Annotated in this window: 50 protein-coding genes, 1 tRNA gene and 2 pseudogenes; 22 read left to right on the forward strand and 31 right to left on the reverse strand. The window is 57.3% G+C overall.

Going from position 1 to position 56,589, the window contains the following annotated elements:
- Positions 1–60: 60 nt before the first annotated feature.
- Genes IQ265_RS20435 through pilM form a run of 3 tightly spaced genes read right to left on the reverse strand, consistent with a single transcriptional unit; the run spans position 61 to position 2,863 of the window.
- Positions 61–972: a hypothetical protein gene (locus IQ265_RS20435; RefSeq protein ID WP_194056974.1), complete on the reverse strand. Its 912-nt coding sequence runs from the start codon at positions 970–972 to the stop codon at positions 61–63.
- Entirely contained in the window at positions 969–1,760 is a 792-nt protein-coding gene (locus tag IQ265_RS20440; RefSeq protein ID WP_194056976.1) for a PilN domain-containing protein, read from the reverse strand. The genes IQ265_RS20435 and IQ265_RS20440 overlap by 4 nt, the downstream gene beginning before the upstream one ends.
- Before the next feature lie 2 nt (positions 1,761–1,762).
- Positions 1,763–2,863, reverse strand: a complete 1,101-nt coding sequence (pilM, locus tag IQ265_RS20445; RefSeq protein ID WP_194056978.1) for a type IV pilus assembly protein PilM — start codon at positions 2,861–2,863, stop codon at positions 1,763–1,765.
- Between the two features lie 431 nt (positions 2,864–3,294).
- On the opposite strand from pilM, the gene purT reads away from it, so the two are divergent.
- Complete coding sequence (gene purT / locus IQ265_RS20450; RefSeq protein WP_194056980.1) at positions 3,295–4,503, forward strand: formate-dependent phosphoribosylglycinamide formyltransferase; 1,209 nt, start codon at positions 3,295–3,297, stop codon at positions 4,501–4,503.
- Between the two features lie 279 nt (positions 4,504–4,782).
- Positions 4,783–6,063: a sugar ABC transporter substrate-binding protein gene (locus IQ265_RS20455; RefSeq protein WP_194056982.1), complete on the forward strand. Its 1,281-nt coding sequence runs from the start codon at positions 4,783–4,785 to the stop codon at positions 6,061–6,063.
- A gap of 14 nt (positions 6,064–6,077) precedes the next feature.
- Here IQ265_RS20455 and IQ265_RS20460 read toward each other — a convergent pair whose 3' ends face one another.
- The 7 genes from IQ265_RS20460 to IQ265_RS20490 all read right to left on the reverse strand — a co-directional run bounded on the left by IQ265_RS20460 (position 6,078) and on the right by IQ265_RS20490 (position 12,194).
- The gene (locus IQ265_RS20460; RefSeq protein WP_194056984.1) at positions 6,078–6,380 is read right to left on the reverse strand and encodes a transcriptional regulator; all 303 of its coding nucleotides are present in this window, start codon (positions 6,378–6,380) and stop codon (positions 6,078–6,080) included.
- Entirely contained in the window at positions 6,370–6,705 is a 336-nt protein-coding gene (locus IQ265_RS20465) for a type II toxin-antitoxin system RelE/ParE family toxin (RefSeq protein WP_194056986.1), read from the reverse strand. Before IQ265_RS20465 ends, IQ265_RS20460 begins: the two co-directional genes overlap by 11 nt.
- 44 nt (positions 6,706–6,749) lie before the next feature.
- Positions 6,750–7,739 (reverse strand): aminoglycoside phosphotransferase family protein, encoded by a 990-nt coding sequence (locus tag IQ265_RS20470; protein WP_194056988.1) that lies wholly within the window; start codon positions 7,737–7,739, stop codon positions 6,750–6,752.
- Between the two features lie 113 nt (positions 7,740–7,852).
- Positions 7,853–8,230: a hypothetical protein gene (locus IQ265_RS20475; protein ID WP_194056990.1), complete on the reverse strand. Its 378-nt coding sequence runs from the start codon at positions 8,228–8,230 to the stop codon at positions 7,853–7,855.
- A 404-nt stretch (positions 8,231–8,634) separates the two neighbouring features.
- Complete coding sequence (hpsL, locus tag IQ265_RS20480) at positions 8,635–10,329, reverse strand: hormogonium polysaccharide biosynthesis protein HpsL (RefSeq protein WP_194056991.1); 1,695 nt, start codon at positions 10,327–10,329, stop codon at positions 8,635–8,637.
- A gap of 62 nt (positions 10,330–10,391) precedes the next feature.
- Positions 10,392–11,045 (reverse strand): Uma2 family endonuclease, encoded by a 654-nt coding sequence (locus tag IQ265_RS20485; RefSeq protein WP_194056993.1) that lies wholly within the window; start codon positions 11,043–11,045, stop codon positions 10,392–10,394.
- A 162-nt stretch (positions 11,046–11,207) separates the two neighbouring features.
- Complete coding sequence (locus IQ265_RS20490; protein WP_194056995.1) at positions 11,208–12,194, reverse strand: MBL fold metallo-hydrolase; 987 nt, start codon at positions 12,192–12,194, stop codon at positions 11,208–11,210.
- Positions 12,195–12,403: 209 nt separating this feature from the next.
- Between IQ265_RS20490 and IQ265_RS20495 the strand changes: the two genes are divergently transcribed.
- From IQ265_RS20495 to IQ265_RS20505, 3 genes are all read left to right on the forward strand, one after another.
- Positions 12,404–12,724 (forward strand): nucleotidyltransferase domain-containing protein, encoded by a 321-nt coding sequence (locus tag IQ265_RS20495; RefSeq protein WP_194056997.1) that lies wholly within the window; start codon positions 12,404–12,406, stop codon positions 12,722–12,724.
- 34 nt (positions 12,725–12,758) lie between these two features.
- Entirely contained in the window at positions 12,759–14,132 is a 1,374-nt protein-coding gene (locus IQ265_RS20500) for a HAMP domain-containing sensor histidine kinase (RefSeq protein WP_194056999.1), read from the forward strand.
- A gap of 500 nt (positions 14,133–14,632) precedes the next feature.
- A complete protein-coding gene (locus tag IQ265_RS20505) occupies positions 14,633–17,296 on the forward strand; it encodes a DUF3536 domain-containing protein (RefSeq protein ID WP_194057001.1) in 2,664 nt (887 codons plus the stop codon).
- A 114-nt stretch (positions 17,297–17,410) separates the two neighbouring features.
- Here IQ265_RS20505 and IQ265_RS20510 read toward each other — a convergent pair.
- The 5 genes and pseudogenes from IQ265_RS20510 to ribBA form a co-directional block, all read right to left on the reverse strand.
- Positions 17,411–17,709: pseudogene (locus IQ265_RS20510) on the reverse strand (type II toxin-antitoxin system RelE/ParE family toxin).
- A 2-nt stretch (positions 17,710–17,711) separates the two neighbouring features.
- Positions 17,712–17,966 (reverse strand): type II toxin-antitoxin system ParD family antitoxin, encoded by a 255-nt coding sequence (locus IQ265_RS20515; protein ID WP_194057003.1) that lies wholly within the window; start codon positions 17,964–17,966, stop codon positions 17,712–17,714.
- Between the two features lie 181 nt (positions 17,967–18,147).
- Complete coding sequence (locus IQ265_RS20520; protein ID WP_194057024.1) at positions 18,148–18,384, reverse strand: type II toxin-antitoxin system Phd/YefM family antitoxin; 237 nt, start codon at positions 18,382–18,384, stop codon at positions 18,148–18,150.
- Between the two features lie 118 nt (positions 18,385–18,502).
- Positions 18,503–19,081, reverse strand: a complete 579-nt coding sequence (locus IQ265_RS20525) for a hypothetical protein (RefSeq protein WP_228038224.1) — start codon at positions 19,079–19,081, stop codon at positions 18,503–18,505.
- Positions 19,082–19,215: 134 nt separating this feature from the next.
- A complete protein-coding gene (gene ribBA, locus IQ265_RS20530) occupies positions 19,216–20,952 on the reverse strand; it encodes a bifunctional 3,4-dihydroxy-2-butanone-4-phosphate synthase/GTP cyclohydrolase II (protein ID WP_194057152.1) in 1,737 nt (578 codons plus the stop codon).
- Between the two features lie 288 nt (positions 20,953–21,240).
- On the opposite strand from ribBA, the gene argC reads away from it, so the two are divergent.
- Positions 21,241–22,305, forward strand: coding sequence for an N-acetyl-gamma-glutamyl-phosphate reductase (gene argC / locus IQ265_RS20535; protein WP_194057026.1), 1,065 nt, complete (start codon positions 21,241–21,243; stop codon positions 22,303–22,305).
- Positions 22,306–22,468: 163 nt separating this feature from the next.
- Here the strand turns inward: argC and IQ265_RS20540 are convergent, their stop codons facing one another.
- Positions 22,469–22,813, reverse strand: a complete 345-nt coding sequence (locus tag IQ265_RS20540) for a hypothetical protein (RefSeq protein ID WP_194057028.1) — start codon at positions 22,811–22,813, stop codon at positions 22,469–22,471.
- A 246-nt stretch (positions 22,814–23,059) separates the two neighbouring features.
- Here IQ265_RS20540 and IQ265_RS20545 point away from each other — a divergent pair, with 246 nt between their 5' ends.
- Positions 23,060–23,821, forward strand: coding sequence for a metallophosphoesterase (locus IQ265_RS20545; protein ID WP_194057030.1), 762 nt, complete (start codon positions 23,060–23,062; stop codon positions 23,819–23,821).
- A 21-nt stretch (positions 23,822–23,842) separates the two neighbouring features.
- Here the strand turns inward: IQ265_RS20545 and IQ265_RS30150 are convergent.
- Both IQ265_RS30150 and gap read right to left on the reverse strand, forming a co-directional pair.
- Positions 23,843–24,192 (reverse strand): annotated as a pseudogene (locus IQ265_RS30150) (type II toxin-antitoxin system PemK/MazF family toxin).
- A gap of 301 nt (positions 24,193–24,493) precedes the next feature.
- Positions 24,494–25,546 carry a type I glyceraldehyde-3-phosphate dehydrogenase gene (gene gap, locus IQ265_RS20555; RefSeq protein WP_194057032.1) on the reverse strand — a complete coding sequence of 351 codons (1,053 nt, stop codon included), beginning with the start codon at positions 25,544–25,546 and terminating at the stop codon, positions 24,494–24,496.
- 360 nt (positions 25,547–25,906) lie between these two features.
- Between gap and IQ265_RS20560 the strand changes: the two genes are divergently transcribed.
- The gene (locus tag IQ265_RS20560; protein ID WP_194057034.1) at positions 25,907–26,071 is read left to right on the forward strand and encodes a hypothetical protein; all 165 of its coding nucleotides are present in this window, start codon (positions 25,907–25,909) and stop codon (positions 26,069–26,071) included.
- 28 nt (positions 26,072–26,099) lie between these two features.
- On the opposite strand, the gene IQ265_RS20565 is transcribed toward IQ265_RS20560, so the two are convergent.
- Together IQ265_RS20565 and IQ265_RS20570 are read right to left on the reverse strand one after the other, a co-directional pair.
- Positions 26,100–26,621 (reverse strand): alpha/beta hydrolase, encoded by a 522-nt coding sequence (locus IQ265_RS20565; RefSeq protein WP_194057036.1) that lies wholly within the window; start codon positions 26,619–26,621, stop codon positions 26,100–26,102.
- A gap of 99 nt (positions 26,622–26,720) precedes the next feature.
- Positions 26,721–27,437, reverse strand: coding sequence for a GntR family transcriptional regulator (locus IQ265_RS20570; protein WP_194057038.1), 717 nt, complete (start codon positions 27,435–27,437; stop codon positions 26,721–26,723).
- Positions 27,438–27,685: 248 nt separating this feature from the next.
- On the opposite strand from IQ265_RS20570, the gene IQ265_RS20575 reads away from it, so the two are divergent.
- Both IQ265_RS20575 and IQ265_RS20580 read left to right on the forward strand, forming a co-directional pair.
- Positions 27,686–28,621: a fatty acid desaturase gene (locus tag IQ265_RS20575; RefSeq protein WP_194057040.1), complete on the forward strand. Its 936-nt coding sequence runs from the start codon at positions 27,686–27,688 to the stop codon at positions 28,619–28,621.
- An 8-nt stretch (positions 28,622–28,629) separates the two neighbouring features.
- The gene (locus tag IQ265_RS20580; RefSeq protein WP_194057042.1) at positions 28,630–29,634 is read left to right on the forward strand and encodes an alpha/beta fold hydrolase; all 1,005 of its coding nucleotides are present in this window, start codon (positions 28,630–28,632) and stop codon (positions 29,632–29,634) included.
- An 83-nt stretch (positions 29,635–29,717) separates the two neighbouring features.
- Here IQ265_RS20580 and IQ265_RS20585 read toward each other — a convergent pair whose 3' ends face one another.
- The 7 genes from IQ265_RS20585 to IQ265_RS20615 all read right to left on the reverse strand — a co-directional run bounded on the left by IQ265_RS20585 (position 29,718) and on the right by IQ265_RS20615 (position 36,896).
- The gene (locus IQ265_RS20585; RefSeq protein WP_194057044.1) at positions 29,718–30,197 is read right to left on the reverse strand and encodes an OsmC family protein; all 480 of its coding nucleotides are present in this window, start codon (positions 30,195–30,197) and stop codon (positions 29,718–29,720) included.
- A complete protein-coding gene (locus IQ265_RS20590; protein ID WP_194057047.1) occupies positions 30,194–30,715 on the reverse strand; it encodes a GrpB family protein in 522 nt (173 codons plus the stop codon). The genes IQ265_RS20585 and IQ265_RS20590 overlap by 4 nt, the downstream gene beginning before the upstream one ends.
- Positions 30,716–30,842: 127 nt before the next feature.
- Positions 30,843–31,259 carry a plastocyanin gene (petE, locus tag IQ265_RS20595; protein WP_106867085.1) on the reverse strand — a complete coding sequence of 139 codons (417 nt, stop codon included), beginning with the start codon at positions 31,257–31,259 and terminating at the stop codon, positions 30,843–30,845.
- Positions 31,260–31,477: 218 nt separating this feature from the next.
- Entirely contained in the window at positions 31,478–31,984 is a 507-nt protein-coding gene (gene psbV / locus IQ265_RS20600; protein WP_194057049.1) for a photosystem II cytochrome c-550, read from the reverse strand.
- A gap of 199 nt (positions 31,985–32,183) precedes the next feature.
- Complete coding sequence (accD, locus tag IQ265_RS20605; protein WP_194057051.1) at positions 32,184–33,128, reverse strand: acetyl-CoA carboxylase, carboxyltransferase subunit beta; 945 nt, start codon at positions 33,126–33,128, stop codon at positions 32,184–32,186.
- A gap of 147 nt (positions 33,129–33,275) precedes the next feature.
- Positions 33,276–35,843: an adenylate/guanylate cyclase domain-containing protein gene (locus IQ265_RS20610; RefSeq protein ID WP_194057053.1), complete on the reverse strand. Its 2,568-nt coding sequence runs from the start codon at positions 35,841–35,843 to the stop codon at positions 33,276–33,278.
- A gap of 288 nt (positions 35,844–36,131) precedes the next feature.
- A complete protein-coding gene (locus IQ265_RS20615) occupies positions 36,132–36,896 on the reverse strand; it encodes a dienelactone hydrolase family protein (RefSeq protein WP_194057055.1) in 765 nt (254 codons plus the stop codon).
- Positions 36,897–37,121: 225 nt separating this feature from the next.
- On the opposite strand from IQ265_RS20615, the gene IQ265_RS20620 reads away from it, so the two are divergent.
- The 5 genes from IQ265_RS20620 (at position 37,122) to nrdJ (ending at position 46,045) form a co-directional block, all read left to right on the forward strand.
- Positions 37,122–38,069, forward strand: a complete 948-nt coding sequence (locus IQ265_RS20620; RefSeq protein ID WP_194057057.1) for a serine hydrolase — start codon at positions 37,122–37,124, stop codon at positions 38,067–38,069.
- Between the two features lie 299 nt (positions 38,070–38,368).
- Positions 38,369–39,160 carry a hypothetical protein gene (locus tag IQ265_RS20625; protein ID WP_194057059.1) on the forward strand — a complete coding sequence of 264 codons (792 nt, stop codon included), beginning with the start codon at positions 38,369–38,371 and terminating at the stop codon, positions 39,158–39,160.
- Between the two features lie 114 nt (positions 39,161–39,274).
- Positions 39,275–40,726 carry a RecQ family ATP-dependent DNA helicase gene (locus tag IQ265_RS20630; protein ID WP_194057061.1) on the forward strand — a complete coding sequence of 484 codons (1,452 nt, stop codon included), beginning with the start codon at positions 39,275–39,277 and terminating at the stop codon, positions 40,724–40,726.
- 329 nt (positions 40,727–41,055) lie between these two features.
- Entirely contained in the window at positions 41,056–42,678 is a 1,623-nt protein-coding gene (locus IQ265_RS20635) for a B12-binding domain-containing radical SAM protein (RefSeq protein WP_194057063.1), read from the forward strand.
- Between the two features lie 1,183 nt (positions 42,679–43,861).
- On the forward strand, positions 43,862–46,045 hold the full coding sequence (gene nrdJ, locus IQ265_RS20640; RefSeq protein WP_194057066.1) for a ribonucleoside-triphosphate reductase, adenosylcobalamin-dependent: 2,184 nt from the start codon (positions 43,862–43,864) through the stop codon (positions 46,043–46,045).
- A gap of 165 nt (positions 46,046–46,210) precedes the next feature.
- Here the strand turns inward: nrdJ and IQ265_RS20645 are convergent, their stop codons facing one another.
- Positions 46,211–48,148 carry a hypothetical protein gene (locus IQ265_RS20645; RefSeq protein WP_194057068.1) on the reverse strand — a complete coding sequence of 646 codons (1,938 nt, stop codon included), beginning with the start codon at positions 48,146–48,148 and terminating at the stop codon, positions 46,211–46,213.
- A 369-nt stretch (positions 48,149–48,517) separates the two neighbouring features.
- On the opposite strand from IQ265_RS20645, the gene rsfS reads away from it, so the two are divergent.
- The 5 genes from rsfS (at position 48,518) to IQ265_RS20670 (ending at position 52,371) form a co-directional block, all read left to right on the forward strand.
- Positions 48,518–48,985 carry a ribosome silencing factor gene (gene rsfS / locus IQ265_RS20650; RefSeq protein WP_194057070.1) on the forward strand — a complete coding sequence of 156 codons (468 nt, stop codon included), beginning with the start codon at positions 48,518–48,520 and terminating at the stop codon, positions 48,983–48,985.
- A 219-nt stretch (positions 48,986–49,204) separates the two neighbouring features.
- On the forward strand, positions 49,205–49,696 hold the full coding sequence (locus IQ265_RS20655; RefSeq protein ID WP_194057072.1) for a CGLD27 family protein: 492 nt from the start codon (positions 49,205–49,207) through the stop codon (positions 49,694–49,696).
- 66 nt (positions 49,697–49,762) lie between these two features.
- Positions 49,763–50,725, forward strand: coding sequence for an asparaginase (locus IQ265_RS20660; protein WP_194057154.1), 963 nt, complete (start codon positions 49,763–49,765; stop codon positions 50,723–50,725).
- A 119-nt stretch (positions 50,726–50,844) separates the two neighbouring features.
- Positions 50,845–50,921 (forward strand) — tRNA-Met (locus IQ265_RS20665).
- 130 nt (positions 50,922–51,051) lie between these two features.
- The gene (locus tag IQ265_RS20670; protein ID WP_194057074.1) at positions 51,052–52,371 is read left to right on the forward strand and encodes a four-carbon acid sugar kinase family protein; all 1,320 of its coding nucleotides are present in this window, start codon (positions 51,052–51,054) and stop codon (positions 52,369–52,371) included.
- A gap of 101 nt (positions 52,372–52,472) precedes the next feature.
- Here the strand turns inward: IQ265_RS20670 and hslO are convergent, their stop codons facing one another.
- Positions 52,473–53,384, reverse strand: a complete 912-nt coding sequence (gene hslO, locus IQ265_RS20675) for an Hsp33 family molecular chaperone HslO (protein WP_194057077.1) — start codon at positions 53,382–53,384, stop codon at positions 52,473–52,475.
- Positions 53,385–53,631: 247 nt separating this feature from the next.
- Here hslO and IQ265_RS20680 point away from each other — a divergent pair, with 247 nt between their 5' ends.
- Positions 53,632–54,018 carry a hypothetical protein gene (locus tag IQ265_RS20680; protein WP_194057079.1) on the forward strand — a complete coding sequence of 129 codons (387 nt, stop codon included), beginning with the start codon at positions 53,632–53,634 and terminating at the stop codon, positions 54,016–54,018.
- A gap of 16 nt (positions 54,019–54,034) precedes the next feature.
- On the opposite strand, the gene IQ265_RS20685 is transcribed toward IQ265_RS20680, so the two are convergent.
- Positions 54,035–54,508, reverse strand: a complete 474-nt coding sequence (locus IQ265_RS20685) for an NUDIX domain-containing protein (protein ID WP_194057081.1) — start codon at positions 54,506–54,508, stop codon at positions 54,035–54,037.
- 582 nt (positions 54,509–55,090) lie between these two features.
- Between IQ265_RS20685 and IQ265_RS20690 the strand changes: the two genes are divergently transcribed.
- Complete coding sequence (locus IQ265_RS20690; protein ID WP_228038225.1) at positions 55,091–55,564, forward strand: zinc ribbon domain-containing protein; 474 nt, start codon at positions 55,091–55,093, stop codon at positions 55,562–55,564.
- 128 nt (positions 55,565–55,692) lie between these two features.
- On the opposite strand, the gene aqpZ is transcribed toward IQ265_RS20690, so the two are convergent.
- Complete coding sequence (aqpZ, locus tag IQ265_RS20695) at positions 55,693–56,460, reverse strand: aquaporin Z (RefSeq protein WP_194057085.1); 768 nt, start codon at positions 56,458–56,460, stop codon at positions 55,693–55,695.
- Positions 56,461–56,589: the final 129 nt, after the last annotated feature.

Below are 56,589 nucleotides of genomic sequence, written 5' to 3' on the forward strand. Positions count from 1 at the left end.
CTGGGTAGGTAGATTGGGGCCACGGTGGTGGCTGCGGGAACTGGGCTCCAAAGGGTTGAGTTAACCCCCTTCCGGAGGAGGGGCTTCGCCTTCGACAGGGGCTTCACCCTCGGCGGGGGCCGGGGGCGGCGGTGTCGGCGGCACAGTGGGGTCGCCGACAGGCACCAGAACCTCCAGGGTGAAGTCGGTCAGCAGCAGGCGGCTAATGCCCAGAAGCTGCTCTTCAGTGGCTCCCTCCGGCGGCGGCGCAATGCTCTGCTGCAGATCTCGAATTACAATCAGTGGCTCTAGGCGCTCGATATTGCGCATGATGCTTAAGGTCTGGGGAAACAGTGCCTGCATCGATACATCAACGGTGTAGCGCTCAAGCTTGCCATTGAGCTCAGCTGGACCATCAGCCAAAATCACCGGAGGGCTGGGGTTAAACCGCAGCAGCTCGGAGGTGTAGAGCTGTCTTTGTAGCTGGGTATCACCGGGAAAGGTGGTTCTAGCCCGCTGAATTTGCTCGCGGTTGAGCCCTAGGGCCGCCAGCTGAGCATTGTCGAGGCGAGCCGGATCGGCCCGCAGCACGTCGGCGATCGCCGCATTGCTGTTTTGAATCTGCTGGTTGATGTCAAGCAGCAGCGTATCAATGGTTTGCTGGTCACCTAGCAGGCTATAGATACCGACCCGCTGCTCTAGGGCTGTATTGAGCTGAGCCTGCAGTGCGGCTCGGTCTTGCAGGCTAGCCCGCTGTTGATCGACCTGGGCCTGCTTTTGCGCCACTTCAGCCTCAAGAGCCGTTTTTTGCTCGCGGACGGGCTGGACAACAAAGTTATAAAGGGCAAAGGCCCCTAGCAAACCCAGTACAGCCAGGCCAATGGCCTGCACTTTTGGCGTTAGCTCAACCCCAAAGGCCGTTGGGTAGGTTGGCCCTACCTGCTCTAGGCCCTGGTTATCTTCACCGGGAAGAAAATCTCCTGTGGTGGTCATTCGATCACTCCTCTTTCTCTCAGGGCCCGAAGACGGGTTACTAAACCAACCGTACCCTGGCGCTCTAGCTCATCAATAAGCTGCGAGGCCGGGGTGTCGGTGATGTTGGCACCAATGCCGTAGTCGATTAAAAAGTCGGGGTCATCGACCGCAGCACCCGGGCAGCGGCCCTGGGTTTGGGGGTCGAGCAGGCTGGGCTGCTGCTGGGCTTGGGTAATGGCCACGGTCTGCGACTGCAGCAGCGGCGATCGCTGCAAGACCAGGGCAAAGTCGTTGATGGCATCGTAGGAGCAAGACACCCCCTCAATTGAAATACCCCCAGCGGCTGGTGGCGGCGGCGCGTTGGGGTCAGCGGGGTCAGCCTGTAGGGACGCACCTTCGGTCTGGCTCAGGCTAACAATCTGCACCCGAGCTGGGGTGCGGGTGCGAATATCCTGCAGCAGGGCTGACCAGGGAATGATGTCGTTAAACACCGTCACAAAGGCGTTATTTTCAGCCTGCACGAGATCTATCTGCTGCTGAATGCCGCTGATCTCCTGCAGCTGGCCTTGTAGTGCGGCGGTCTCGGCATCTAGCTCAACACTGCGAGCCTGGAGCTGATTGACCTGCCCGCGGGTGACGGCCCAGTAGCCGCCTACCAGCGCCAGAGGGATGAGCGCCGCCGCCAGCCCGATGTACAGGGGCCTACGATCGCCGACCACCGTTGCCCCACCGCCCCGCGATCGGGGCTTGGCATCAAAGACCCGAACTTCGCGGTCTTTCAGAAAGTTAATATCCAGACCGTACATAGCTATACCTCCCGCAGGCCAAGGCCAATTACCGTTGCCAACCCAGCCCGCTGACTTTCAGGAATGTCTTCAGCAACATCTAAAGACAGGGCCGAAATGGGGTCAATCTGGCTGGCGGGCAGACTCAGCCGCTGGGCCAGAAACTCGTCAAGCTGACCAATGGAGGCCCCCGGGCCCGCCAGCAGCAGCTGAGCTACCTCCATGTCTTCGCCCTGGTTGAGGTAGAAGTCGATGGAGCGGCGCAGCTCGTCGGATAGCTCGCCCAGCACCCGCAGCATGGCTGTGGTGCCGGGGTTGGTGTTGCCCATCTGGGGCGCACCTACCGTATCCATGGTTTGAATCGGCACCGTCATGCCCTGCAGCAGCTCGGTATTGCGGGAGGGAGGCAGGTTCATCGCGCGGCTGAGGGCGCTTTGAATTTGAAATGTGCCGATGGGTACGGTCCGTGAAAAGTGCGGTACCCCGTCGACCACAATCGAGATTTCGGTATTTTCAAACTCGATATCGACGACGGCAGCGGCCTCCTGAGGGGTAAACTGCCGCAGCTGCTCACGAATGGTGCGGATCAGCGCAAAGCTGGAGGTTTCGAGCACGTTGAGCATCAGCCCCGCCTGCTGAAACACTTCTATATAGGGGTCGGTGAGGTCTTTGCGCACCGCCACCAGCAGCACCTGCACCTTCTCAATGCCGTCTTCGTCAACGAAGTAGCCCAGTTTTTGGTAGTCGACATCGGCCTCTTCACGGGGGAAGGGCAGATAGAGGCTAGCCTCCTGGTTGAGCACCATTTCTCGCAGCTCTTCATCGTCAAGCTCGGCAGGCACCGGAATGACGCGGGTAATGGCACGCCCCGGAATGGCGGTCGTGGCCTGTTTGACCTTGAGCTTGCTTTCAGCCAGCACCAGCTGAATGGCATCGGCCATGGCGGCGGTGTCTAAAATTTGCCCCTCCTCATAGACACCCTCGGCCAGTTCTACCGAAGCCAGGGTTTCTAATTTAAGAGCGGTTCCCTGCTTTTTCAGCCGGGCCAAATTAACTTTCTCAGGGGTGAGCTCAATACCAACCCCCCGAGGTTTGCGACTAAAAATGGCTTTGAGACTATCCACGGCAGTATCCGAAAAACAGGTGGGTAACCGGAAAACCTGCCCGGTTTATCAACAACCAAGCAGACCCAAACGAGCCTATTTACATCCCCGCCAAAGGCTCGCTCTAGGCGATTTAGAAGGGATCGAATGGCCCGGCAATTGTCCCTAGGGGAAAAGTGCTAACGAATGGTACACAATTTAATTCAGTTTTTCCACTTTTCTTTTCTAAGCGCTGATTTTTTCGTTTATGAGGACAGACTTGTCTAGAAGACAGACAAGGACCGATCGCCTAAACTCGCACCCAATGGTCTAACCACTGCTCCTGAGGGAATACCGAGCAAACCTATAGCTGGTATCACCAGCGATGTTACACACAATTCAGAAAAGTGAGCACTTAATATTGAGAAAATATTGCTTTGTATCGCCTTTCTCTATCCTTGGAGCTACCAACCATGATCGCCCCCCTACTGCCCCTGGGCACGCCACTGACTGAAAACGCCCAACGGCTGCTGCTGCTGGGGTCAGGCGAACTGGGCCGAGAGGTGGCGCTGGAGGCGGTGCGGCTGGGTTTAGAAGTAATTGCCGTCGATCGCTACGACCATGCCCCAGCAATGGCCGTAGCCCACCGCCGCCACGTGATCGACATGCTGGATGGCGCTGCCCTGCGGCAAGTGGTGGAGCAGGAGCGGCCAGGGCTGATTGTGCCAGAGGTGGAGGCGATCGCGACCGATACCCTGGTGGCCCTAGAGTCGGAGGGGTGGCGGGTCATCCCCACCGCCCGCGCTACCCAATTGACCATGAACCGCGAGGGCATTCGGCGGCTGGCGGCAGACGAGCTTGGCCTGAAGACCTCACCCTTTCGCTTTGCGGGCACTGAGGCGGAGTATTTAGAGGCGATCGCGGCGATCGGCCTGCCCTGCGTGGTGAAGCCAATTATGAGTTCGTCGGGCAAGGGCCAGAGCACCGTGCGCCAGGAATCTGAGGTGCTGCCCGCCTGGCGCTACGCTGGGGAAGCGGGCCGAGGCAAGAGCGATCGCGTCATTGTCGAGGGCTTCGTGCCCTTTGACACTGAGATCACGCTGCTAACCGTGCGAGCGATCGACGGTACCCACTTCTGCCCCCCCATTGGCCACCGCCAGGAGGCGGGCGACTACCGCGAGTCGTGGCAGCCCTGCGCCCTGCACCCCGATACCCTGACCGCCTGCCAGGAGATGGCCAAGGCCGTTACCGATGCCTTGGGCGGCTGGGGCCTGTTTGGCGTCGAGCTATTTATCGCTGGCGCACCCGACCAATCCCAGACCGTCTACTTTAGCGAGGTCAGCCCCCGCCCCCACGACACCGGCATGGTCACGATGGTGAGCCAGCACCAGTCGGAGTTTGAGCTGCACGTGCGGGCGATCGCGGGCCTGCCCATCGGCGAGATTACCCCGGTGCAGCCGGGGGCCTCGGCGGTAATTTTGGCCCCTGGGAAGAGCGACCATCCTCAGTATTCTGGCCTGGACGAGGCGCTGAAGGTGCCCACCAGCAAGGTGCGGCTGTTTGGCAAGCCCGTCGCCCACCCCAACCGCCGCATGGGGGTAGCGCTGGCGCTGGGTGACACGGTGGAGGAGGCTAAGGAAAGGGCGATCGCCTGCGCCAGCGCCGTGCAGGTCATCCTCTAAACGAACAAATTGTTCGCTGGATTGGTCATGTATGTTCACCAACGCCGTCCACTTTAAGGGAAAATAAACAACCGTATTGCAGCCGTCGATTTAGTCGGATTCCTTCGCAAGCGGAATCCTCTGGTAGGGGCATTGCAGTGCAATGCCCCTACGTCGAACCCGCCCTACTTGCCCCGTCCTACTTGAATAGACGTTTAATACACAGGCTCGTCAGCGCTACGGACGTTTGGCTGAGTGAGGTTGATTGTGTTGCGGTAGCCCCTATCCCCTGGAAATTCCATGAGACTACGTCCCTACGCCCGCTTTGGTCTGTTTGCCCTGCTGGGGCTGATGATGAGCTGGTTGGTAGCCTGCGGTAGCGGACAGCCCACGGCTACCGCCCCCGCCGATGGCAGTCAAGAGATCGAGTTCTGGACAATGCAGCTCCAGCCCGACTTTACCGACTACTTCAACGGGCTGATTGCTGACTACGAGGCCCAAAACCCCGGCACCACCGTGCGCTGGGTAGACGTGCCCTGGGCCGACATGCAGAGCAAAATTCTCACCGCCGTCACTGCGGGTACCGCCCCCGACGTGGTCAACCTCAACCCCGACTTTGCCGCCCAGCTGGCGGGCCGCAACGCCTGGATGCCGCTGGATGACAAAGTGCCCGCCGAGGCTAAGCAGGTCTACCTGCCCAACATCTGGGAGGCCAACACTCTCAACGGCCAGAGCTTTGGCATTCCCTGGTACCTGACCACCAACGTCACCCTGCACAACCAGGCCCTCTTAGATGAGTCCGGGGTGACGGCACCAACTACCTACGCCGAGCTGGCCGAGGTGGCCCGCCAGGTAAAAGACAAAACCGGCAAGTACGCCTACTTCACCACCTTTGTGCCCGAAGATTCTGCCGACGTGCTGCAGTCGTTTGTGCAGATGGGGGTCGAGCTAGTGGATGACCAGGGCCAGGCGGCCTTCGATACCGATGCGGGCCGCGCCGTCTTTCAGTACTGGACTGACCTCTACCAGCAGGAGTTGCTACCCCAGGAAGTTCTGACCCAGGGCCATCGTCGGGCGATCGATCTCTACCAGGCCGGCGAAGTGGCGCTGCTCTCGACTGGGGCAGAATTTTTCCCGACCATTGAGGCCAACGCACCCGATATTGCTGCCGTCACCGGCAGTGGTCCCCAGATTACCGGCGACACCGGCAAAACCAACGTCGCCGTGATGAATGTGGTGATACCGGCGAGTACCGACGTACCCGATGCGGCGATCGATTTTGCGCTATACGTCACCAACGACGTCAACCAGCTTACCTTTGCTAAGGCGGCCAACGTGCTGCCCTCGACCACCGGGGCGTTGGAGGATGGCTACTTTGCTGCCGAGGGCACCAAGGGGGTAGAAAAGGCGCGATCGGTCAGTGCCGAGCAGATGAACCAGGCCGAGGTGCTGATTCCAGCCATGGATGGGGTTAAGGAACTCCAGTCGATCATCTACGACAACCTGCAAGCAGCAATGCTGGGCCAAAAAACGGTTGATCAAGCCGTTAGTGATGCAGCAGCAGCTTGGAACAGTCGATAGCCACACCTATTGAGCTATGCCGCATCGGACTCAATGGGCCTTACTGACAGGGTCAACCCCACTGATTTCAGCACCGCAATCAGATTGATCAGCGTTGGGTTACCCTGCTCAGACAACATCTTATACAAGCTCTGACGATTGAGGTCTGTAATCTCGGCGAGTATGCCCACCCCGCCGTGGGCGTCGGTCACATAGCGCAGCGCCATCAAAAACTCGGTAACATTGCCTCCCTCAATCGCTGCTGAGAGATATTCAGCGGCCACCTCCACGTCTCGCAGCTCCTCCGTCAAAATATCGTCATAGCTTTCAGTCGGCATGGCTTGTGTACTCCTGCCAATAGTCGTGGGCACGCTGAATATCCTGCTGTTGCGATGCCTTGTCGCCACCGCATAGTAAAATCACCACCTCCGCCCCGGCCAGCCCAAAGTACACCCGAAACCCTGGCCCGAAGCTGAGCCTCAACTCGTACACCCCGGCCCCTACGCTGCGACAGTCTCCAAAATTGCCCAGTCGTAGCCGATCAATGCGCTGCAAGATTCTGGCTTTGGAGCGTTTGTCCTTCAGGCTCTTGATCCAGGTTTTAAACGGCGTTTTGCCGTCGGGTGCCACATAGGACTTGATGAGCCTTGGCGTGCTTTCCATAGAGCGATTGTCGCATAAAAGCGACTCGGCTTGCTAAAGCTCCGTCAAATGCCGCTGTCTCCAACGGCGGCAATGCGTCGCAGGGTTTGCTCACCGATCGCAGCATGCCTGGGATGATCGACTAACCCTGTATCTAACAACACCACGCCAAAGAAAATCGCCCATCCCTGGGCTCGCCGCAGGGTGGCTTCAGAAATGGAACCATAGGCGGCGATTGCCTCTCGTCGAGCAATCCCATCCTCAAACAGCATCCACACCGCTGCCAGGTCAGTGGCGCGATCGCCCGAGGTGATGTCGCCCCAGTCGATGATGCCGGTCAGCAGACCGTCTTCGACCAAAATATTGCGGGGGTGAAGGTCACCGTGGAGCCAGGTTGCCGGGGTATCAATCGGCGCAATCAAGGCTGACTGCCAGAGAGTCTTGAGAGTAGGCGTGATCAGATCGGTTTTGGTTTCGAGGCGCGCTAGGCGTTCTGCAATTGCCGCCGCTCGATCTTTCAACGGCACACCCCGAAAGGAATTCCTGGGCGCATTGGCTGGCGCGGGAGTATGGAGGGCCCGAAGAATTTCCCCAAAGCGGTTTGCCTGATCGGGATGGGGCGGTTCTAAATCGGCGGGGCAACCGCTGAGCCAGGGCAAGACACTCCACCGCCAGGGGTAGCCGCAGGCCGGGGCGCCCACGCGGTAGGGAACAGGAACGGCGATCGGCAGTTGAGCGGCAAGGCGCGGTAGCCAGATTTGCTCATGGTCAATCAGGGCAGCGGCGATCTGGCGGCGGGGAAGACGTACCACGAGGCAGTCCACGCAGCTTATAGCCTGCGGCATCCCAGCAACGGCATCCGACTCGAAACAAGTATCCACCCTGAAATTGCCCAGGCGAAACATGACATTATCCCAACCCGCATCTAGGGGAGTGATCGGCAGGTGTGCCAAATCGGGGTGCTGAGCCTGGAGCAGCCTGCGAACGAGGGCCACATCAATAACGACTTCGGCGTCTGGCGTTTGGGCTAGACGTCCTGGATTTTGCGGCGGCATGGTCTGCCCCTCAGGTTGACAGCCTCTTGATGGTGTGGGTGGTGCCTTGGGTGGAGCAGGGTTTGAGTTGTGTGCGACAGAGCCTATGTGCCCCCACACAACAAATTAGGAAATTAGGATTTCAAGAGCTGATCGAGAATGGTGCGGGCAGGCTGGGCGCGCTCCAGGGCCGTTTGGTAGTCGTTGTAGAACTTGAGAATTTTTGACAGGCCGCCGATGCCGCCGCGCAGTTCCTCAAGTTCGTCGCCGGAGAGCAGTTCGCCGTCGAGCAGACGCAAAATCAGGGGCTTGATGTCGCCCACATCCTGGCGGGCTTTTTGCAGCTTTTCGACGGTGCTGAGCAGGGTTTTGAGATCCTTGAACAAATCGTCAATCTGATCGGCGTCTACCGATTCGAGATCGTCGGACGCCATCGCATCCTCTGCTGTCGCTACGTCTGCTGCTACCTCTGCTTCGGCCACCGCCGTTGCCCCATTCTTAACCTGAGCCATAGCTTTGTCTCCCAAGCAACCATTAACGAAGGCAGTATAGCGCACAAAGTTCAAGCGTACTATCGTCGAATGTTTCCTTAGGGCAGAACCGTGGTCTAGCTCGGTAGTTTCGGCGATCGCGCTCTTTGCTCTGCTCCCTAGGGTCGGTTTCGAGCTGTGTGCCCCAATGGCCGCATCAATCCGCTGCGATCGCCGAGTCGTTTACACCACCTTCCGAGCAATTTTCTCGAAACACCAGGCTTTCTTCTCGAAGCGCCGAGTACTTTTCTTGGGACGCCGAGTAATTTCTCGAAATGCCGAGCATTCAGGGTGAAACCTGGGGCTAGAGGGGGCGATCGCCCCCCTTAGCCCAGCATTATCCAGACTGCCAGGCCCAGCATCCGGCCGGTCCCTAGGCTCAACGGCTACTCAAACACGATTGTTTCCTGCTTTTGAAGCTGCTTTTTCTCGCGGGGCGTGAGCTTGCGGCGACGGCTGGCTTCTTCTAGACGCTGCTGCAGGCGCTCTTTTTGGTCAATTTCGGGCAGCTTTAGCACAATGCCCGCCGCCAGCCAGTAATACACATTCACCGGATCCACATCCAGCGGGTAGTAGTAGGGAAAGATGCTGATAAACAGCACAAACACCCACATGGAAGCGCCATAGCCCCGCAAATTGGGGTCTTTGATCGAGCGGTAGGCTTTGAAGGTGGCCACCGTCAGCGTCAGGTAAACTGCCAGGGTGGCCAGCAGCCCCAGGGGGCCGATTTCGTACATCAGCTTGGGATGGTAGGTTTCGACCAGCTCGGTTTTGCCAAATATGCGAGCGGCATTGGTGGCGCGGCCCACCCCTCGGCCCAAAAGGCCCTGCTGCTGTCGTTGCGCCCAGGCAAACTGCTGCACAACAAACTCGTGGGGTGGCGAGGCGGCCCAACGGCTTTCGAAACTGGCCAGCCGCTCGCTGACCACCACCGGATTTTGGGCCACAAACACCGTCAGCACCAGGGCTAGGCCAATCCCGATCGGCAGGAATCGCTTCAGGTTAACCACCTGCCCGGTGAGAATCAACAGCCCGACGACAGTGACAGGCACCAGGGCCAGGGCGATGCGCTGCCCCGACACCACCGCCATTACTCCCACCGCCGCTAACGAGGCTAAGCCGATGATGCGCCAAATTGGGCTGCGATCGCTAAAGGCCGTGCCAAAGGCAAAAAAGCCGCTCGAAATCAAAAACCAGCCCCACTGCCACGGGGCATTAAACGTGCCCGGCAGCCGAATCTGCCCCTGGGAGGGCGCGTACAGCAGCGACCCACCGACAAAGCAGCGGGCCTGCAGCGATGCCTTAAACAGGTCTTCGCCCTGGCCAACGGTGCCGGGGCATATGCCAGTCTTGAGCATGAGAAACTGCATGAACCCAAGACCGCAGCAGACCAAAATCAGCACCACCTGCAGGCGCAGGAGGAAGTACACGTCTTCGCGATCGCGCAGCAAATAATAAATACACGGAATAATCAGCACGTAGCCGATCAGCACCTTCAGCCCCAGCACCCCAATGAGAATGGGAACCTCTCCCCCCGCCGCATCAAGCTGCTGCCCGCCGTTGACCACCAGCAGGGTCAGCCCGCTCAACCCCAGCAGCGTCAGCAGCGGAACTTTGATCATTCGCGGAATAATCAGCGGCTGACGGGTGCGGCGGCAAAACAGAATGACCCCAATCAGCGCTGGAATGTAGATCGCGTCTTTGGCCAGCTGCAAAATGCCGCTGCCCCCCAGGGCATAAACTACGGTGCCACCAAAAGGGACATAGATAATCAGTCCGTAGATGGCCTGGCGCGGATACTTGAAGGAGAGGGCAAGACAGGCGATCGCCACCACCGCCGCCAGCCCCAGCTTTGGCTCGCCCAAGAGCGCCAGCAAGACTCCAAGCAGTCCGGCGGCAAACAAGGTTGCTGAGAGGTATTGAATCAATTCTTTGCGCGCCTTCTGGGCCTGGCGCTTCTTGGCTCGTTCCTCTTTGCGACTGAGGGGAGGCGCTTGCTCTACCATATCCCCTTTACCTTTACCTTTGCCTCGCCGCCGGAGCCGAGTCGCTTTTGTGAGGGGCGGGGAGGTATCGGTCACGGCAAGGGAAACCACGGGGGACTTTCACTGTCAGCGTAACCCCTGAGCCAGATCTTGGGGCATCACCCACGCTGCTCGCTGAGAATTGCTTGAATGCGGTGGCGGAAGAGGCGCACGGCGCTACGCTGGCCCAGGGTGCGACTTTGCTCAATGAAGTGCCCCACCTCGGCGATGGGCAAAAAGGGAAACCCTGGGCTAAAGTTCTGTTGCTCGTAGCCGCTCTCCGTACGGGCGTAGACCAGCAGCCTTTGATTGGTATAGCGCCATAGCTCGGGCACCCCCAAAGCCCAGTAAATAGACTGCTTGTTGACCGACGAGTTGGTATAGTCGGCCTCAATCACCAGGTCTGGCGGCGGGTCATTCGGTAGATCAATTTTTCGACCTCGGACTGCCGCTTCGTTTTGGATATAGAAGCAGCTATCGGGTTCAACCGCACGGGCTAAATCTTCACGCTCTAAGGTAAGCGAACCCAGCTTTCTCACTTCAATTTCAAGTTCATCGGCGATCGCTTCAACAAAGCTTTCCAGCAGTCCCTTGGGTTCCTCGTGCTCTTCTAAGGGCATTCTCAGCTCCAGCACACCGCGATCGTAGGCAATTCTCCAGGCGCGATCGCCCCCTACCTCGGCCATGAGGGTTTTGTAGGTGGGCCAGCTCACCCCCCGCAGCACCATGGGAGGGCTAGGGTAAAGCGGCGAAGGTGGGCGCGTTGTTACCATGGGCGCTGCAAAAAAAATGCCTAAGGCAGGGATGCCTCAAGCATAGCGCGATCGTCTTTGGGGCCAGCCAAAGTCTCAGGTTTAGGGCCTCAGGTTTAAGGCAGGCCACGAACCGTACGCCTTAAACCCTGAACCCCCAATCACCTTCGACCTGGCAGTCTCCTACGACTCAAACCCAAAACCCCAGACGATTGGCTCCCAGCCGTAGGCGTCGCCCTGGGCGCGCACGTGGCCGAGGCCGGGGAAGGGCATGTGGGGCACCAGCAGCTGGCGGCGATCGCCCACCACAGTCTCCAGCAGTTGTTTGCGCGTTTCCACTCCGGCCTGGGGATCGGTGTCAAAGGCCACTTCCCAGTCGGGGTTCTCCAGGTTGAGGGGGTCGCTAAAGAACACGTCTCCGGTGGCCAGCAGGCTATCGTCGCCGGAGGTAATCAGGTACGAGGACTGGCCAGGGGTGTGGCCCACTGATGCCACCGAGACAACGCCAGGGATGACATCATCGCCCAGGGCAAAGCGGGTGGTGCGGCTGGCGATCGCCCCCAGCCATTCCTTGGCGACAGCCACCGTACTCGCCTGGGTGTCTGCATCCGACAGCGCATTGGGCATTTCTACCGTCGGGGCCATCCAAAAGGCCCACTCGGGCTCAGGGATGTAGTAGCTGGCGTTGGCAAACACCGGGTTGCCGCTGCCGTCGAGAATGCCGCCGATGTGATCGGGGTGGGCGTGGGTGATGATCACGGTGTCGATGGTGTCAGGGGCAATGCCTGCCGCCTCTAAGTTATTGGCCAGATAGCCCACGGTGGGGCCAAAGGTGTTGCCCGCCCCGGTGTCAATCAGCACCCGGTGCTCGTCGGTTTCCAGGTACAGCACGTTCAGGTGGGCGAGCACATTGTCGGTGGGCAAAAAGTTGTCGGTTAGGGCAGCGGCGGCGGCCTCAGGGTCGGCATTGGGCACAAAGAAGCCCACGGGAAAGGACAGAATGCCGTCGCTGACCACCGTAGCCCTGTAGTCGCCCACGGTGAAGCGGTAGGTCGTGGCATTGGTGGGGGTGGCTCGTTCTACAGCGGGCTCGCTCTGGGCTAAGACCGTCGAGGGCTGACCACCTACCCAAAGGCAAAAGCCCAGGGTTGCCGTGGCAACGAGGGCCATTCCCCATCGCTTGAGGCCCCACGGCCTCGAACGCTTTACAGCAGCTAAAAAATTGGGCACAGATCGTCTCCTCAATACAATCTCGGGGGCTATCGGAGAAATTCCCCCCGATGCTCGTCCATGGTAAGGCAGGAGGTTTGTGGCTGCATGCCGCTGCATTAGGATGGAGCTAGCGATCGCCCCCCACTTCCCCCAGGGCCAGGTAACCCATGCCACCGCTCACCACCGCTCTGCTCGATTCCATCACCCAGCACCTGGTGGCTGCCCTTCAGCCAGAGCAGATCATTCTGTTTGGCTCCTACGCCTACGGCGAACCCAACGAAGACAGCGATATCGATCTGCTGGTGATCGTCTCGCAGTCCGACGAGCCTGGCTATCGGCGAGCGCGGGTCGCCTATAAAGCCCTGCGAGGGCTAGGCATTCCTAAAAATATTTTGCTGATGACTCGCACAGAGGTCGATCGCAAAAAGAACGTCGCCAGCTCCCTGGTCTGTGAAGCACTGCATCATGGGCAAGTCCTCTATGGTTGACGATTGTGTTATGCAAAAATTGCCCTAGAGATCTATGTTTCAGGCGACACGGCGGCGACTGGCGCTCTGGTATACGGCGGTGACGGCGGTGCTGCTGCTGCTGTTTGCCAGCGGCTTTTACCTCTACGTACGCACTACCCTGGTCGAGCGGGTGGATGACACGCTGAACCACGTGGTGGAAATTGTGGAGCGATCGCTAGTCATAGAACCCGACGCCGCCGGGGATCACATCTTCACCACTGCTAAGGCCAGTAGTGCGCCGCTGCGGGTGAATGTCGAGGCCAGCTTTCGGGACAATGCCCGCGCCGTCGAAGACGACCACATTGACCTGGAGTGGTTTGGCCCCGATGGGCAGCTGCTGTGGTCTACCTTTACCGACCTCCAGCCCGTGCCCCTGCACGTGAACCCCGCTGGGGAAACGGTGCAGGTGGGTCTAGACACCTTCTTTCGCCAGATCACCGAGCGGGTACAGGATCACGGCCAAGTGCTGGGCTACCTGCGGGTCAGCCACCCGTGGTTTGAGGTGACTAAACCCAGTCGCCGCTTGATCGTGGACTTGGCCCTAGGCACCAGCCTGATGGTGGCGGCAGTGGCGGCAATCGGCTGGCTGCTGTCGGGGATCGCGATCGCCCCCGTGCGCGACTCCTACCAGCAGCTCAAGCAGTTCACCGCCGACGCCTCCCACGAGCTGCGCAACCCGATTGCCGTAATTCAGACCAATGCCCAGGTAGCCCTGTCCGACCCCGACCCCGATGTGGAGATTCAGCAGCAGCAGTTTCAGGTGATTGAGCGGCTGACCCGGCGGCTGGGGCGGCTGGTGGATGATCTGCTGTTTTTGGCCCGTCAGGAGAGCGGTTTAATCGCCCTCACCCCCGCTTCGCTCAGCCTGGAGGGACTGCTGGAAGATGTGGTAGAAGAGCAGCAGGTGATGGCGGCCGAGCGGCAGATTACTCTGCGGGTAGAGGTGTCCCACAGGGATCAAGGGAAGCATCGTTCCGGTAATTCAAAAACCCTCGCGGCACCTCCCACCGCCAACTCAACGATTTTAGGCGATCCCAGCCAGCTCACCCGGCTATTTACCAACCTGATTAGCAATGCGGTGCAGTACACCCCTAAGGAGGGCACTGTGACTGTACAGGTCAAGCCCATCAAGCATCAGGGCCAACCAGCGGTACAGGTAACCGTGCAGGATACGGGTATTGGCATGGATGGCGAAGCGCTGGCCCACGCCTTCGATCGCTTCTACCGAGCCGATCCGTCGCGGTTGCGCAGTGGCGAACAGGGCACGGGGCTGGGGCTGGCGATCGCCAGGGTAATCGTCGAAACCCACCGAGGGCATATCCACTTAGAAAGTCAGCGCGGCGAGGGCACCACGGTGACGGTGGTGCTGCCTCAGGGGGGTGAGTGAGTGGATGGGTAGATGGGTGGATGGGTAGATGGGTAGATGGGTNRKWRGRGAMAKAGGTGACTGTTCCTGAGCGGGGTCGTTTGTCCTGTGGACAGGCTTCGCCAACGCGTTAGCGTCTCCCGTAGGGAGAAAGGGGGTGGGGGCTGTTGCGAAACGTCAACGGAGGTTACAGACTCCTGTCTGTTTCGCAAAAGAGAGTTAAAATTAGCAGAGACATTTGCACCTGGTGGAAGGTACGCTGATCGCCGCGATTCGCAGAGCGATTTGTCCCCGAATCGCCCCCTACTTATCCGTCCTGCCCCAGCTGTACTCCTTAATTTCAGGTGATCCGAAAGGCACGTTTGCTGCCGTGTTTGAACCTAATCAATCTGCCGAGTCGCCCTCAGGGCTTTGATCCCCGGCCCTAAGTTTTTGCAAAACCCGATCCCTGGTGGTGGCACAGCTCAGTTTAAGCTGGCTGCCCGGTTCGATGTTCGATTCCTCACTCAATTTCTTTTCCTATGGCTGATTCACTCCAGCATTCGGCGTTGCAGACTGCTCCTGCGGCCCAGGCTTCCTATGATGGCCCCCACGATGGGCTGATCCCCGCCGTTAGTACGGGGGTGTTTGTCTGCGTCCACGGCCACTTTTACCAGCCGCCCCGCGAAAACCCGTACCTGGATGCGATCGAGAAACAGCCCAGCGCCGCGCCCTTCCACAACTGGAACGAGCGCATCCACCACGAGTGCTATCGGCCCAACGCCTACGCCCGCATTCTCAACGATCGCGGCGAAGTCGTGCGCATCGTCAACACCTTTGAATACATCAGCTTTAACATCGGCCCCACCCTGCTGAGCTGGATGGAGCGCTACGACGTAGAGACCTACCAGCGCATTCTTGATGCCGATCGCAACAGCTGCGCCCGGCTGAGCGGCCACGGTAACGCGATCGCCCAGGTCTACAACCACATCATTCTGCCCCTGGCCAACCAGCGTGACAAAGTCACTCAGGTACGCTGGGGCATCGAAGACTTTCGCCGCCGCTTTGGTCGCCAGCCCGAGGGCATTTGGCTGGCCGAAACCGCGATCGACTACCCCACTCTAGACGTGCTCCACGCCGAGGGGATCAAGTTCACGATTTTGGCTCCGTCGCAGGTACAGCGCTGTCGCCCGCTAGTCAGCTACAACGGTGAGCGCGACACCTGGCAGGAAGTAGGCGGCGGCCAAATCGACCCCAGCCGCCCCTACCGCTGCTTTCTCAAGCACGCCGACGGTACGCCCGATCCCAACCGCCACATCGACATTTTCTTCTACGACGGCCCGATCTCGCGCGACATGGGCTTCAACGACGTGCTGAGTTCGTCCCAGCACTTTGTCGGGCGCATCGGCCAGGCCATCCACGGCGACCACCGCCCCTTCCAGCTGATCTCGGTCGCGACCGACGGCGAAACCTTTGGCCACCACCGGGGCGGGGCCGAAAAAGCCCTGGCCTACGCCGTCACCGACGAATTTCCGCGCCAGGGCTGGACGGTGACCAACTATGCCCACTACCTGGCCACCCACCCGCCCACCTGGGAAGCCGAACTCAAGCCCGTCACCGCCTGGAGCTGCTCCCACGGCGTCGATCGCTGGCAGGATGACTGTGGCTGCGGCGGCGGCGGGGTCTGGAACCAGCAGTGGCGGCGGCCTCTGCGCGACAGCCTCAACTGGCTGCGTGACCAGCTGGCGACCGTGTACGAAGAGCACGGAGCGGCCCTGCTGCGCGATCCCTGGGCGGCGCGCGATGCCTACGTGGCGGTAATGGGCGATCGCAGCCCTGAGAGCCTCAACGCCTTCTTTAAGACCCACCAAACCCACAAGCTCTCTGCCGTAGAGCGAGTTACTGCCCTGCAGCTGCTCGAAATGCAGCGCCACGCCCTGTTTATGTACACCAGCTGCGGCTGGTTTTTTGAAGAACTCTCGCGCCCCGAGGGCACCCAAATTCTGCGCTACGCCGCCCGCGCTATTGAGCTAGCTGGCGAAGTGGCGGGGATCGCCCTGGAGCCGGAGTTTGTCAAGCGGCTGCTCCACGCGCCCAGCAACATCGACGACTTTGCGACTGGGGCCGGGGTCTACGAAGCGCTGGTCAAACCCTCCCGCATTTCTCTAGAGCAGGTGGTGGCTCACTACGCCATGGGGTCGCTATTCACCGACTACCACCGCGAGCAGGCGGTCTACTGCTACACCGTTAAGCAGCTCGACTACCGCCGCCAGCGCATGGGTCCGATATCCCTCGCGGTAGGGCAAGTTGAGATTACCTCGACCATCACTCGCGAGAGCCTTAGCCTCGCCTTTGCGGTAGTCCATCTGGGGGGCTGGGACTTTCACTGCGGGATTACAAGCATGCGATCGCGCCTCGCCTATACCCGCGCCAAAGCCGCCGTCTTCGATAGCTTAGGCCAGGCCAGCGCCGCCCAGGTAATTCTCGCCATCAACAGCGCCTTTGGCCCCCATACCTACGGCCTGCAAGACCTGTTTGCCGAAGAGCGCCACCGCATGATGGGGCTGCTCTCCCAAGACACCCTGCTGCGTCTTGACCAGCTCTACGCCCAGGTCTACCGCGACAACTACGGCGTGCTGCGGGCCTTCCACCGCGACGGCCTGCCCGTGCCCAAGGAACTACAAGTGGCGGCGGATATCGCCCTCAGCCACCGGGCGATGGAGGTACTGCAATCCCTCGAACGGGAGACCAGCGACCCCACCGCCAGCCCCCTGCGCCAGGGCGAAGACTATTTGAATGAACTGGAGGCGATCGCCACCGAGGCCAGCACCTGCAATGCCTCTCTGTCTCTAGCGGCGGCCAAGCCTATGCTGGAGCGGCTGATCGGGCGATCGGTGTGGCAAATTCTCAACCAAGCCCCGACAGAATCTCTCGCCGCCGATGTGGACTGGTTGGGGCGGTTGGTGAACCTGGGTCAGCAACTCAACCTGGGCCTTTCGTTAGAACGCCCCCAGGAGCTGTATTACCAGCACCTCAACCGCCAGGTGTTTGCCCTGCTCAAACAAGCAGCGGTGTCGAGAAAGCCCCTTGGCTCCGATAGCCGCGCTCAAGTCAACGACATCCTTCGCCTCGGTGAATACCTGTCGATGGACGTGGGAGCAGTGCTAAAAGCCCTAGATCACCTCGATCCTGGTCGGCCTGCATAAACAGGCCGAAGTTGAAATAGCCTTGCTCTAAAATACAGATGGTTCAGTTGGCATTGCTAGACTTTCATGCAGTTTGAATGGGATGAGGCAAAGAATCTCGGACTGGTAGGCAAATTAAACAGATTCTTCAAAAAGAGATGGGAAATCGTGTCGCCCGCTTACAACTCTCAAAATTTCGATGCCATCATCCAAAATTCTGTAAAAGATAATGTAACCTTCCAAGCATGACCCCGAAGCCCAAACCGAATATTGGCATAGCTTTTGCCGCTGTCGGGGAAGGCGACGAGTTGCTGGCACTTCCGATTAAAAGCTTGGAAGAATCGTTCCCCTGCTTCAACGCTAGTCTCGGCAAAATAGTCGGCAATCTCGTTGAGATCTTGGCTAGCAAGAACGTTGATGACATAGCGACTCATGGCTAGTTCGCTGGCCGGAAACGCTCTAGAATGCCATTTACAAAGGTTTCGCCATCGACTGGGGCAGTGTGATTAGAGGCTTCAATTGCTGCACCAATTTTTGCTCGCACGTCCTTGACCCACTCGGCTTCAGAGCGATCGTACTCGTCTAGTAATCGCAGGGCAATTTCTAAAACTTCTTCAGTGGAGCGGTATTTGCCAGACTGAAGCTTGGTTTCAACAAAGCGCTCTTGATCGGGGGTGAGATTAATACTCATAAAAACCTCTTAACTAAGTTTTCATGCTTTGCATTTGCTAAATTTTTCTCTTAGGCTAATGATAGCGCTCGCATGTTGCTCACTCTCACGTGAGGTCTGCAACTGTGCGATCGCCTGGTCAAGTAACTCAGTCATCGCTGCCCTCACTCTAGTTATCCAAGTGTTCTGCCTCCATTAATTATCATTTGCCCTTAAATGCGCTTAGAAGATCTTCAGGTAAAGGTGCGTCAAAGTCAGCCGGGACAGTAAATTCTCCCGCACATAAGCCAAATGGTCGCAGTTGCTTATCTTTGGTAATCGGCTTGAGTTCTGCGATCGCCTGATCGGCCCTAAAAATTAAAAGCGTCTCACCGGCCTCTACTTGGCGAAGATACTTGAATGGATCACGCTGGATTTCATCAATTGTTATGTTTAGCATTGTCTAGCCTCTAGTCGCATAATTATAACGGTGAGCATCACCGGCGGCAGATCAAATTGAGACTAGAGATCACCATCCTGTCTAATGTACGCAAGAGCTGGCTTGCATTAACTGTCGCTTACTTGATTTGTGTAAGTTTTCCTAAAAGCGCTGAATGCTTAGCTTTTAATCTCTCAAAAGTTTGAATTATCTCCTGTTCAAATTCTATAGGCCAGTTAATTTTTGAGTGCCATGAATATGCTACGCTCTCTTCTTTCCACCGCTGGTGCTGAATAAACCAAGAACTATGGTGGTTAAGGAAGGTAACATAGCTCTCTGGAAAACGAGAACCTTCTATTAAGTGAGTTTTACAAACAAGTAATTCCCTAATCTTCTCATTTTTGGGCAAAAAGGAGTATTCAGCCCAAAACAGCCAAGTCTTTAAGTCTTCCTTAGAAAGAGAGTTGCCATGCATAAAAACATAATTTCTGCCTAAAGTATCAAGCAAATCCTGAAAAGTTTGACGACCTTCATACAGAAGAAAAGCTAGTGGCCCGTATAACTCTTCAAGCTGCTTTTCGACATATTTTAATGAAGCCTCCGTTTGCCGCTTTTCTCGCTCTCTATGATCAGTCAAAACATGGTTAACCATCCATCCAATAGCAGTTACAGAACCAGCCACTATCGCAACAACTATGGAGGGTTCCATTTTCAACATTTTGGTATTTCAAATTGATTACCAATGGAGCTTGTAAATCGGAAAGGGTAAGAATTTAAGCAGGCTAACAATTTATTATGCCGACAGTTGCCGAAAATTCCTCCTAGGAAGACAATTATACGGATAGTTCCTAACTAATCGGCTGGAATGTGGCTAGAGAACACGTAGATGCGCTGGCTTTCTAGGCTGCCGCAGAGGTCGGAGGGTTTGACGGTTTCGGCGGTGGGCACCCCGTCGCGTTGGAACACCTGGCGATCGAGTTTTACCTGCAAGCCGCTGAAGGGGTCGCTGCCGCCGGAGATTAAAAACGCCAGCTGATCGACATCGGACCAGGTAGCAAGTTTGTCGAGCAGGGTGGCGATCGCTTTCATTTTCGGCTCATTGCAATCCCGGTACCAGGTTTCGGCCCCAGCTTCTGTGACCCCTTCTAAACCCAAGTTGACAATCACATCGGGCTGGCTAAATAGGGCAGCGGCTACTGGTCGGGCCTCCTCTTGCAGCATCAGCCCCAGCGACTGGGCCAATCCACGCAGTTGCTCTAGCTTGTGGTAGCGGTCCTGCACGGTCAGATTGCCGCTGCACCAGTGAATTGCCACCGTAACCAGGTAGGTGTGCATCAGCAGATGGCCCAGCTTTTGAGCTTTGGTGGCCAAATAGCCCGAATTGTAGGGGGTAGCTTCGATGATTAGCGGCACCCGATTCACCATTTCCAGGCCGTAGCCCTTGATGCCCGCAATTTTGCGAGGGTTGTTGGTGATCAGACAGAACTTCTGCACCCCAATATCGTTGAGAATTTGTGCGCCCACACCGTAGTTGCGCTGGTCGACGGGTAGGCCCAGCTTTTCGTTGGCTTCTACGGTGTCGAGGCCCATGTCTTGCAGCGAGTAGGCCTTGAGCTTGTTGACCAGGCCAATGCCGCGCCCCTCCTGGCGCAGGTAGACCACCACGCCGCGCCCGGCAGCGTCAATCATCTTTAGCGCTGCCTGGAGCTGCATACGGCAGTCGCATCGCAGGGAGCCAAAAGCATCGCCAGTCAGACATTCGGAGTGGACGCGCACCATTACCGATTGGTCAGCAAAAGTGGCGGGGTCGCCCTTGACCATGGCCACGTGCTCGGAGCCATCGAGCAGGTTGCGGTAGGCATAGATAGCGAAGTCGCCAAACTGAGTGGGCATGGTAGCCACGGCCTCGCGCTGCACAAAGCGCTCGTGCTGCAGCCGGTAGCTGATCAAATCGGCAATGCTGATCAGTTTGAGGCCAAAGGTTTTGGCGTAGTCGACCAGTTCGGGCAGCCGCGCCATCGAGCCGTCAGGGTTCTGAATTTCGCAGATTACCCCTGCGGGGTAGAGCCCTGCCAGTCGGGCCAGATCAACTCCGGCTTCGGTGTGGCCCGCTCGCTTTAGCACGCCGCCATCTTTGGCCCGTAGGGGAAAAATGTGACCGGGGCGGCGCAGGTCTTGGGGGCGGGCGTTGGGGTTAATGGCGACCTGAATGGTGCGGGCGCGATCGTCGGCGGAAATGCCGGTGGTGACGCCCCAGCTCAGGGCGGCGTCGATGCTGACGGTGAAAGCAGTCTGCTCGTTTTCGTCTTCGAAAGCGCTGGGGCTAACCATCAGGGGCAGGTCTAGCTCGTCGAGGCGATCGCCTGTCATGGCCAGGCAGATTAGCCCCCGCGCTTCCACCGCCATAAAGTTGATGATATCGGGCGTGGCAAACTGGGCCGCGCAGATCACATCTCCCTCGTTCTCGCGGTTTTCATCGTCGACCACCACAATTGATTTCCCTGCAGCCAAATCGTGGAGGGCTGACTCGATGGAGTCAAACTTAAAGTCGGGGGGAAGCTCGGAGGTGGGCTGGTTGGCGGCGGACATCTCCGATTTTGGGTCGAGCACGGTGGGGCTAACCTTTGTGAAGTACGTTTACTCTTAAAATTCTAGCTTTACCGCTTGGCCTTCACCCGAATGTTGACCACGCTCTAAGGGCAGATTGAGCGGGCTGAAGAGACTTCCCTCGGCATCTTAAGCAACCATGTTGATCTGAAATTACTGGTTTACTATTACAGTGCTGATCTACAAGGGGTAGTGCTAACGCGGTTGGTGCTCTCCCCAAGCGATTGACCACACCCCCTTTTACCCGGCACCGTAGCCAACCCTAGAACCATGAGCGAGTCACCAGCAGGAAAAATTCAGGTCGGTATTGTGGGCGCTTCGGGCTATGGAGGGGTGCAGCTGGTGCGCCTGCTCACTCAGCACCCTGAGGTCGAGCTGGTGTATCTGGGCGGAGACAGCAGCGCCGGGCAGTCCTACACTGACATTTACCCCCACCTGGCCGACTCGGTCAATTTAACGGTAGAACCCGTGGACTTGAGCGCGATCGCCCAGCGCTGCCAGGCCGTATTTCTCTCGCTGCCCAACGGGCTGGCCTACACGATGGCACCCGCCCTGCTCGAACAGGGCTGCAAGGTGCTCGATCTGTCTGCCGACTACCGCTTTGAAAATTTGAATACTTACCAGGCGTGGTACGGGGGCGATCGCGCTGATCAGGTCACCGCTGCCGAAGCGGTGTACGGCCTGCCTGAGCTATTCCGCGATCGCATTCGGGATGCCCGCCTGGTCGGCTGCCCCGGCTGCTACCCCACCGCCAGCCTGCTCGGCATTGCGCCATTGCTCAAGCAGGGGCTGGCCCAGCCCGAAAGCCTAATTATTGATGCTAAATCGGGTACCTCTGGCGGCGGTCGGGTGGCCAAAACCAGCATGCTCTTGGCTGAAGCCAGCAATTCCCTGGGGGCCTACGGCGTTGCCCGTCACCGCCACACCCCCGAAATTGAGCAAATTTGTACCCAACTAGCTCGCCACGAAGTCACAGTGCAGTTTACGCCCCACCTGATTCCGATGGTGCGGGGCATTTTGGCCACTATCTATGCCACTCTGCGCGACCCCGGCCTGGTGCGCGACGACCTGCTCACCATCTACAGCGCCTTCTACCGCGCCTCCCCCTGGGTGACGGTGCTGCCCAACGGCACCTACCCCCAAACCAAGTGGGCCTGGGGCACCAACCGCTGCTACATCGGCCTCGAAACCGACCCCCGTACTGGTCGAGTAATTGTCATGTCGGCAATCGATAACCTAATGAAGGGCCAGGCCTCTCAGGCCGTGCAGTGCTTCAACCTGATGATGGGGTTGGAGGAAGGGTTGGGGTTGCCTGCGACTACCTTTTATCCATAGTGGATCTGTAGGTGGGTGGGCGAGTAGGGTGTGTAGGCGGGTAAGTGATGTAGGCGATCGCTAAATAAGCCTGCAAATCAAGTCATCAGCACCGAGAAACCTTGCCTGGAGTCAGGTTTAATCCACCCGCCCACCCGCCCACCCGCCTACTCTCCCAGTCCCCTCAGTCCGTCCAAACGACCTGACGCTCTGAGCGGCTGCGGTAGCCCGTTTGCTCCTGAATCACCCGACCCGCCTGGGCTGGGTCGAAGTAGCGATCAAAGTCAGCCCGCAGACGGGTATTTGCTGCTTCCGCCTGGGCTAACTCGGCGCGGGCGACCTCAAGCTGCTGCACCTGGGATTGCAGGTAAGGCAGCAACCGCCCCAGTGATACCGCTGCTACCGAAATCAAAAACACATTCACCCCTAGCCTTGCACCCAGCTCTATTGCAACGGTATGACGAGCCAGCCGCCGCAAAGGATCAGCCCGCCGCTGCCGCCGAACAGGGGTACGCGTAGAAGAAGGCATCGGCGGACGACGAGAAGGCGAACGGCTCATGGGGTAGGTGCTCTAAGCTGGCCTTTATTATGCCTGAGAATAATGGGAATAAACCCGATCTGGCCTCCGATGTAGGGTTTTTTCTGTGGGAACAACACAGCTTGTGATCAGTCCTAAGCTATATCTTTAACTGACCTTCATCCACGTGAGCATTACGGAAAATTGATAGTTGAGTTTGGGCTTAAGGCATAATAAAAGGAACGGAGTCCCTGCCCCATGCCCCGAAGAATTTTTATTGGCGACATCCACGGTCACTACGACGGCCTACAGCGGCTTTGGGATGCGATCGCCCCTGAAACTGACGATGAGATTTACTGCGTTGGCGATTTAATCGATCGCGGTCCCAAGAGCGCCGACGTAGTCGACTTCGTTCGTCGCCACGCTACCAACTGTGTGCGGGGCAACCACGAGCAGCTCATTCTCGACACCTTTGTCGACGGCAAAATTAACCCCCCTACCCTCCAGGGCTGGATCTTTAGCGGCGGTCAGGCCACTCTTACCAGCTACCACGGCTCCGCCTCTACCCTCGAGGACCACCTCGACTGGCTGCGGCAGCTGCCCCTCTACATCGACCTGGGCGATCTGTGGCTGGTGCACGCCGGGGTCAACCCCATGCTGCCGATTGCCGAGCAGAGCAGCTACGAAATGTGCTGGATTCGCGAAACCTTTCACAGCAGTCTGACGCCCTTCTTCTCCGACAAGCTGATCATCACGGGCCACACGATCACCTTCACCTTCCCTGGCGTAGACCCAGGCCAAATTGTCGCCGGGCGCGGCTGGATCGACATCGACACAGGCGTTTACCACCCCCGCAGCGGCTGGCTCACTGCCCTCGATTGGGATAACCAGATCGTCTACCAGGTGAATGTGTTTGAGCCAATCGAACGGGTGCGATCGTGCGCTGAGGCAATCACCTACCTCGACCCCACGCTGATTAAAAAGCGCCCCCGCGATATGGCTACCCGCGCCGCGTTTTAGGGGGCTAGCTACAGGGAAGTACTAGGGCAAGTCACCTTCGATGATGGTTGTGATTGCGATCGCAACTTCTGCCAAGATCTCGTCTGAAACTCGGCCCAGCCTGCGAATAAATCGCTGTAGATCAACCCCTCTGATCTGAAGCGCATCAACGGCAGAGGGCTTGCTCAACCCATTTTCAGCATTGGTAAAATGCGGACGTACCAGGGATTGTTAACAAAGTAAGGCTTCCAATCGGTCAAAGGTGCAATCAACTTAATCGGCAATTTCCCCACCGCGTCAGAGCTGATCACAATAGCTGGGCGCACCTTTTTAATCTCCGCACCTATGGTGGGAGCGGTGCTGCTCGAACTTTGCGCTGTGGCCTCAGTCACGCCTTCGGTCTTAAGCAGTTCTTGCACAAGCACTTGCAGCAGGAGTAGCTTGTCGGTATGCGACAGCTTATAAATCAGCGGAACCAGTGTGTTGATGGCCATAGGAGCTTTAGGGAATAGAGCCCTGTGGACAGGGAGCTCATCTATATCACTTCTGTCGTAACCCTGTAAGCTCTCACTCGTCCTATTGCATCAGCTATGGATAGACTATCTGATTATCCTTGGCGAGTTAGCAGTGACGTGGTCATTGCAAAAGAGCCCCAATCTTTTGAAACTGGGGCTCTAAATTCCATAATTCTCCCTACACCGTGGCCGGAATCCTCACGCCCGAGAGAATGCCTTCTTTTTGCGCCATATAGAGCATCAGATCGACTACACGCATCGAGTAACCCCACTCGTTGTCGTACCAGGCGACGACCTTAAAGAAATTCTCGTTGAGGCCGATGCCCGCCCCGGCATCAAAAGTGCTGGAGTGCGGGTCGGTGATGAAATCGCTAGAAACCACATCGTCTTCGGTGTAGGCCAACACACCCTTCATGGGGCCTTCGGCAGCGGCTTTGACGGCTTCACAGATAGCCTCGTAGCTCGTGGCTTGCTCAGTTCTAAAGGTGAGGTCGACCACCGACACGTTGGGGGTGGGAACGCGAAAGGCCATGCCCGTGAGTTTGCCCTTTAGATCGGGCAGCACCAGGGTGACGGCTTTGGCGGCACCTGTAGAAGCGGGGATGATGTTTTGACTCGCCCCGCGACCGCCGCGAAAGTCTTTTTTAGAGGGGCCGTCAACGGTGGGCTGGGTGGCGGTGGCGGCGTGGACGGTGGTCATTAGACCCTCGCCCAGGCCAAAGTTTTCGTGGATGACCTTGGCGACAGGGGCCAGACAGTTGGTGGTGCAACTGGCGTTCGACACGATAATGTCGTTGGCGGGATTGTAGGTGTCGTGGTTAACGCCGATGACTAAGGTGTGCACTTTATCGGGATCTTTGGTAGGGGCGGAGAGAATCACGCGCTTGGCTCCGGCATCAATATGCTGATGGGCGGTCTCAAAGGTGGTGAAGAGGCCAGTTGACTCAACTACGTAGTCGGCCCCAAGCTCGCCCCAGGGCAGATCGGCGGGGTTGCGCTCCGCCATACAGGGAATTTTTTTGCCGTCGACAACAATGCCGTCTTCAACGGCTTCAACAGTGCCGTCAAAGCGGCCGTGGGTAGAGTCGTACCTGAGCAGGTAAGCGAGGTTAGCGGGCGGTACTAGGTCGTTGATGCCGACAAATTCAATGTTGGGATTTTTGATGCCGCCGCGCAGTACCAGGCGGCCAATGCGACCAAAACCATTGATGCCAACTTTTAAGGTTGTCATGGTTAGATGTCCTTATGGGTAGGTTTGCTTTAGGTTTGCAGTGGAACGGGCCGCGATTGATATGGCCTCAGTCCCATTAAAAGTGGGCACTTAATGAATGCTGAAATAATCGCGCTTAGCCCTGAGAATTTTCGTCACTCCCCACTGCAAAATGCTATGGGTAAAAAACGGCGTAGGGTCGGGATCTACGCTTTTATTTCAGAGTTGAGTTTTTGGTTTAGTTCAGGCTGAAAGGACTAAAATACTCACTTAGATAGGTGATCGCCTAAAACTTCTGTCGCTATACCTACAGTCGGCAAGTATAGTTACGGCAACAGATTGTTTAACCTATAGTTCCAGTTGGCGACGGGAGAAAGCGCTGTGTTTACTGGCCTTGATCTGGTTGTGATAATGCTGGTGTTTTTTGCGTTCTTTTACGCGACGAGCGCTCCCAGTAAAGGCTCAGAGTTTAAGCTAGAGCCGCTAACCCTGCTGGTGGTGACCATTATTGTGGGCATGATAGCGGTTTCTCTGCTCAATCGCTAACGCTGTCGGTGGAGAAACACTCAGTGCTTTAGAAAAAGATTGATAGGGGACGGAGAAAGCTTGCCAGGCGGCTGTAGGCCGACTGAATATTGTCGCCCTCTAGCACCACTTCTTCGGTGGGATAATTTTGCAGAATCTCCAGCAGGGTAATCTGCTGGTCGTCGCTGGCCGAAAGAACCAGGGACGCTCGCAGCGCTTGACGGTCGGCCTCGCCTGTACCTGTGTGTATCGACTGGCCCAGGTAGTCGAGCACCCATTCTCCAGGGCGGCTGTTGAGGGAGCGATCGAGGATGACGGCGTTGGCAGCCAGGGGACGGGTGAGCAGCGATCGCAGTTCGCCCGCATTTTGCCCAGCCTGGTTGAGCAACCCACCCAGCACGCCTGTTGATTCGCCGGTATCGGCCAGCAACTCAAGCAGTGCGACGGGTACGGTACGGCTAAACCCCCGATAGTTGAGCCGCACCCGCTCGGCCGCCTGTCCGGGGTTGGCAGCCAGGGTACCTAGCCCCAGACTAGCCAGGGCGATCGCCGCGAATATTCGCCGTTGCATAGCATCTCTCTATTGACTGATCTCTATGACGAGCTAGTGTTGCGTAAGGTTGCAACCCATCTGTAGCCCGTGTGTAGTCAGTATAACGATGGCCGGTTGTTATGCCCTGGCGCGGGTGCTGAGGGAATAGCAAAAGCGATCGGCCCGCGAAATGGTGGACCCATGCAGCACTGGCTGCCGATCGCTGCTATAGGCTGTGTAGCGGTAGACCATCAGGGCGTGGCCTAGGGGCACTTCTAAGTAGCCGCTGAGGTCGTAGTCGGCGTGGGTACACTCAATCACTGAATCTAAGCAATCGATGGGAATGCCGTGTTCGGCCAGGGTGGGAAAGGTCATCTGCTGTTCTAACAGCGGTGCAAAGCGTTCGCCCAAATCGGCAATCAGGTAGGTTACGTCTACAGCCCCCGCCGCTCCGTCCATCCGAAAGAGTTTTTTTTGCAGGTAGACCGACGACGCTTTGGCAATCCCCAGGGCCACCGCTACATCTCTAGGGGCGGCAACTGGCTCAAACACCAGGTTTTCAAAGGAAAAAGCGATTCCCTGCCGGGCCATGTCCTGCTCTAGAAACACCAGCGGGCTGGAGAGCGAGTAGGTGACTTTCTTTTGGGGTGTAACAAAAACACCTTTGCCTCGGTAGGCAATCGCTAGCCCCTGGCTCACCAGGTTGGCCACTGCCTGACGCGCGGTAATACGGCTGACGCTAAAGGTTTCCATCAGCTGGTGCTCGCTGGGCAGGCGATCGCCCGCCGCATAAACTCCCGCCTCAATCTGGTGACGCAGCTTTTCCGAAATACTTATGTGAAGGGGAGGAGACATAGTCAGAGAACCATCAACGGGCGATGGGCATACTCAAAGGCAGCTTGACCACCCAAAATAATGTGCTAAGCTCACTTGTTATAACAAGTTGATTGCGCCCCATTGTAAGCGGGTCGTTGTGCTGACCGCTGTAGTCAGCAGGTCGTTGTGGGAAAGGTGAACTGAGGGCCGGGGAGATTCCCTGAGCGAACTACCTTCCATTCCCATTATCTGATGTTGCCAAGGCATTTCTTACTAGAACCTTAACCATGCTTACGAATACTACACCTGCTGCCAAACTCAGTCCGCTGCCGGTTCGACCGCGCCAGGTCTTATCCGCTGAGGCGTTGGCCATTCTCAACCAGCGATCGAACTGGGCCGGGGCGGCTCAGTTTTTGGGCCATCTGGGGGTGATGGCGATTAGCGGCTACCTGTGGGCGATCGCGCCGCTGGCGGTCGCGCTGCCCGCCCTAGTCATTTGCGGAGCCAGCCTGGCGCTGATGTTTTGCCCGATGCACGAGTGCTGCCACCGCACCGCCTTCGCCAACCCCCGCCTCAACGATGGCGCGGCCTGGCTGGCGGGGCTGCTGTCGTTTTACAACAGCACCTTTTACCGGCGTTATCACAAATGGCACCACCGCTACACCCAAATTCCAGGCAAGGATCCTGAACTGGATGACCCCAAGCCCCACAGCCTGGGCAACTACCTCTGGCAGCTCAGCGGCCTTCCCTGGTGGATGGGTAAGGTGCGCTGCCACAGCAAGGTGGTGCTGGGGCAGATGGAGGGCATGTATTATCTGCCCGAAAGCTCCTATGGCGAGGTGATGCGATCGGTGCGCTGGCAACTGCTCACCTACGCGGCGGTGATTGTGGTCTCTACCCTACTGGGCCACCCGTGGTTTTTGTTTACCTACTGGGTGCTACCGCTGGCGGTGGGTCAGCCCCTGCTGCGGTTTGTGCTGCTGGCCGAGCACACCGGCTGCCCCAACGACGCAAATCCGTTGCTCAACACCCGCACCACGCTCACCCTCTGGCCCCTGCGCTGGCTGATGTGGAATATGCCCTACCACGCCGAGCACCACCTGTACCCGTCAATTCCGTTTCAGATGCTGCCAGCGGCCCACGCACAGCTCAAGCCTTACTTTGAGCACATCGATGCAGGCTATGTGCGGGTAAATCGCAGTATCGTGGCCAAAGTTAGCTAAGGGCAGCGATGGCAACAGCAAAACAGTTTGTGCTGAAAGATTTTCCGCTGCAGTGCGGGGTGGTGCTCCCCGAGGCCAAGCTGGTGTACCAGGTGTACGGCGAGCTGAACGATCAGCGCACCAACGCCGTTCTCTACCCCACCTCCTACGGGGCGCAGCACACCGATGTTGACTGGCTGGTGCGCCCCGACGGCATTCTCGACCCCAGCCGCTGGTGCGTGGTGATGGTGAATATGTTTGGCAACGGCCTTTCAACCTCACCCAGCAATGACCCAGCCGTGGCCCGCCCCGGCGTTTACTTCACCCAATACGACAACGTGCGGGCTCAGGTGGCGCTAATTAATGTACTGGGGATCGAGCAACTGGCCCTGGTCTACGGCTGGTCGATGGGGGCGCAGCAGGGTTACCACTGGGCCGCGCTGTACCGCGATCGCGTACAGCGCCTAGCCGCTCTCTGCGGCACCGCCAAAACCACCGACCACAACAAACTCTTTCTCTATAGCCTGCGGGCCGCCCTGACGGCCGACCCAACCTGGACCGGCGATCGCTTTGAAGGCACGCCCGATCGCGGCTTTCATACCTTTGCCCAAATCTACGCCAGCTGGGCGGCATCCCAGGCCTACTACCGGGCCAAACCCTACCTGGCCTGGGGCTACGACTCACTCGAAGACTACATTTTGCGCGGCTGGGAAGCGGGTTACCGCCAGCGCGATCCCCACAACCTGCTGGCGATGATCGACACCTGGCTGCGCTGCGATGTGGGCGACAACCCCGTTTATCAGGGCGATTATGCCAAAGCGATGGGATCGATTACGGCCAAGACCTTGGTTATGCCTGCCACCACCGATCTCTACTTCACCCCAGAAGACTGCGAGGCCGAAGCAGCCCTGATCCCCAACGCCCAGTATCGGCCCATTTCATCAATTTGGGGGCACCGGGCGGGCAACCCCTACCAAAACCCTGAGGATGAGGCGTTTATCAAAGGGGCGATCGCCGACCTGTTAGGCGAATAGTCTCATTCAAGCAAGCGGTCCCCGGTAGAGGTATTGCAGTGCAATGCCTCTACAAATTGGGGGTATACCGACAGGATTTGAGATTAGGGTTCGAGCTGAATGGTTGTCTCACACTGCACCGGAAAATTGACCGAATTAGCGACAAAGCACTTTTGATGGGCCTGCTCGTGAAGCTGGGTAGCCAACTCGGCATTGCTTTGAGGAGCAAGGGTAACGACCGGGCGCAGCAAAACCTTAGAAAACCGGCCGCTGCCGTCCTCGGTTTCAAGCATCGTCCCTATGGGATAGTCAACGTAGTTAGTCACCACAACCTTAGCCTCGGCGCACAGGTGCAGATACCAGAGCATGTGGCAGCTCGATAGTGACGCAACCAGGAGTTCTTCTGGGTTGTACTTGGTTTTATCGCCACGAAAGGCCGAGTCAGCCGAGGCCTCAATCGGGGGCTTACCATCAGCGCTGATGCTGTGGGCGCGATCGTAGGCGCGATAACTCTCGGTGCCCTGGCCGTTATTGCCGGTCCAGTGCACCTCTAGTCGGTAGAGGTGGGTTTTAGATTGACTCATGCTAGTCCTCGCCACTGTAGCGCCCGTTGCTCCATCGCTTTGACAAAGCTATCCTTGCCGTCCATGTAGCCGTCGATGTCTTTAGGATACTCTGCTGCCAGGGCGCGTTTGAGGTCGCTGTACTGCTGGGCGCAGTCGGGGTGAGCAATCATAAAGTCGCGAAAGGCCAGATGTCGCACTATTGCAGGGGAACCGGTCTGAAAGGTGTGAACGTGGTGGGTGCGGTGGCCCTCAGCATTATCTTTACGAAAGTAGCGACGCCCTGTCAGGCCAAACTCGCCCATCACCTCATAGCCCAGAGAGACCATCGCGGCATTGCAGCTATCGACCTGGTTGATGTCGTTGACCTCCACCAGCAGGTCGATCACGGGTTTAGCGTAGATATTGGGAATGGCGGTACTGCCAATGTGGTGAACCTGCACTACGCGATCGCCTAAGGCCAGGGCGACCTGTGTCGCCTCAGTGGTAAAGTCTTGGCCCCACTGAGGATTGGGGGGACAAACGTGAACCTGTCTCATTGCGTAATCGTTCTGGTGATGGGCATGAAAAAGCAACCTTTTCCAAACCAAAAAAGAGCGCCTCGAAAGACGCTCTTTTTGGCTAACTAATCTTGATCTAGAAACCTAGGCTATTGAAGCCCAGAGTCTAGTTCTCCAAAATCACCTTAGCTACCATGCCAGCCCCACGGTGGGGAGCGCAGTAGTAGGTGTAGGTACCAGCAGGCATGTCGCTGGTAAAGGTGGTGGAGTAGTTTTCACCAGGGGCAAAAGTCAGCTGGGTGTGGGAGATGCTGTCGGCCAGGGCCTTGTCGCCAGGCACGTTAGCGGCATCAAACACGACGTTGTGGGGGGCCATTTTGTTGTTCACCCAGGTCACAGTGTCGCCAGCATGAACGGTAACGGTGCTAGGTTCAAACACGAGCAGACCCGCATCAGAACCCATCTTGACATCGTAATTGGTGGCTGCAGCGGGTGCAGAAGCCAGGGTGAGCGTACCCACCACTAGCAGAGCAGACAAAATAACTAGGCCCAAACGCTGGGCAGCGCGAAATACTCGTTGCATAACTACCTCTAAAGCTCGTATCTCCAGTTCAATCAATCAGGGGAACTGTCAAACAGTCTTCCCTATGGCATATTACCTGCTTTGCGCGGTAACTTGGGGCGTTGGCCTTGGGGTAATTGCCGCCGTGGGCGACCTGCGAAGGTCTATTAGCAGAACCTACAGTTACCCCAAAAGCTTCTACCAAACGCTGGAGTAGCCCTCAAGTTACCCAACATTCCCTAGACCTGAGGAGCAGAGAAGCGGGTTTTACCAGCTCCCCACATGTCGCCAATGACCTTGGGCTGAAGCAAAATGTGACCTGAGATCGCCACCAAATCTTCCTCGGTTAAACTACGCATTTTGGGGAAGATATCGGCGCTCTTCTTGCTGGGGTGCACCTGAGAAATATCGCTCAGACCATCGTAGGTGGTCGGCTCTTTCAGGTAGGCCACCAAGGCGTCAATGTTGTCGCGGGGGGGCAGAGCACCAGCCAGAGAATCTGGATCAAGGCCAACGGTGGGGTTGGTTTTGGTGATCCCACCCACGTGGCAGGTGCCACAGGCGTAGTTAAATTGGCGACGACCACGGGTGATCTGCTCTAGCGACAGCACATAGTTGTCGCCTTCGGCATTGAGCGGAACCGTACGGGTGGCCTCATCTAGCTCAGCCGCGACAGCGTCTCCCATGACCAGGTGGCTGACAAAGAAGAGTGCGACCGCAACTAGCCAAATGCATCTCTTCAACATGGTTCTCCTCGAATGTATAGGGCTTGGGTATGAAATCAACACAGCTATATCAAGTCCAGTTCGGGATATTGAGTTTCGCCTTGGGCAAACCTCCCCGTTTGGCCTTAATGAGATTTAACTCAATGGAGTTTTCCCCCATCAAATCATTCTTGTAATGTCTATCATGCCACCGAAGGGGGCCATTCCCAATGTTTTGCCGCTATAAATCGACTCCAATGTGGGTTGGAGCGATGGTTTCTAAGCCATTGCTCCAGGAGGCGTGGCCATCTGAGGTGGCGGGAACGGCAGCGGGCTGGTGCAGCCGAATGAGCTGAGCCAGGGTCTGCTTGAGCTGGGTGCGCGGCACAATTAGATCGACAAAGCCATGGTCGCGCAGGTACTCAGCGGTTTGAAAGTCGTCGGGCAGCTTTTCGCGCAGGGTTTGCTCTACCACACGGCGACCGGCAAAGCCAATGGTAGCTTTTGGCTCGGCCAAAATAATGTCGCCCAGCATGGCAAAGCTGGCGGTAACGCCGCCCGTGGTGGGGTGGGTAAGCACCGGCAGATAGAGCAGCTTAGCGGCCTGGTGCTGCTGGAGCGCCCCAGAAATTTTGGCCATCTGCATCAGGCTGAGCATGCCCTCCTGCATACGAGCACCGCCTGAGGCGCAGACAATAATCACCGGGCGGCCTGTAGCGGTGCCGCGCTCGATCATGCGGGTGAGCTTTTCGCCCACTACCGAGCCCATGCTGCCGCCCATGAAGCGAAAGTCCATCACCCCCAGGGCGACGGGCAGGCCGTCGAGTTCGCCCAGGCCGGTTTGCACGGCATCGGTGAGTTTGGTTTTGGACTGGGTATCGCGCAGGCGATCGCCGTAGCCCTTGCGATCTTTAAACTTGAGCGGATCCTGGGGCTGCATGTGGGTGTCTAACGCCTGCCAGGTGTTAGCGTCGATCAGCTGACGAATGCGCTCGTCGCTGAAGATGCGGTGGTGGTGGCCACACTCGCCGCAGACCCACTGGTTGGTGCGCAGGTCTTTGGTGTAGGTGAGAACGTCGCAGTGCTCACACTTGGTCCACAGGCCATCGGCAATTTCCCGCTCCTGGCGGTCTTCGCTAATGGGGCCTGACTTACGGCGATTGGCAAACCAGTCAAACAGTGACATGCGCGTGCGTTAGCTCAACAGCGACAGAACAATCTATATAGATCGAAGTGTCCAAAATGAACACAACTCTCATCCTAGCGGGTTTGCTCCGTCTGCGATAGATAGGCTGGGTCGGGGCGAAGAAGCATCCCTCACCAGGCGGCAGCATTACTTGGTGGTCATAATATAAACCCCGTCCCAATCCTCGGGCGGCGGCTGCAGCCGATACTGGCGCGCTCGACTGAGGTGTACCGCCACGGCTTTGTCGTCGGGGCGCATCTGGTGGGCCTGCTCGAACAGGGTTAGGGCCTCGTCAAAGCGCAGGTTAGTGTAGGCGCTGCGAGCGTTGGCATAGAGGTTTAAAAAGTCTTCGGTGCCTGGGGGAAGCGGGGTATCACGTTTGTCGATTAGCTCGTAGAGGCCAACGGCCTGCTGTTTGCCCTTTACCTGGGTGCGATCGAGCTCGCGGACCCAAATTTTGTCGGCGCAGAGGGCGTAGGTGTACTCGCTGATCACAATGTCGCAGCCGTACTCCTTGGTGACGCCCTCTAGGCGAGAGCTGAGGTTGACCCCGTCACCAATCACGGTGTACTCCATTTTGCGCTGGGAGCCAATGTTGCCCGACACGACCTCGCCCGAGCTAATGCCAATGCCAATGCGGATCTCAGGTTGGCCGAGGGCACCCCGCTCGGCGTTGAACTGAGCCAGTCGTCGCCGCATGTCGAGGGCGCTCTGCACCGCGGCCCAAGCGTGGTTGCTGAGGGGCAAGGGCGCACCAAACACGGCCATCAGCGCGTCGCCAATAAATTTGTCGAGGGTGCCCTCGAAGTGAAACACCGACTCCACCATAGTTTCAAAGTAGGCGTTGAGCATTTCAACAACTTTGTCGGCTTCTAGATCTTCGGTGAGGGTGGTATAGCCGCGAATGTCAGAAAAGAGCACGGTGACGTCTTTGCGCTCGCCTTTCATTAACAAATCGTCGCCCAGGGCCATAACCCGCTCGGCCACGCCGGGGGTCATGTAGCGATAGAGGGTACTCTTCATCCGCTTTTCCTGACTGATGTCTTCGAGCACTAGCAGGCCGCCGAGCACGCCACCCTCGGGGTTGTTGAGGGGGTTGACGGTTAAGTTAATGCTGCGCTCAATGCGCTGCACGAGATTGGCTGGTACGGGCGGCGCGGCTAAATTGCCCCAGGCTCGATAAATTTCGGGATGGTTGGGATCGGGCAGAGCCAGCTCCGAGACACGGTCTAACCCGGTACCGGGGCCTGGGGCGACGGCCACCCGCAGGTTCTGCTCAGGGACGTAGTGGCGAGCCCCGTGTTTGAGGCTGTCTTCGAGACGAAAGCGCAGGCTCTCGATGGGAAGTGCGTCCCACACCGGGCGGTGCAGCAGGGCTGTCTGCCAGCGATCGCGAATGGTGCGGCTGTGATCGGTATCTTCGGGGCAGCCAATCAGATCGAGGGCAGCATCATTGATGGTGACAATGCGGCCCTCCATATCGGTAGAGATGACGGCATCGGAAAGGCTTTGCAGAATGTCTTTTTGATACTGCTTTTCGACCAGCACGCTCTCAAACAGCTTGGCATTCTCTAGCGCTACCCCAGCCTGAATGTTAAAGGCCCGCATAAAGGCCTCGTCGGAGGTGGTAAACGTGCCGTGGGCCTTATTAATCAACTGCGTGACGGCGATCAGTTTGCCGCCGGAGTCGTACACGGGCATGCAGAGAATAGTGCGCGTGGTGTAGCCGGTGCGTTTATCGGCGTCGGGGTTAAAGCGAGGATCTTGGTAGGCGTCAGGGATATTCAATACCTCGCCCGTGGTGGCCACATGGCCCACAATGCCGCTGGTGATGGAGCTACGCAACTCGACCAGCGATTTGCCGTCGCCCGATTTTACCTTTGACCACAGATCGCCGCTCTCTTCGTCGATTAACCACAGGGTGCTGCGATCGGCCTGCATCAGCTGCCGGGCCTCTTCCATCACTGACTGCAGCGTTTTTTCTAAATCTAGGCTCTGCTCCAGCGACGAGATCGCCTTTAGCAGGGCGGCAACTCCCTTTTGGTTGCGGGCGGCAATATAGAAGGAATTACAGCTTTCTAAAATCACCCCCAGCGATTCGGCAAATTCTTTGAAGTGGCGCTCGTCTTGATCGTCAAAGGGGGCGTTATTGAGCTTGTTGAGCAGCTGCACCACCGCCACAATACTGTCGCTTTTTTTGCTCAGTACCGGCATGCAGAGAATGCTGCGGGTGCGGTAGCCGTGCTTTTGGTCATAGGTGCTGTCGAAGCGATCGTCGGCGTAGGCGTCGGGTATATTGAGCGGCGTGACGTTGGTGGCCACGTAGCCCGAGATGCCCTTGCCCATGGGGACGCGAATTTCGAGCGATCGCTCCCCATCGCCCTGGGCAATTTTCGACCACAGCTCCTGTTTTTCGTGGTCCACCATAAAAATAGTGGTGCGCTCGGCCTGCAAAATTTGGCCAATCTTGAGGGTAAAGGCTTCTAAAATTTGCTCCAGCATGATCTCCAACGACTCGTTGTTGATCATGTCGATGGCGCGCAGAAAATGCTCAAACTCCGCCGTAATTTGGTCAAGCAGGTTGATAAACTGCGGGGTCGGTAGGTCGCGTACCCGGTTGGTCAGAGAACTGTGCTGGTTAGCCAGAGACAGCGCGGTAATCATGCTGCGATGTTCAAAGACCGACCCCGAGGGGCCGTTGATCTGAGTTGCCATAGGGACCCTACTCAAGCGTGGCAGACGGGAACAAAAGCAGTGGGCACGGTTAGCTGCCTGGGTAGTTGATAAAGCGTGTGGGTGTTTGCCTCTTTGGGGCAGGCCAAAGGCCCTGTGCCCGTGGAGCGATAAACGAGCTACTTCTCCTGCGCCAACAGGTTAGCTAAGGCAGTAGCAAATCTGCTAAACACCTATTACTCTAACCGTATACCCCAGGTTAGGGCAGCAACGTCGCAATTTGAACAGAATGCCCTGCTCGTGACCCTGACCTAACATACCCACCCACCTTTAGGAATGTGGGGGCAGCGCTACAGCGGTGCCAAAGCCAGCCTGCAAAAAAGCCACTATCTCAGCCCAGGCCGCATCGGTAGCGGCAGGATCGTAGCGGTAGCCATCGTCGCGCATGAAGGTATGGTTGGCCGAGTAAACCAGGGTTTTGGGCTCAATGCCTGCGGTTGCTAAAGTACTGAGAATACTGTCGCGCCCCTCGGCGGGCACATGGGGGTCTTGATCTCCAAAAATGAGCAACAGTCGGGCCGAAATCTCGCCCAAACGCTCTAGGGTGTCAGCTCTACCCCGCCCCAGTTTGCCGCTGTGGATGCCGGTTGGGTAGCAGCACACAGCCACGCTGACCTCAGAATTTAGGGCGGCTCGGCAGGCCAGGTGGCCACCAATGCAAAAGCCCAGGGTGCCAATCTGCCTAGGGGCGACGGCGGCGTAGGTTTGCAGCCAGTCTAAAACGGCTGCGGCGTCGGCGTCGAAGTCAGCTACTGCGGTGCGGCGGGCCGCATCGTTACCCCGCAGGCGACCGATATCGTTGGGCTCGATCACCGTACCTACGGGTTCTAGCCGATGAAAGATCTCAGGGGCTGCGACCACGTAGCCATAGCCCGCCAGGCGATCGGCCAGACGCAGCATCGGCCCTCCTAGCTGATAGATATCGGAATAGAACAAAATGCCGGGGTACTGACCAGGCGCAGTCGGTTCAGCCACATAGAGGCGCATCAGGCTGTCGTCTACGGTAAGGCCCACATCATGGCGCTGAATTTGCACAGGTTGACCTCCATGGTTCGCTAAGGGATGCGGGGGAGTGGGTGTAAGGTCTGGGGTTTACGGTTTAAGGTTCACGGTTTGAGGTTCACGGTTTGAGGCTTGCCTTGAACCCTGAACCGTAAACCTTGCATCTGACACCTCTCGCCTAATTCCCTCGGCTATGTCGTACCGATAGTGAAGGATGATGTGATCAACGAGCGGTTATCTAAGACACAAGCGCTGGCCATGACCCTATTTTTCACCCCCGACCCCGCCCTGCAAACGGCCCTCGATCAGGTGCTCGATCAGGTGCGGGCCGAGTTTGCCCTCACCCCTACGCAGATTGCCGTTACCTGGGTATTGTACGACCCGCCCTACATCACCAATACAGGCGGTGCCCTCAGCGCCACCGACTTTTGGCAGCGCCAGCCGCGCGGAGCCAGCTACCGGGGGGTCGAGCTGATTTATCCGGCCAGCGTGGTGAAGCTGTTCTACCTGGTGGCCGCCCACGAGTGGCTAGAGCAGGGCATGATCCCCCCTTCGGCTGAGATCGATCGGGCGCTCAAGGACATGATTGTCGACTCTAGCAACGACGCGACTTCGCTGGTGGTCGATATGCTCAGCGGTACCACCAGCGGCCCGGAGCTACCCCCTGGCCCCTTTGAGACCTGGTGCCACCAGCGCAACATTATCAATCGTTTTTTTCAGTCGCTCCAGTGGACCGAGCTGACGGGGGTAAACCTCAACCAAAAACCTTGGGGCGATGGCCCCTACGGTCGTGAACGAGCCTTTGTCGGTGAGCACTACGAGAATCGCAACCGGCTCACCACCAACGCGGTGGCTCGGCTGATTCACAGCATTGCAGGGGGGGTGGCCGTGTCGGCGGCGCGATCGCAGACCATGCTCAATCTCATGCAGCGTTTGGTGCCCTCTGCCCCACCCGAGCCCGGTGAAGAAGACCAGGTGACAGGCTTTTTGGGTGCCGGGTTGCCCCCCGGCACTGCCCTGTACTCTAAAGCGGGTTATACCAGCCAGGTGCGGCACGACGCCGTCTATTTTGAGTTGCCCAATGGCACTCCTGACCTGCTAGTGGCCTTTACCGAAGGCCGCGAGCACAGCAAAAATCGCGACATCCTACCTCGGCTGGCTGGTTTGATTAGCCAAGCCACTACCCGCCTAAAACCTTCGGCCTAATTCTTAAGAGTTGGATTGATCCCCAACTTGATCTGTCTTTAAGTAGAGTCGCATCTATCTGGGGTAGGTGCAAAATGTTGTCAACATAGCCTTCCGCCTTGGGTTGAAGATGGTACAATTCAGCCAATTTCGAGGATAAATGTGGTGTGTAGGCCCGTAGCGACGGGAAACGTTCAACTTTAGTTTTCCTAGTCTGGCTACGGCAGTACGATTTCGAGCTTGATTGTTTCGAACGTAATCATTGTTGCCATTAGGCCGATGAGACCTGATTGTCAAAAATCTGAGGAGTGAACAGAATCATGGCGTATCTCAAGCGAATTTCTCTAGCGCTGAGCCTAACCGCTATGGCTGGTGTAGCAAGCCCTGCCCTGGCCGAAACCCAGCTTAGCAATCTAGAGCTGACCGACAACGTTTTAACTGAGGTAGAAGTCGCCCCCGCAGCGGTGGCTGAGCCCGTTGAAGTTGAGCCCGTAGGTGCCGCCGAAACAGTCCAGCTCGAGGCTGTTGAGACACCTCCCAGTGAAGCCAGCCTGCTAGCGCTGCCCGAGGAGGCTCCCATCACCAGCAACAACCTATTTACCGCTGGCGACATCGAGTCTGCGCTGCTGGCCGCCACCGTTGAAGCGGCTCCCGAAGCTACCGACTCTATTGATCTGGCCCAGGCCACCCCGACTACCGTCTCTGTCTCCCCAAATTACCTAGGCGTAGGCGGCAACATCGGTATTGGCAATCGCAGCGATAGCGCTCTGTCTAGCTTTGGTTTCAATATCATCAGTAAAATCTCCTTAGGTCCTCGTTTCTCTGTGCGACCCGGTGCCACCATCACCAACGATCGCTCCGGTTTTACCATCCCGGTTACCTACAACTTCAACACCATTTCCTACAGTGGTTTTCTCGCTCAGCCCTACGCTGGCATTGGGGTTGAGATTCCCACCAGTGGTGACATAGGTCTGTTGGTCAACGCTGGTGCTGATATTCCCATTTCCAGCAACTTTACCCTCAACGCCGTCAGCAACTTCCGGGTTACCAGCGGTTTTGCCCTGGGCATTTCCCTCGGCGTGGCCTACAACTTCCCCTTCTTCTTTGACTAAGGTCTGAGCAGAACGCATGCGTCTGAAACCTGCTTAAGAGGGGAGCGCGATCGATCGCGCTCCCCTTTTGTTTTCTGGTTGGGCATTCTGAAAGCACAGCTTAAGGGTGTGGCAATGGCAGAAAGTTCTGTGGCTTGGAGCGAGGTGCTTCAGGCCTTTCAGCATATTTGGGGCTATAGCGACTTTCGTTCGCCTCAAGATGCGATCGTCAAAGCATTGCTTGAACATCGGGACGTTTTGGTTGTCCTGCCGACGGGTGGCGGAAAGTCTCTCTGCTTTCAGCTGCCGGCGCTGCTGCAGTCGGGCCTGACCCTGGTAGTGTCGCCCCTGGTGGCGCTAATGGAAAACCAGGTGCAGGACCTGCACGACAGGGCTTTGCCCGCCGCCACTCTCCACAGCCAGCTGCCACCGCCCCAGCGCCGCAAAACCCTTCAGGCGCTAGAGCGGCAGGCTCTACGATTGCTCTACGTATCGCCAGAAACCCTGCTCAGCCCGCCCGTATGGGAACGGCTGTGCCAACCCAACCTGCGCATCAACGGTCTGATTTTGGACGAAGCCCACTGCTTAGTTCAGTGGGGAGAGACTTTTCGCCCCGCCTATCGCCGTTTGGGCGCGGTGCGAAAAGCGCTGCTCGACTGTCGCCCACCCGGCACCACCCTGCCGATCGCCGCTTTTACCGCCACCGCCGACCCCGCCGCCCAAAAAACTTTGAAAAATGTCTTACAGCTGCAGTCGCCTCAGGTGGTGCGGCTCAATCCCCATCGCCCCAATCTTGATCTGCGAGTTAAGGCAGTGGTCAGCGAGGGGCAGCGCAAAGGCGTGCTACGGCGTTATTTGCAGCAGCATTCTGGCCAGGCGGGGTTGGTGTATGTGCGCACCCGCAGAGACAGCGAGGCGCTGGCCGAGCAGTTGGCCGATCGCTACCGAGTAGCGCCTTACCACGCCGGGTTAAGCAGCCGCGATCGCCGCCAGATCGAAGCCGACTGGATGGCCGACAAACTCCAGTTTGTGGTCTGCACCTCCGCCTTTGGCATGGGAATCAGCAAATCTAATACCCGCTGGGTAGTGCATTACCAGGCTCCCTGCACCATTACCGAGTACGTACAGGAGGTGGGCAGAGCCGGGCGCGACGGCAACACCGCCGAGGCCCTGACCCTGGTCAGCGAGCCGACGGGCTGGCTGGAACCGGGCGATCGCCAGCGGGCCAAATTCTTCGAGGCTCAGACCCAACTGCTGCAGCAAAAGGCCCAGCGTTTGGTGAGCCAAATTCCGCCCAGTGGGGACGTGCGCGACATTAGCCAGCAGTTTGAGCACGGGGCCATTTCTCTATCGTGGCTGCACAGCGTGGGGCAGCTAGAGTGGGTCAGCCCATTTCACTATCAGCTCACCGCAAAGTGTCAGCAGCCCGTAGCGCTGCAGGCGGCGGCCAGCCAGCAAATGCACCAGTTTCTGCACAGCCGCCAGTGTCGCTGGCAGGGGCTATTGGTCGCGTTTGGCTTTCGCACCGAGGCCCAGCGCATGGGCAATTGCAAACACTGCGACAACTGCGCTAGGCGCGATCGCTAGAGATTAGATGGCCGCTGGGGGCAATTCTTATTCTGAGACAGCCCATGAACGCGCCGCGACGATTGAACAATTATCGCCATCCTTCGTCTAATCGCTAGAGCAGCCTAATCGCCAGGGCAGGACAAACACCCAGTCCCTAAACTCCGTCGTGGTCGCGTTTTGTCCGCCGATTTCAATCAACAGACTAAGTCACAGCTATTGACGATTTAGGGGCTAAGGCATCAGGTTCTGTAACAGTTTTCTACTGCCAAAGGTGCAGACTCTAACGTTTCGTGTTTGATTATTTCAAATATCTCCCGTAGCATGGCGAGAATACCCATACGGTCTCTATGAACATTCTTCTGGTCTATCCACGTTTTCCGAAAAGCTTTTGGTCTTTTGATAAAACTCTGGAGCTGGTTGGGTTGAAGGCTCAGCTCCCTCCCTTAGGGCTAGTGACCGTAGCGGCAATCTTACCCCAAAGCTGGAATTACAAGCTCGTCGATCGCAACGTGCGGGAAGTGCGCGACGACGAGTGGCGCTGGGCCGACATTGTGGTGATCTCGGCGATGATCGTCCACCGCACCGACTTCTACGACGCCGTGCAAACCGCCAAGCGCTACGGCAAGCTGGTGGCGGTGGGCGGCCCCTACCCCACCTCCATGCCCCACGAGTCAGAGGAGGCCGGGGCCGATTTTTTAATTCTCGACGAAGGCGAAATCACTCTGCCTATGTTTGTGGAGGCGGTGGAACGGGGTGACCAGCGCGGCACCTTCCGCTCCGGCGGCGAAAAGCCCGCCGTCACCAGCACCCCCGTACCCCGCTACGACCTGCTGGAAATGGACGCCTACGCTGAGATGTCGGTGCAGTTCTCTCGCGGCTGCCCCTTCCAGTGCGAGTTTTGCGACATTATCGTGCTCTACGGCCGCAAGCCCCGCACCAAAGACCCCGAGCAGCTGCTGGCCGAGCTGCAGTGCCTCTACGACCTGGGCTGGCGGCGCAGCATCTTTATGGTCGACGACAACTTTATCGGCAACAAGCGCAACGTCAAACTCCTGCTCAAGGCCATGAAACCCTGGATGGAGGAGCACGGCTACCCCTTCTCCTTTGCCACCGAAGCCTCGGTAGATCTGGCTCAGGATCCAGAGTTGATGCAGATGATGGTCGACTGCAACTTCGGCACCGTCTTCTTGGGGATCGAAACCCCCGATGACGACAGCTTGAATATGACCAAGAAGTTTCAAAACATGCGCGACCCCCTTTCGGAGTCGGTAATCTCCATTGCCCAGTCGGGACTGCGGGTAATGGCGGGGCTAATCGTTGGCTTCGACGGCGAAAAGTCTGGGGCCGGGCGGCGGATTTACGAATTTGTTGAGCAGACTGCCATCCCCACCGCTCTGGTGAGCATGCTGCAAGCCCTGCCCGATACCGCCCTCTGGCACCGCCTAGAGAAGGAAGGTCGTCTGCTGGGCAAGAGTGCCGACATCAACCAGACCACCCTGATGAACTTCGTGCCTACCCGCCCCATCGAAGAGATCACCGAGGAGTACATTCAGGTGTTCTGGGATCTCTACGACCCGCTGACGGTGCTCAACCGCACCTATCGCCACTTTCTCATGCTGGGTGAGGCCCAAAAGCGCAACTATCAAAACCGCACCACCTCAGCCGGTGCCCCCGACATTAACTGGGTCACGATTCGTGCCTTCCTGATTGTGGTGTGGCGGCAGGGCCTGCTTCGCAAGACGCGCCTGCGTTTTTGGGTCAACCTGGCGATTATGCTGTGGCGCTACCCGGCGGTGGCGGCCAACTACATTTCGGTGTGCGCCCAGGCCGAGCACTTCCTCGATTTTCGCCAGATCGTTCGGCAAAATATCGAAGAGCAGCTGGCGGCTTACCTGGAAGCCAAGCAGCAAACGGACAAAGCAGCAGCCACCGAAACTGAATCGGTGGCAGTGCCTGTTAGCTCGCTCTAGTCCTAATAGTCTGCCGGGAAGTCATTATAAAAATAGTCGAGAAACCCCGAATTTCTCGACTATTTTTGTAGCATCATCCAGGGCTGAAAAATACCTTTATCCAACTAGATGGGGCCAAATATGAAGGAGTACATTAACGATGGCCTGGTCCTGATGATGTTGTACCTGTCAGGCATGAGCGACGCCACTGTTGGTAGGCGCGCTGATAGTCAGCCCAGGCTCTCAGCTCACCATTGGGGCCGTAGCGGTGCTTAAACTGCTCCCAGCAGACTTTTTCTTCCATGGGGGCCTCGCAGTTATGAATAAAAAACTTTAGGAAAGCTTGGTTTGTGGATCCTAAATTAATAATGCCAGAACCACCGCCGCTGTAGGGAATTCTGCAACACATCTTGAGCTTCTAGGACTTGATGGGGGCATTGGCGGTGGGGCGAGGGGCGATCGCCACTACCATCCCAGATTTAGCGCTAAATCCAGCAAAAAATCGTTTCTCAAACGCTACATCTGATAATAATCCGTTATGATGCGTCTGTACTTAAGGCGTAAAAACTTTTTTAGCCAAAAAGGGCACTGGAGAGCCTAACCTCCAATGCCCCTCTAAAAAGTGAGCTCAATTACAGAGCGTTACACCCTCTGCATCAAATAGAAGCTCGCGGTCACAAGGGCGTGAAGCGAGTTCCAAAGTTAATTAATGGTCAATCAACATGACTAACTTACACCAATCCCAGGAAATCGAGGCAACTAATTTAGGGCTTTTTGCCCAAGTTGCCTATAGCGACTTGACGAGAATGCAACAGGAGGAATCGCAACCAGTGGTACCCATAGAGCCCTTCCTTTCTCCGCCGGTGGTGAACACAAGCCTTTCTATCGGTGTCATTCTTGCCCTTACTTACTTTGTCAAAGCGCTAGGCGAATTAGTCCATCCACGCCGATAAGAGTCTGTGAACATCTAGTTTGCATATCCCAAGGATGAGAGTCTAAAGCTAGCTGAGTAAGCGCTTTAGCAACGCTTACTCAGCTAGAAAGGCTTAGTGATTTTTTCGCCCTCATAAGCAATGCTTATGAGGTAATGCTTGCATTCAGTTTTTGACCATTTATACTTTCCTAGATATAGCGGTGAGGTAGAGGGGTGGAATTCTCTATACCCTTCATCTAGCGTACCAACTATTTCTACAAGGCTGATCCCATGGTTCAAGAACTTCCCCGTACCCGGCAGCAGGGGCCATTCCCTGAGGCAGCTCCAGCGGCGTTTCCTGTGTTTTATCGCACCTACAGCCGCCGGGGCGAGGTGGTAGAGGGGCAGCGCGAAACCTGGGATCAGGTGTGCGATCGCACCCTAGCCGGTCTAATCGAACTGGGCAACCTCACCGACGAAGAGGCAGCCCTGCTGGGGCGTATGCAGCGCCAGGTCAAAGCCCTGCCCTCCGGTCGCTGGCTGTGGGTGGGCGGCACCGCCTGGAGCAAGCAGCCCGAAAACTTCTCTGGGGCCTACAACTGCACCAGCACCAATGTGGTTGACTGGCGGGCCTTCGGCCTGATGATGGATCTGGCCATGATGGGCTGCGGTACCGGAGCAATTCTTGAACCCAAGTACATTAACAAGATTCCCGCCATTCGCAACCGACTGCTCGTCACCATGGCGGGCGACATTGGCGAAACTCCCATAGCTGAACGGCAAGAGGTCACTCAGGTAACCACTGAAGGCAACCAGGTCACCATTCGCGTTGGCGACAGTCGCCAGGGCTGGGTCAAATCCTACGAAACCTTGCTAGAACTCTCTACCGATGAAAGCTTCGCAGGAGACATCAACGTTACCATCGACCTGCGCGACGTGCGCCCCGCTGGCGAAAAGCTCAAGGGCTTTGGTGGAGTGGCCAACCCGGTGCGTCTGTCGCTGCTCTACGAGCGCTGCGCCAACATTCTCAACAAAGCCCTGGGCCGCCAGCTCAACTCGGTTGAGTGCTGCCTGCTAATCGACGAAGCCGCCGCCTGCGTGGTGGCCGGCAACATCCGGCGCAGCGCAGGCATGAGGCAGTTCGACAGCAACGACGAACTGGCGGCCAGCGCCAAAGACAACCTCTGGCAGCAGGACAGCGAAGGCAACTGGCGCATTGACCCCGAGCGCGACGTGCTGCGCATGGCCAACCACACTCGCGTCTTCCACACCAAGCCCAGCCTGCAAGACTGCATCGATTCGGTGCGCAAGCAGTTTTACTCGGGCGAGGGGGCAATTCAGTGGGCGGGGGAGGCCAAGCGCCGAGCCGGGGGAGATGACCGCTACGGTCTCAACCCCTGCGGCGAGATTCTAGGGGCAAACTTCCACTGCAACCTGGCGGAGGTGCACCTCAACCAGCTCGATCCCAAAAATCTAAAAGACCAGGAAGACGCCTTTACTGCTGCGGCACTATCCGTCGCGGTGCTGCTCAACCACCAGTTCCAGGAGCCTCGCTACCAAAAGTCTCGCTTGGAAGACCCCATTGTGGGCGTCTCGTTTACCGGACTGTTTGATTTCTTCGTGATTGCCTTTGGAGTTGAGTGGCTGCGCTGGTGGGAGGCGGGCCGCCCCAACACCATGCAGGGGCTAGATTTCAAAGCCAAAGAGCAGGAGCACCTGACCCGCTGGAAGAATACTGTGCATCGGGTGGTGGGGGAATATTGCGATCGCCACAACCTGGTGCGCCCCAACCGCTGCACCACCGTACAGCCCGCAGGCACCAAATCGCTGCTTACCGGCGCTAGCCCCGGCTGGCACCCGCCCAAAGCCCAGCGCTTTATTCGCCGCATCACCTTCCGCAAGAATGATCCTGTGGCCATGGCCTGCATTGACTACGGCTACTCCATCGTGCCCTCCCAGTCCGACAAGGACGAGAACGGCGGTTTGCTCGACGATCCGTTTGATCCCCGCTGCACCGAATGGCTGGTAGAAATTCCGGTCGAGGTGCTCTGGGCTAACCTACCGGGGGCTGACGAAATCGCCATTGAGAAATTCTCGGCGGCAGCCCAGTTTGACTTCTACATGCAGGTGCAAAAGCACTACACCACCCACAACACCTCCGCCACCATTGAGTTTCGCGAACCCGAACTGGAGGATCTGGCCGAGCGCATTTACCAGGTCATTCAGAACGATGAAGGGTACATTTCGGCCGCCCTGCTGGCCCGGTTTGACGATCTGCAAACCTTTCCTCGGCTACCCTTTGAACCCATCGACAAAGCCACGTTCGATGCGCTCAAGCAGCAGGTAGAAGCGCGGCGCGGCACCGACAACTTCCACACCGCCCTATCGCGCTATGACGCGGGCGAGGTAATCGAGGCTGGCCCCGCTGGCTGCGACTCCGACAAGTGCATGATGCCGGAGAAAAAGCCCGATTAGGTTTAGCTGAGCACAAATCAGAGCGTAGGCATAGAGAGATAGCGAAGGGGCTCCTGACCAAGTCAAGAGCCCCTTTTTCTCGATCTTGCTGGGCTAACCTGACCAGCATAATGGTGTTCGAATTGCGGATGATCCTTCAGATCCGCCAGGGTACTCCAGTTTTCACTAGCTTAGATCGCTAAGGTCGTCCAGGCTGTTCAGCATGTCGTCGGAGGCATTGTCTGAGTCTAGGGGGTTGAGCAGAGCGTCTAGATCGAGGAGTGTTTCGGCCTCGAATTCAGGGTCTAGAGCGAACTCATCACCCTGAGCACTCTCTAGGTCGCCTGCCAGGAAATCGTCAAAACCCGTATCAGCACTTGCTGTGGGTGGGGCAGGCGGCTCGGCAGCAAACGCTCCCTCAAGGTCTAAATCGAACTCATTACCCTGTGCATTCTCCAGGTCGCTGTCTAAAAGAGCGGCATCAAAATCCAGATCGGTATCCGCTGCGGATGGGGCAGCAGGCTCAGGGGGAGGGAATGTACCCTCAAGGTCCAGGCTGGGTTCTGGGCTCGCGATCTCAAAGGTTTCGGAGTCAAAGCCGGAGGCTAGATCAAACTCATTGCCCTGGGCATTCTCCAGGTTGTTGTCCAAAAGAGCGGCATCAAAATCCAGATCGGTATCCGCTGCGGATGGGGCAGCAGGCTCAGGGGGGAACGTGCCCTCAAGGTCTAGGCCGGATTCTAGGCTCGTAGTCTCGAAGGTTTCGGGGTCGAAGGCGGTGGCCAAATCAAACTCATTGCCCTGGGCATTCTCCAGGTCGCTGTCTAAAAGAGCGGCATCAAAACCCAGATCGGCATCCGTAGCGAAAGGGGCAGCTGTTTCAGAGGAGAGAGTTTCTTCCAGATTCAGACTGGCGGTTTCAAGGTTTTCAGTGTCGGAGTCAGGATCTAGGACAAACTCATTGTTTTGAACGCTCTCCAAATCGCTATCTACAAGATCGGCATCAAAACTCAGATCGGCATTTGCTGCCGGCGGAGCGGCAGACCCAGGGGAGGGGAAAGCATCGTTTAGGTCTAAACCGGCTTCCAGATTAGTGGCCAGAGTAGCGGCGTTGGCAGCGGCGATCGCCCTATCTAAATCAAACTCGCCCGCGTCGGCCATAGGGGCAGGGGGTTCAGACGGCACAGACTGCAGCAGCCGCAGCTGGGCCTCGTAGCTTTGCTCTAGCTCCTGGGTGCGCTGGGTGAGTTCATCCTGGTAGTGCTCAATTTTTTCGGCCAGCTTTTGCTCGTACTCTTCGCGCAGACTGGCCTCTAGCTCTCGCCGCAGGTTCAGCTCTAGTTCTTCTGCAGAGGGTGAGGCGGCGATCGCTCCAGCCCCTGGAGAACTGGCCTGGGCCATCTGCAGGCGAGCTTCGTAGTCTTGCTCCATTTGGGCCAGTCGTTGGGCCATGTCGTCCTGGTACTCGGCCAGGCGCTCAGTCAGCCGCTGATCGTACTGGGCCTGGAGGCGGGCTTCCATCTCGGTCAGGTCGGTGGAACTAGCCGTTTCAGCGGGGAAAGGTTCAGGCACCAGCGCCCCAAGGGAGGGCCTGGCGTCTTGGACGAGGCGGGCGGCTTCGTCTTGGTAGTGGGCGATCGCCGCTGCCAGGCGCTGGTCGTAATCTTGCTGGGCCTGCGATCGCGCTTCTACCAGCTTTTCCTGCAGGTGCTGCTCGTAGGCCTGCTGAATTTTGGTGGCGGCTTCTTTAAGGCGGGTTTCGTACTGCTTGCGAATGCGCTGTTCGATGGAGCTGTCCACTTCGCCAGCCCCAGATACGCCGCCCATCATGGCCTGACGGGCCTGGTACTCAGCCTCCATCTGGCTACGCTGCTCATCGTATTGAGCCTGATAGCGCTCCATACGCTCAGTTAGCTGCGCCTCGTAGTCAGTTTGCAGCTGCAAAGTTGCTTCGCGCAGCCGCTGCTCGTGCTCCTGGGCCAGATCGGCCTGGCGCTGCTGACTTTGGTGCAAGGCCTCGCTCAACTCATTCACCTGGCTCTGGCGCAGGTAATACCCCACAATAATGGCCAGCAGTAGGCCAATTAAAACAGCAACAATAAGACCTTGCGTGAGTTGAGGCATCGTATTTTCCCCTGTAAAAATTAAAGCCGAGCCGCAGAGCATCCACGCTTGAGAGGCCAAAAACCACCGCCTCTCCCGCCTTAGCAGCCGCTAAATATTGACGATCAATGATATACGCTGCATCCCGTTTGGGATCTGAAACTTTAGGCCCCACAGGACACTCAAGGTACCCAAACCAGGGGTTGAGAACCACGCTTTTGACGCTAACCATTCGATGACAGATTATGTCTATGCTCGGCGTTGGCGCTGCGGGCACTTAGACACATCCTTTACAATAAAGCTACAGTCCCTGGTTCAGCTGGCGGGCAACACGCCACGCCTGTGGTCCAGGTAATCCTGATATAGCTTGGCCCCATTACCCTCTTGCGTATGACCCATTCTCCCCATCGTCAGCCTACAGTTCGTGACGCGATCGCGCCAGAAAGCACGGCCAATACCTCCCAGCCCAGCCAGGCTGAGGATGATGCTCTCAAGCTAGCCTATGCCATTGCTGCCGCTGCCGATGAGCGCAAAGCAGGCAACATCACGATTTTGCAGGTGGGAGATGTATCGTATCTGGCTGATTACTTTGTGGTTGCAACCGGGTTTTCGGCGGTGCAGGTGCGCGCAATTACGCGATCGATCGAAGCGACCCTTGAGACCGATCACAACCGTCGCCCCCTGCGGCTGGAAGGCCAGGGCGAGGGCAGCTGGATTGTGATGGACTATGGCGAAGTGATTGTCCATATCTTTATGCCCGAAGCTCGCGACTACTACGATTTAGAAGCCTTTTGGGGCCACGCTAACCAGATTGTTTACCAACCTTCCGGTCAGCATTTCAGCCCGTCTCAGATTTAATCCCCAAACCAAAATCAACTCCCTGCCGCAGGCTGTGGGCCGCGTAGTGGGTAACGTGAGGTAGTCGGTATCGACCCGTGTCCCGACCTGGACATCACCCGACCTAGACATCAATGGAATAGGGGCTAAAAGGTGGGAGCCAACGAATTGCCCCGCAGAGATTCCTATTGGTAAGCAATTCGTTTAGGCTAGAGCTAGATTTGCATAGTGTCGGTGGCAATGCCTCAACGATGTCCTGTACCGGCTGAGCAGCAGCCCATCAACGAATACCAGGATGTGCGAGATTCTTGGTTTTACGGCTGGGGTAGCCGCAGCTTAATGGGGTACCTCAAGCCTGTGGTGGTGCTCTGGATCGTCGGTTGGGCTGTGGCCGGGCCAATGGCTGCCGCCAGTTTTGTACCGGCCAAGCACCCCTTGCCCTTTGGCCTGAGCGCTGCAATGGGGGCGATGGTGCTGCCCATGCTGGCTCTGCTACAGCTCTACGTGGGCTGGGCTCACGTGGGGGGGCGGCTACGGCAAACCACCGTGCCCTACGAAGAGTCAGGCTGGTACGACGGCCAGCTTTGGGTCAAGCCTGAAGAGGTTTCAAACCGCGATCGCCTAATCGTAGACTACCAAGTACAGCCTGTGCTCCAGCGCATTCGCCGCACCCTGGGGGTGATGGCCCTACTGCTGGCTCTGGGGCTCATTGTCTGGCCCCTCCTGGCGTAGCGGGCCGTTTGTTCGATCGCTGCCCTGACCGCATCCCTCTTGTTCACCACCGCAGAGCCCCTAATTATGACCAGCAGTCGGGTTAATCGACACCAAACCAAAGAGCTACGGATACAGCTGCTGCGGGAGGGGATTGTCGAGTCTAACCACATCGCCCACGTGGCGGTGTGCGACAACCGGGGCCGCACCCTGTCGGTAGCCGGCAACGGCGAGCTGGGTACCTTCATTCGCTCGGCACTCAAGCCCTTTCAGGCCCTGGCGGTGACGGCGGCGGGGGCGCTGGAGCGCTACAACCTCGACGATCGCGATTTAGCCATTATGTGTGGCTCCCACCAGGGCACCATCGAGCAGGTGCGCCAGGTGTTTCACATTCTCTGGCAGGCCGACCTCGACACCACCGCCCTGCGTTGTCCCACCCCAGAAGGCAAAAAAAGCCCCCTAGAGCACAACTGCTCGGGCAAGCACGCCGGTATGCTGGCCGTTTCTCAACAGCGCAACTGGCCGCTGGAGAGCTACCTCGACCGCAATCACCCGGTGCAAAAGCTGATTGTAGCCCGCATCTCGGAGCTGCTGGGCATGCCCTCGGACGAGTTTATCTGCGCCCATGATGACTGCGGTGCCCCCACCTACTTTATGCAGCTCAGCCAGATGGCGACGCTCTACGCCATGCTGTCGTCGGGCAGCAACCTCGACATGGAGCGCATTGTGCGAGCCATGACCAGCCATCCCGACATGGTGGGCGGCCCCGACTCCTTTGACACCACGCTGATGAATTTAACTAACGGGGCCTTAGTGAGTAAATCGGGGGCCGAAGGCATTCAGTGCATCGGTCGAGTGGGCGAGGGGCTTGGGGTAGCCATCAAAGCGATCGATGGGGCCAAGCGAGCCAAGTACGCCACCGCCATCTTTACCCTCCGCCAGCTGGGCTGGATTTCGCCCACGGCAGCCGACACCCTGGCCGAAACCTATATGGAAATTGGCAACTACAAGCGGCTCGATGTGGTCGGCGATTTGCCCATGATGTATTAAATGTGATGAGCGAAAGGACCGCCCGCAAAGGGGTACAGCCCCATTAGCAAAAAAAGACTGTCTTTAGAGAAAATTAGATTGTTAACTGAGAACATTTAACGCTATACTGTATAAGCTGACGCGGGGTAGAGCAGTCTGGTAGCTCGTCGGGCTCATAACCCGAAGGTCCATGGTTCAAATCCATGCCCCGCCACCAAATAGCCACCATCAAAAGCAAAAAGGGTTCCTAAATTGATTTAGGAACCCTTTTTGCTTTGTGTAACTTGGCCAGCGCTATAGTGCATAGGCAATCGTGATTGTTGTTGACCCCGTCGAGACCAGCACCCATGGCTCAACCCAAAATTATTGTTTTAGACGACGACCCCACCGGCTCGCAAACGGTGCACAGCTGCCTGCTGCTGATGCAGTGGGATGTAGAAACCCTGCGCCAAGGGTTGCGGGATGCCGCGCCAATTTTCTTTGTGCTGACCAATACTCGCGCCCTTACCGCCGCTGCCGCTGAGGCAGTAACCCGAGAGGTTTGCCAACATCTCAAGCAGGCGATCGCCCTCGAAGGCATTCAAGACTTTCTCGTGGTCAGCCGCTCTGACTCAACCCTGCGAGGCCACTATCCAGTCGAAACCGACGCAATCGCAGACGAGCTTGGCCCTTTCGACGCTCACTTTTTGGTGCCCGCCTTTTTTGAGGGAGGCCGCATTACCCGCGACAGCACTCACTATTTAATGGTGGACGGTACCCCTACCCCTGTCCACAAGACCGAGTTTGCCAAAGATTCGGTGTTTGGCTACAGCACCAGTTATCTGCCCGACTACGTGGCCGAAAAAACCGCTGGCCGCATCCAAGCCCAGACGGTCGAGCGCTTTACTCTGGCTGATATTCGGGCCGGATCTTTAGATCGGCTGATGACCCTAGAAGATAACGTCTGCTGCGCCGTGGATGGTGAAACCCAGGCCGACCTCGACCAGTTCGCCCAAGACTTGCTCACCGCCGCCGCCCAGGGCAAGCGCTTCTTGTTTCGCAGCGCCGCCAGCATTCTCACCGCCCTAGCGGCACTGCCGCCTCAGCCCATCGATGCTGACCACATGGGCACCTACGTGCGCGATGGACGGCCCGGTGCCATTATCGTCGGCTCTCACGTGAAAAAAACTACCCAACAGCTGGAGCAATTGCTGCAAGAGCCGGGGGTAACCGGCATTGAAGTGAAGGTGACTCAGCTGCGGGATGGTGGCCCTGCGGCCCAAAGTGAGCTGCTCACCGACATTCTGGCCCAGGTAGAAACCACCCACAGCAGCGGCCAGGTGCCCGTCGTCTACACCAGCCGCAGCGAACTCACCTTCGACACCGTGCAGGCCCGTCTCGACTTCGGCGTCGAGGTTTCTGCCCTGCTGATGGATGTAATTAAAGGATTGCCCGATGATATTGGATTCCTCATTAGCAAAGGCGGCATTACCTCTAACGACACCCTTAGCACCGGGCTAGCGCTGAGGACGGCCCGTCTGCTGGGCCAGATTTTGCCGGGGGTATCCGTGGTGCGCACCCCCGCCGATCATATTCAGTTACCCAACCTGCCCGTGGTGCTGTTTCCGGGCAATGTAGGGGATGGGGATGCGCTGGCTCTAGCCTACCGTCGCCTAATGGACCTTTAGGGAAGATAAGAAAGGCGAAGGGGCGAGGAAGATCCTTCGATCTCTACCCAATTGGTAGGGGGGGAAGACCTAGAGGTACGAATTGTCCCTCGGCCTCCCATCTAGCGGCTTGCTTCTTGCCGCTCTTCTCGCAGGTCTTCAATCAGCTGGGCTAACTGGTCGCTGTTGGTGTGGTAGACCTCGTTGCAGAAGTGACAGATTGCTTCAGCCCCGTCGTCTTTTTCGATCATGTCTTGCAGCTCGTCTTCACCTAGCATTTTGAGGGCGCGCAGCATGCGATCGAAAGAGCAGGGGCAGCTAAACTGCACCATTTGAGTTTCAGGCAATATCTCCAGACCCAAGTCGCCAACCAGGTCGTCAAAAATTTGTGGCAGGGTTTTGTTAGCCCGCAGCAGGGGAGTAAAGCCAGTCAGGCCAGCCAGGCGGCTTTCGATTAAAGCTACCATTTCGGCGTCTTCGGCGGCGCGAGGCAAAATTTGTAGCAGTAACCCCCCGGCGGCCTCTACCCCATTGGCCCCTACAAACACGCCCAGCACCAGCGCTGAGGGGGTTTGTTCTGAGTTCACCAGGTAGTGGGTGAGGTCGTCGCCAATTTCTCCAGAGACTAGCTCTACCGTGCTGGAGTAAGGGTAGCCGTAGCCCATGTCGCGCACGACATACACGTAGCCGTTGCGGCCCACGGCACCGCCCACATCTAGCTTACCCTGGGCATTGGGGGGCAGTTCAATGGATGGATTGTCCACATAGCCACGGGCGGTACCATCCATACCAGCGTCTACCAGGATGCCGCCCAGGGGGCCATCGCCCCGTACCCGAATGTTAACCCGGCCCTGGGGCTGTTTCATACTGGAGGCCAGCAGCAGCCCTGCCGAGATTGTGCGCCCTAGGGCCGCCGTGGCCACGTAGGACAAGTTGTGGCGCTGCCGGGCCACCTCGGTCAGTTTGGTGGTGATAACGCCGATCACCCGAATGCCGCCATCGGCGGCGGTAGCCCGAATCAGTTGATCTGCCATGCGCTGCCCCAGTCTTCCCTTAATATTGCTTATTAATAATTGTAGGAGGTTTGGGGATACGGGTTTGAGAGGGTTTACCGACCCTGGCGCTGAGGCGCGATTCCGGGACAGATAACCCATTCCGGGTCGGGTTCCGTTTCTGCTATGCCGCAGGCTATACCCTCTGCGGATTACGCCCCTAGCTCCCATCTGGTTAGGTTTCTTTTGGCATACTGGGAGGTGTTGTTTGCGGGCACATCACCACCCTATGCTAGGCACATTTCAGCACAGCCGCCTTCGCATCGAAGTCGAGGCTACCCAGGGGCAAATTCAGGCCAGTTTGGTGCAGCCCAGCAACTTTAGCCAGTGGCTCTGGCCGCAGCGATTTAGTCAGGGTCTACCCAGCGAGTTGCACAGCGGACTGAGTTTTAATAGCTATCTTGGCCCGGTTGAGATTCACCACGAGATCAAGCAGGTTGATGATCACAGCCTTCACATGGTGCTGTCTGGGGGCATTGACGGGTTTCATGAGTGGTACTGGGGCGATCGCTGGGTGCAGTCACGGCTAGAGGGAGTTTCGGCGCTGCCCTTAAATTTGGGCCAAAGCCTGACGATCGCGCGACTGCGGCAATTTTTACAGCAGCCCAGGGCTTAACCCGGATGGCTAAGATTCAAGTCGAAGGCACCTGACCCAGCACCTGCACCAGCTCATCTAAAAACTGGCCCTGGGCTTTAATAATGCGTTTCTTAGCCTCTTCCAGCTCGAACCAGGCGGCCTGATCAACCTCAGGAAACTCCTTTAGCACCCCTGAGTGGGGTGGCCACTCTAGCACAAACGTGTTGCTGTGCAGGGTGGCAGGGTTAAAGTTGCCTTCAAAGGCCCAGGCAAAAACGAGTTTGCCTCCGGCCTGACGCACCGGCTGCAGGGGGCGAAAGTCGCCGATCGGGGCCTGCCCGGTTTCCTCCCAAAACTCGCGTTTAGCAGCTTCAAAGGTGTCTTCCCCAGGGGCAATTTCGCCCTTGGGAATAGTCCAGGCCTGCCAGCGGCGATTGGCCCAGTAGGGACCGCCCGAGTGCACTAGCAGCACCTCCAGGTGGTGGTTCTGGGTGCGATACATAAGTAACCCAGCGCTTTTTTTAGCCATAGCAGCGATTCCCTTCAGGGAGGCTCCGCAAACGCACTACGCCCCTGCCCGTCGTTAACAACTGAGCGTGTCGTCCTTACGTCATGAGCAGTTGCAGCACTGAACCAGGAACCCTATCGACCCTCAGATTGTAGTTGGCCAGCCAAAACCGGCTTAACCCTTATCCAATTTTTATATTTTTATTTGTGGCGATCCTGTATGAGTGGTGAAATCGTCGGGCAGACGTCGCCCCTACAGGAATTAGATGCCTAGCCCGTCATGACGAATCAGCACGAATCGCTATGTTTAGTAGCCATTGAGTAAAGTGCCTAAACAAAATGACGATTTAATTTAGAGTTCCCAAACGCACCCCCAGCGAAACTCAACCTGGCCCAAGCCCAATCAACTCACTCTATCTAAGAAGAACTTAGAGAACTTCCCCAAGCGTTTAGAACTGGCATAGCATACCTGTAGAGCTGTCTTTTCAGTAAAAAACAGCTTTAGACAGTCGATTGAAATGGTCCTTAGCGTTTGCCAAAGCCCACTATGCCTTACCAGTACGATCTTGGCTTCGGTCAAAAGATATATCTTGACAACTCTGGTTTGACCACTGTAATTACTCTTGCTAGTAGTGGTTCGGGTCAGCAGCAGCAGTCAGGCATTCAGGCACAAACGGGGCTATGGACAGAAGTGCCCCAGGCGGCGCGGACGGGTAGCAGCGTGCTGCTTCGCTGCGTTACTGCGCAAGGGGTCTTTGTTTGGCAGGTGCAGGGTACAGAGATCGGTGTCGCTGATGCCGCCGCTTGGCCCGCCCAACAGGCCCTAGCCCTGCAGCCTGCAGAGGCTGGGCTGCAGGCCATGCCACCCATCAAACCAATGACACCTATGGAACCGATGGCTCCTATGACTATGGGTAATATGCACTTATCAGCTAACCCGATGACGATGCAGATGGGCGACATGACGCTCAGCATGGGCAACGCCGAGGCCTCTGCCAAAAAATTCTGCACCCAGTGCGGTAGCGCCATTCAGGCTGGCGATCGCTTCTGCGGCAGCTGTGGTCACCAGCTTCAGTAAGCTCTACAGCCCCAGAGTATTGCTCTACAGCTCACTCAAACTACAAAAAACCGGGAGCAATAATCTCCCGGTTTGGTACAGGTGTGTAAGCGACTTTAAACCTGCTTGTAGCCATTAAACACAATCGGCTAGACCACTGACTTAGGACGGTCAATGCGCGCTGCTTTTTCGCTATCGTCAGCAAAGAAGGTGGCGTAAACCCAGCCCGCTAGCAGGGCACCCAAGATGGGGGCAACCCAAAATAACCAGAGCTGACCAAGCAGCGGCCCTCCGACAAAGAGGGCCGGGCCGGTACTCCGAGCGGGGTTAACGGAGGTATTTGTGACCGGAATGCTAATCAGGTGAATCAGGGTTAGAGACAGCCCAATCGCCACCGGAGCCAGACCCACCGGAGCCCGAAAGTCGGTAGCACCCAAAATAATCATTAAAAAGAAGAAGGTCATCACCACTTCGCAGATTAAGCAGGCCACCAGGCTAAAAGCCCCCGGCGAGTGAACCCCAAACCCATTAGTGGCCAGAGGATTGCCCACTGAGGGGTCAATGGCAAAGTCTGGCTGACCGGTGGCGATGACGTAGACAATGCCTGCCCCCACAATGCCGCCCAAAACCTGGGACACAATGTAGGGCAGCAGCTCGCTGCTGGGAAAGCGCCCAGCCGCCCACAGCCCAAAAGACACCGCCGGGTTGAGGTGACAGCCCGAAATATGGCTAATGGCGTAGGCCATTGTTAGCACGGTCAAACCAAAGGCTAGGGATACCCCCAGAAAACCAATACCCAGGTTTAGGGCACCGCTGCCGTCTAGAAACACACCGGCCAATACCGCACTACCACAGCCACCCAGCACTAGCCACAACGTACCCAAGAACTCAGCCAAACAACGCTTTGCAATAGGCATTGCTAACCACTCCTACCTCATGAAGTTTCCAAGGACGATTAGTATTCATCGATACAAACTGCGATCGAAAACCTATATCTCAGCGCGATACTACCGTAAGACTATAAAAGTTTGATAAGCTCAAACATC

It is taken from the genome of Nodosilinea sp. LEGE 06152, assembly GCF_015207525.1.
In the GTDB taxonomy this organism is placed as follows: domain Bacteria; phylum Cyanobacteriota; class Cyanobacteriia; order Phormidesmidales; family Phormidesmidaceae; genus Nodosilinea.

What these genes read in the sequence shown, in the direction of transcription:
- IQ265_RS20435 (WP_194056974.1), bottom strand. Translation starts at nt 972, where the DNA reads ATGACCACCACAGGAGATTTTCTTCCCGGTGAAGATAACCAGGGCCTA.
- IQ265_RS20440 (WP_194056976.1), bottom strand. Translation starts at nt 1,760, where the DNA reads ATGTACGGTCTGGATATTAACTTTCTGAAAGACCGCGAAGTTCGGGTC.
- purT (WP_194056980.1), top strand. Translation starts at nt 3,295, where the DNA reads ATGATCGCCCCCCTACTGCCCCTGGGCACGCCACTGACTGAAAACGCC.
- IQ265_RS20455 (WP_194056982.1), top strand. Translation starts at nt 4,783, where the DNA reads ATGAGACTACGTCCCTACGCCCGCTTTGGTCTGTTTGCCCTGCTGGGG.
- IQ265_RS20460 (WP_194056984.1), bottom strand. Translation starts at nt 6,380, where the DNA reads ATGCCGACTGAAAGCTATGACGATATTTTGACGGAGGAGCTGCGAGAC.
- IQ265_RS20465 (WP_194056986.1), bottom strand. Translation starts at nt 6,705, where the DNA reads ATGGAAAGCACGCCAAGGCTCATCAAGTCCTATGTGGCACCCGACGGC.
- IQ265_RS20470 (WP_194056988.1), bottom strand. Translation starts at nt 7,739, where the DNA reads ATGCCGCCGCAAAATCCAGGACGTCTAGCCCAAACGCCAGACGCCGAA.
- IQ265_RS20475 (WP_194056990.1), bottom strand. Translation starts at nt 8,230, where the DNA reads ATGGCTCAGGTTAAGAATGGGGCAACGGCGGTGGCCGAAGCAGAGGTA.
- IQ265_RS20485 (WP_194056993.1), bottom strand. Translation starts at nt 11,045, where the DNA reads ATGGTAACAACGCGCCCACCTTCGCCGCTTTACCCTAGCCCTCCCATG.
- IQ265_RS20490 (WP_194056995.1), bottom strand. Translation starts at nt 12,194, where the DNA reads ATGGCCCTCGTTGCCACGGCAACCCTGGGCTTTTGCCTTTGGGTAGGT.
- IQ265_RS20495 (WP_194056997.1), top strand. Translation starts at nt 12,404, where the DNA reads ATGCCACCGCTCACCACCGCTCTGCTCGATTCCATCACCCAGCACCTG.
- IQ265_RS20500 (WP_194056999.1), top strand. Translation starts at nt 12,759, where the DNA reads ATGTTTCAGGCGACACGGCGGCGACTGGCGCTCTGGTATACGGCGGTG.
- IQ265_RS20505 (WP_194057001.1), top strand. Translation starts at nt 14,633, where the DNA reads ATGGCTGATTCACTCCAGCATTCGGCGTTGCAGACTGCTCCTGCGGCC.
- IQ265_RS20515 (WP_194057003.1), bottom strand. Translation starts at nt 17,966, where the DNA reads ATGAGTATTAATCTCACCCCCGATCAAGAGCGCTTTGTTGAAACCAAG.
- IQ265_RS20520 (WP_194057024.1), bottom strand. Translation starts at nt 18,384, where the DNA reads ATGCTAAACATAACAATTGATGAAATCCAGCGTGATCCATTCAAGTAT.
- IQ265_RS20525 (WP_228038224.1), bottom strand. Translation starts at nt 19,081, where the DNA reads ATGTTGAAAATGGAACCCTCCATAGTTGTTGCGATAGTGGCTGGTTCT.
- ribBA (WP_194057152.1), bottom strand. Translation starts at nt 20,952, where the DNA reads ATGTCCGCCGCCAACCAGCCCACCTCCGAGCTTCCCCCCGACTTTAAG.
- argC (WP_194057026.1), top strand. Translation starts at nt 21,241, where the DNA reads ATGAGCGAGTCACCAGCAGGAAAAATTCAGGTCGGTATTGTGGGCGCT.
- IQ265_RS20540 (WP_194057028.1), bottom strand. Translation starts at nt 22,813, where the DNA reads ATGCCTTCTTCTACGCGTACCCCTGTTCGGCGGCAGCGGCGGGCTGAT.
- IQ265_RS20545 (WP_194057030.1), top strand. Translation starts at nt 23,060, where the DNA reads ATGCCCCGAAGAATTTTTATTGGCGACATCCACGGTCACTACGACGGC.
- gap (WP_194057032.1), bottom strand. Translation starts at nt 25,546, where the DNA reads ATGACAACCTTAAAAGTTGGCATCAATGGTTTTGGTCGCATTGGCCGC.
- IQ265_RS20565 (WP_194057036.1), bottom strand. Translation starts at nt 26,621, where the DNA reads ATGCAACGGCGAATATTCGCGGCGATCGCCCTGGCTAGTCTGGGGCTA.
- IQ265_RS20570 (WP_194057038.1), bottom strand. Translation starts at nt 27,437, where the DNA reads ATGTCTCCTCCCCTTCACATAAGTATTTCGGAAAAGCTGCGTCACCAG.
- IQ265_RS20575 (WP_194057040.1), top strand. Translation starts at nt 27,686, where the DNA reads ATGCTTACGAATACTACACCTGCTGCCAAACTCAGTCCGCTGCCGGTT.
- IQ265_RS20580 (WP_194057042.1), top strand. Translation starts at nt 28,630, where the DNA reads ATGGCAACAGCAAAACAGTTTGTGCTGAAAGATTTTCCGCTGCAGTGC.
- IQ265_RS20585 (WP_194057044.1), bottom strand. Translation starts at nt 30,197, where the DNA reads ATGAGTCAATCTAAAACCCACCTCTACCGACTAGAGGTGCACTGGACC.
- IQ265_RS20590 (WP_194057047.1), bottom strand. Translation starts at nt 30,715, where the DNA reads ATGAGACAGGTTCACGTTTGTCCCCCCAATCCTCAGTGGGGCCAAGAC.
- petE (WP_106867085.1), bottom strand. Translation starts at nt 31,259, where the DNA reads ATGCAACGAGTATTTCGCGCTGCCCAGCGTTTGGGCCTAGTTATTTTG.
- psbV (WP_194057049.1), bottom strand. Translation starts at nt 31,984, where the DNA reads ATGTTGAAGAGATGCATTTGGCTAGTTGCGGTCGCACTCTTCTTTGTC.
- accD (WP_194057051.1), bottom strand. Translation starts at nt 33,128, where the DNA reads ATGTCACTGTTTGACTGGTTTGCCAATCGCCGTAAGTCAGGCCCCATT.
- IQ265_RS20610 (WP_194057053.1), bottom strand. Translation starts at nt 35,843, where the DNA reads ATGGCAACTCAGATCAACGGCCCCTCGGGGTCGGTCTTTGAACATCGC.
- IQ265_RS20620 (WP_194057057.1), top strand. Translation starts at nt 37,122, where the DNA reads ATGACCCTATTTTTCACCCCCGACCCCGCCCTGCAAACGGCCCTCGAT.
- IQ265_RS20625 (WP_194057059.1), top strand. Translation starts at nt 38,369, where the DNA reads ATGGCGTATCTCAAGCGAATTTCTCTAGCGCTGAGCCTAACCGCTATG.
- IQ265_RS20630 (WP_194057061.1), top strand. Translation starts at nt 39,275, where the DNA reads ATGGCAGAAAGTTCTGTGGCTTGGAGCGAGGTGCTTCAGGCCTTTCAG.
- IQ265_RS20635 (WP_194057063.1), top strand. Translation starts at nt 41,056, where the DNA reads ATGAACATTCTTCTGGTCTATCCACGTTTTCCGAAAAGCTTTTGGTCT.
- nrdJ (WP_194057066.1), top strand. Translation starts at nt 43,862, where the DNA reads ATGGTTCAAGAACTTCCCCGTACCCGGCAGCAGGGGCCATTCCCTGAG.
- IQ265_RS20645 (WP_194057068.1), bottom strand. Translation starts at nt 48,148, where the DNA reads ATGCCTCAACTCACGCAAGGTCTTATTGTTGCTGTTTTAATTGGCCTA.
- rsfS (WP_194057070.1), top strand. Translation starts at nt 48,518, where the DNA reads ATGACCCATTCTCCCCATCGTCAGCCTACAGTTCGTGACGCGATCGCG.
- IQ265_RS20655 (WP_194057072.1), top strand. Translation starts at nt 49,205, where the DNA reads ATGCCTCAACGATGTCCTGTACCGGCTGAGCAGCAGCCCATCAACGAA.
- IQ265_RS20660 (WP_194057154.1), top strand. Translation starts at nt 49,763, where the DNA reads ATGACCAGCAGTCGGGTTAATCGACACCAAACCAAAGAGCTACGGATA.
- IQ265_RS20670 (WP_194057074.1), top strand. Translation starts at nt 51,052, where the DNA reads ATGGCTCAACCCAAAATTATTGTTTTAGACGACGACCCCACCGGCTCG.
- hslO (WP_194057077.1), bottom strand. Translation starts at nt 53,384, where the DNA reads ATGGCAGATCAACTGATTCGGGCTACCGCCGCCGATGGCGGCATTCGG.
- IQ265_RS20680 (WP_194057079.1), top strand. Translation starts at nt 53,632, where the DNA reads ATGCTAGGCACATTTCAGCACAGCCGCCTTCGCATCGAAGTCGAGGCT.
- IQ265_RS20685 (WP_194057081.1), bottom strand. Translation starts at nt 54,508, where the DNA reads ATGGCTAAAAAAAGCGCTGGGTTACTTATGTATCGCACCCAGAACCAC.
- aqpZ (WP_194057085.1), bottom strand. Translation starts at nt 56,460, where the DNA reads ATGCCTATTGCAAAGCGTTGTTTGGCTGAGTTCTTGGGTACGTTGTGG.